Here is a 57,491-nt window from a genome sequence, read left to right as displayed (position 1 = left end):
CCTCGCGGGAGAGGGTGGGGGAGAGGGGGGCGGCTGCACTAGCGCCGCGCCGGTTTCACTCCCCCTCTCCCCGGCCCTCTCCCGCGAGGGGAGAGGGAGTGAGGGCGATCTGAGTGATGTGAAAAATCAAGCCAAATTGGGCTTCAGCGCTTATCCATAAAGCGCTGACAGCTATTAAAAATATAGCTTTCAGCCGTTACGAAACTTCTATCCACTCCCCTTGGAGCCACCATGCCAAGACCCGTCACCCTCTTCACCGGCCAATGGGCCGACCTGCCCCTGGCAGAGCTTGCGCCGTTGGCCAAAAGCATGGGCTACGACGGCCTGGAGCTGGCCTGCTGGGGCGACCATTTCAACGTGCAAGAGGCGCTGTCGTCGTCCCAGTACGTCAAAGACAAGCATGCATTGCTGGCCCAGCACGGCCTTTCGTGTTTCGCCATCGGCAACCACCTGGTGGGGCAGGCGGTGTGCGATCTGATCGACGAGCGCCACCAGTCCATCCTGCCGCCCCATGTGTGGGGCAATGGCGAGCCCGAAGGCGTGCGCCAGCGCGCAGCGGCCGAGCTGGCCGACACGGCGCGTGCCGCCGCCCAATTTGGCGTGAAGACGGTGACGGGCTTCACCGGCTCGTCGGTGTGGCATTCGATCTATGCCTTCCCGCCCACCACGCAGGAATACTGGGACAAGGGCTTTGCCGATTTCGCGAAGCGCTTCGGCCCCATCCTGGATGTGTTCGAGCAGCACGACATCAACTTTGCGCTCGAAGTGCACCCCACCGAAATCGCGTTCGACATCGCATCGGCCGAGCGCGCGATTGCGGCGGTGGGCGGCCACAAGCGCTTCGGCTTCAACTACGACCCCAGCCACCTGGCCTACCAGGGCGTGGACTACATCCGGTTCATCCGCCAGTTTGGCGATCGCATCTACAACGCCCACATGAAGGACGTGTGGTGGGGCAAGGGCGACGGCACGGTGGGTGTGTTTGGCGGCCACACCAGCTTTGGCGATGCGCGGCGCAATTGGGACTTTCGCAGCGTGGGGCGCGGGATGGTCGATTTCGAATCCATCATCGTGGCGCTCAACGACATCGGCTACCAGGGCCCGCTGTCGGTGGAGTGGGAAGACAGCCGCATGGACCGCGTGCACGGCGCCACGGAGAGCGCAGCGTTCTGCAAGCGGCTGGATTTCAAGCCGGCGGCGGGTGCGTTCGACGCGGTGTTTGCGCGGGACAAGCAGAGTGTGTGAGGGCTGGCGTGGCAGTGCATGGGGTCATCCCTCAAGTCGCCCTAAGCCGGTCGGGCTGAACTCTTCGACGTGGTTCAGGACAGGCCTGTCAAAGCCAGGGCGATGCCGCACATTGCTTTCGACCCCCAACCCGTTCGGGCTGAGCCTGTCGAAGCCAGGGCACGGCAGGTGCAGCCCTTCGACAGGCTCAGGGTGAACGGGCTGGGGAGTTCGGTGAAGGGTGCTCGGAACGCATCGCCATCGTCCAGCGGCCACACCTTCCTGCGATTACCACCCACTACATCTGTACCCACCATCACAACAACAAACAAAGGCCTTCCGTATGTCCAGTGAACCCAGAAAGCTCCGCTACGCCATGGTCGGCGGCGGCCACGGTGCCTTCATCGGCGCGGTGCACCGCAAGGCGATGGCGCTGGACGGCCAGTTCGAGCTGGTGGCGGGCGCGCTGTCGTCATCGCCCGATCGTGCCCGCGCATCGGGTGCCGAGCTGGGGCTGCGCGATGACCGCAACCACGGCAGCTGGCAGGACCTGCTGGCCGACGAGCTGCGCCGCCCCGCGCACGAGCGCATCGATCTGGTGAGCATCGTCACGCCCAACCACGTGCACCACCCGGTGGCGCTGGCCTTTGTGCAAGCGGGCTTCCATGTGGTGTGCGACAAGCCGCTGGTGCACACCAGCACGCAGGCCGATGAACTGGTGGCCGCCGTGAAGAAGGCGGGCACCGTGTTCGGCGTGACCTACAACTACACGGGCTACCCCATGGTGCGCGAGGCGCGCCACCTGGTGCAGACCGGCGCGCTGGGCCAGCTGCGCAAGATCACGGTCGAATACAACCAGGGCTGGCTGGCCACCGCGGTGGAAGAGGGCGGCGCCAACAAGCAGGCCGACTGGCGGCTGGACCCGGCGCGCAGCGGCAGTGCCGGCACGCTGGGCGACATCGGATCGCACGCCGAAAACCTGGCCGCCACCGTCACCGGCCAGCACCCCGCCTGGGTGTGTGCGGATCTCACGGCCTTTGGCGCGGGGCGCAGGCTGGACGACGATTGCCAGCTGCTGCTGCGCTACGACAGCGGCGCGCGCGGCTTCATCGTGGCATCGCAGGTGGCGGCGGGGCTGGAGAACGACCTGCGCCTGCAGGTCTCGGGCACGCTGGGCAGCATCACCTGGCGGCAGGAAGACCCCAACCAGCTCATCCACTCCCCGGTGGACGGCCCGCGCCGCATCCTCACGCGCGGCTCGCCCTGGCTCAGCCCCGCAGCGCTGCGCGCCGGGCGCATTCCAGCGGGCCACCCCGAGGCGTTCATCGAAGCCTTTGCCAACGTCTACCTGGGCGTGGCCGCCGACATCCGCGCGCGGCTGGCGGGCACCGTGGCCGACCCCCTGCACGCCGACTACCCACGCGTGGAAGACGGAGCGCGCGGCGTGCATTTCATCGAGCGCGTGGTGGCCTCTTCGGCCAGCCACCACAAGTGGACCGCTGTGGCCTGACATGGCCTGACACCGCTGGCGCACCGGTCAAGGATGTCCTGCATAGCCCTCGCGAGTCGGTGGTAGCGCGGACCGCCTGAGACCTCGCTACCACCGACCGCAGGGAGCTATGCAGCCCATCCTCAAAGGGGCGCTGCAGATGTGCCCTGCCTTGTCAATGCAACCTTGGGGCTGTTGACACCGGCTGCGCGCGGGTGGCCTCGCGCTTCTTCATGCACGCCCGGACGCGGCGCGACCGCATCAAACCTCTCTGAAAGACCCGGCAAAGGACTGGGACAGCGCTGATCCCCGTCGCGGTTTGGAGCACGGGTTAACCCTTGATTTTTCAATAGCAATCAACTATCAAAGCAGTAATCTAATTGTTTGTTTTTGTTGCTGTTGTGTCACTAATACATACGCACTATGGAAACGCAAGGGCAACTGCGCGATGCTTGCGCACCGTCTCAAGAAGAGGGGTCGGCAGACGAGGGTTTCGATCAAGCCATTGATTTAAAACAAGAATTAGGCTGATTCTCAATGACTTCCAACGGCATTCATTACCCATGAATGCACGTTCCGGGAGCGGCTGAAAAGCGTGGGCGCCGTTTGTTTGCAGACCCCATATTTAATTTGTTTACTTTGGTTACGTTTAGTAATCTTCGCGCTCACTCTTTTTCAACGCTTGAGGGAATCATGCGATCACTTCTTTCCGTCCTGCCCATCCGGCGCGCCCCCAGACTCGCTGGCACCCGAGCGGCGCAGGGTGGTTTCACCCTGGTCGAGTTGGCCGTCGTGCTGGCCGTCATCGGGCTCATCATCGGCGCCGTTGCCATCGGCAAGGATGTGCAGCGCAACGCCGAATACACCAAGATCAAGAACAAGTTCATCGACCAGTGGGAGCAGGCGTACAACCAGTACTACCAGCGCACCGGCGTGGTGGTGGGCGACAGCCAGACGGCGCCGCGCATCATGGTGAATGGGGCGGCGTATGTGGCCACCGGCACCAACCCCACGTCGGGTGGTGACATGGCGGCGCTGGTGGCTGCAGGCTCTGAACCCCCGCCAGTGTGTGCCCGCAACCCCGAGGCGGGTGCGATGCGTTCAGACACGCCGTACACGGTCAACGTGAATGACCTGCGTGCCTACATGACCCGCGCCGGCATCCGCATGCCCCCCGGCCGTGCGGAAGGACAGGAAGATCTCTTCGTCTACACAGACACCAATGGTGCTCCTCAGGAAATCCAGGTGTGCTTTCAGTGGAACCGCCCCACCACGGCGGCAGGCGCAGGCAACGTGATGGTGATTTCGGGGCTGACCCCCGACCTGGCCCGAATGCTGGACCAGATGATCGACGGCAAGCCGGATGCCCGCGAAGGACGCTTCCGCCTGCAGGGTGTCACCAACGCCACCGACAACCGGCCTGGGCTTGAATGGGCGGCCAACAACACCTTTGGCCGGGGTGCCGCGCCTTCGGCCACCACGGGCGCGACGGACGCCGGCAACACCCGCGACGAAGAGCAGGTCATCACCCTGACCGCCATCTACAAGATGAACCAGTAATCCGGGCGAGGGAAACAACATCATGAACCACGTATTCAAGAATTCCTCCCGCCGCCCGCGTTCCGCGCGCCAGCAGGGTTTCACGCTCGTCGAGCTGGCCGTTGTGCTGGCCGTCATCGGCCTCATCATCGGCGCGGTGGCCATCGGCAAGGACGTGCAGCGCAATGCCGAATACACCAAGGTCAAGAACAAGTTCATCGACCAGTGGGAGCAGGCCTACAACCAGTATTACCAGCGCACGGGCGTGGTGCTGGGTGACAGCCAGACGGCGCCGCAGAACATGGTGAACGGCGAGCGCTTTCTGGCCGCCGGCACGCGGTCAGGCCGCGACATGACGGGCGTCACTCCCCCCAACGCGATCTGCCGGGCTGCAGCCGGGCAAGGCATGACGCGCGGCTTCACCAATGGCACCGACCCCGACCTGCGCGCTCTCATGACCCGTGTGGGCATTCGCATGCCCCCGGGCCGTGCAGAGGGGCTGGAAGACCGCTATGTGTACCTGGACACCAACGGCAATCCGCAGGAAATCCAGGTGTGCTTCCAGTGGAACGTGCCCCTGGCCAATGGCTCTGCGGCGAACGCGGTGGGCGACGGCGCCGGCAACGTGATGGTCATCACCGGGCTGACGCCCGACCTGGCACGGGCGCTGGACCAGATGATCGACGGCAAGCCCGATGCCCGCGAGGGCCGGTTCCGCATGCAGGGCATCCTCAACAACCAGGCTGCCGCAGGCGGGCCAGCGGCGCCCGTCAACGGCCCCGGACTGGAATGGACGGCCACCAACCGCGACCTGATCGGCACCACCAACGACCGCAGCTTTGACGAAGACCAGGTCGCCATCGTCACCGCCATCTACCGCATGAACCAGTGAGCGGGCCACAGCCGCTCACTGCCCCTTCTCTCCCCATCAACCCCTTTACCCCTCGTCGGAGATTTCGATGAACAACATGCAATCGTTTCGCAGGCTGGGCCGCAAGGTGCAGCAAGGTTTCACCCTGGTGGAACTGGCCATCGTGCTGGCCGTCATCGGCCTGATCATCGGCGCCGTGGCCATCGCCAAGGATGTGCAGCGCAACGCCGAATACCAGAAGGCGATCAACAAGTTCGCCTACCAGTGGAAGATGTCTTATGACCAGTATTACCAGCGCACGGGCGTGGTGCTGGGCGACTGCCAGCAGGCGCCAACCTACATGGTCAACGGCAGTGAAACCGAGATTCCCGCCGGCAACCCGTCCTGCACGCGCGCTGGCTCGATGGCGGTGGCCGGCATTCCCGAAAACTTCACCAATCGCGGCTTGAAGATCTGCAGCGGCCAGGGCTACACCGCCGGGCAGGTGGGCGTGGGCGATGCCGGCCTGGCCACGCAGAACCTTCGGACGCTGATGACGCGTGCCGGTGTGCGCATGCCCCCGGGCCGTGGTGAAGGGCATGAAGACCGGTTCCTGTACATCGACTCCAACGGCAACGCCGTGGAGATGCAGGTGTGCTTCCAGTGGAACACCTCGGGTTCTGCGAGTGGTGCGGGCAATGTGATGGTGATCCGGGGCCTGACGCCCGACCTGGCGCGCTTCATGGACCAGGTCATCGACGGCAAGCCCGACTCGCGCGAAGGCCGTTTCCGCATTCAAAGCCGCCCCGCGCACACCGCAGCGGCTGAGGCAAACGCACCCGGTACGCAGTGGGAAGCCAACAACACCGAAGGCAACAACATTGCCAACACGGCAGCCAACAGCGCAATGACCAACAGCGACACACGCCAGGCCGTGACCAACAACAGTGGCAGTGCAGGCGGCACCGCCACGGGCCGCACGTTTGACGAAGACCGCGTCATTCTGCTGACGGCCCACTGGATCATGGAGCAGTAATTGAACGCGACCCGCGCACTCAAGCTCGTGTCCCTGGCGCTGGCCACGGCCCTGTTGGGGGGTGGCGCCTACATGGCACACAAGGGGCTCAAGCGCCTGGCGTTCGAGCAGCAGCAGCATGCGCAGCTGCAGCAGGCCGTGGACAACGCCCGGCGCCTCATCCCCGAGGTGCAGCAGCGCGAGCAGCTGGTGCGGTCCATCAAGGATGTGTCGATGCAGGTGGAACGCCTGGGCTTTGACCCCGCACAGTGGGGCGAGCGCCGGCTGCGCCGCGCCCAGGGTCCGGCCACGCGGGCCGAGGCGGCGCAGTTTCTGGGCGAGCTGGGGCGGGGCGGGGCAGGGGCCATCTTTGTGGCCGACATGTTCGACCTGGCCACGGTGTCGCCCGAGGCGAGCCTGTTTCACCCCCCTCAGCCGGGCGACCTCGGCCTGACGCTGGGTGTGAGCGGCACGCTGCATTTTCAGACGGTGTCTGCCCTGGCGCCCAAGGTAAAGCCATGAGCCACGAACACATCTACCGCGTGGCCAGCTCCGGCTGGCTGCATTGCAACGGCCACCAGGTGCAGGACGTGCCGGCCTGGCCGCAGCTGGACCACAGCGCCCTGGTGGTGCTGGACCTGGACGACATCTTCACCGATGTGTGGCGGTTTGAAGGCAAGACGGACTACGCCGCCGCCCTGGTGGAAAAGCGGGTGCGCACGCAGGGCCTGGTGGAAGGCGCCGCCCACGTGGTGGTGCACAAGCTGGTGAAGGTGCCTGGCGGGTTCCAGGTGTATTTTTCGGCGCTTTCGCTGGAGCTGTGGCAGCGGTGCACGCAGTGGGCGGCGGAGCAGGCCGACCATTGCCTGGTGATGACCGCCGCGGGCCTGCTGTGCCACGGCGTGAAGGCGGGCAGTGCCCGCATCGTGCTGTCGCAGCGCCGGCTGATGTGCTTTGCGCAGTCGGACGAAGGCATGGTGTTCGGCTCCACCCAGGCGCTGGGCTCGGGCGCATCGGCCATTGCCAGTGCGGCCCAGGTGATCACGGGCAACTACAGCGCGGTGTTGTCGCGGCTGGGCGCTGATGCGGTGGAGTGGGGCACGCTGTGGAGCACGCAGCCGGCCGATGTGGATACCTGCGTCGGCGTGGTGCGCAACGCCCTGGGCGGCGCACCCCAGGTGCTGGGCACGACCGAACTGCTGTTTGCGGGCGAGCGCGTGCACACGGTGCTGCCCACACTGGCCCGCGATGCGGCGGGGCGCCATGCGCTCAATCCGCTGCTGGAGCGCGTGGCGTGGCGGTCCGAGCGCTGGGTGGCGCCCATCGCGGTGCTCACCGCCGTGGTCGGCCTGGTGCTGGCCATTGCGGGCGTGCTGCTGGGCCAGATGGCCGATCAGCAGCGCGAGAGCGGGCGGGCCCAGCGCAGCGAGCTGGCTGCCCTGAATGAGCGCATCCAGGCGGTATCGACCGTGGATGCGCCCCAGAAGCTGCTGCCGGTGGCGGAGTTCTCGAAGGCGCTGGACGAGGGTGCGCGCCATGACCCGGTGGCGTTCATGGCGCTGCTCAAGTCCGCATCGGGCCGGGACATCCGCATCCAGCGCGTTCGGCTGGAGCCTCCGTCGGGCCTCGCGCGCGTGCGGGCCTTTCGGGTGGATGGCGTGGCGCCGCTGGGCGCATCGGCTTCGGTCACGCGATGGGTGTCCGAGCTGGCCGCCGCGGGCTGGACGCTCAAGGCGGTGGAGCCGACCTACAGCGTGCCGGGCGCTTTCTCTTATGAACTGGTGGCGACCTCAGGCGCTTCCGCACCAGGAACTGTGAAACCATGAAATACGCCGCTTTGCTTTTGAACGGCCTGGCCCTGCTGCTGCTGGGCTGGGGGCTGTACGGGGTGGTGCAGCTGAGCCAGGCGCGCACCCCCTCGGTGCGCCCCGTCATCACGGAGCTGGCGCCACTGCCACCCGCGCTGCGCAGCGATCAGGCGCGCGTGGTGAACGCCTTCGGGGCCATGGAGCGCATCCAGGCCCAGGCGTCGAGCCCGGGCACCAACCCGCTGAGCCTGATCGCCCAGCCCTTGCCGGGCAGTGCAGTGGCCGGCAGCATCCAGATGCCGAGCCGTTCCCTGTCGCTGCACCTTGACGACCTGGCGGCCGAACGGCAGACCGTGGTGATCGACGGCCAGCTGGCGCGCCAGGGGGCCCGGCTGGAAGGTGGCGGGCGCGTGGTGCGCGTGCGGCCTTCCGAGGCCGTGGTGACCGAACGCCTGGGGCGCCAGACGCTGACCCTGCCGGAAGGCGACCTGCGCGTGGGCACGCTGCGCTGGGCAGACGGTTCGCTGGCCAGCGTCAATTCGCAGGAGTTTCGCGCAGGCGTCGCGACCGGCGCGCCACCTGGCCCCATCAGGAGTCTTCCATGACCGGCGCGGGTGTGGCCTGCAGGGCCCTGGCGCCATCCCACCATTCATGACCCCTTCAAGCATCACGATCACGCGAGCAGCGCCGAGGACAGCGATATGACTACAACCCCGTTTTTCAAGCCCGTGGCGCTGGTGTGCGCAGCACTGGTGCTCAGCGGCTGCGCCAACCAGCCGCCCCGCAGCGCCACCAGCCTGCCACCCCCCGATACCAAGGCGGCCGACAACCTGCGCGAACACGCTGCGCAGGAGTCGCAGCGCCTGCTGATCCATCAGCAGATGCTGCTGGCCGAGATGAACAAGGCGGCCACCCCGCCGGTGATTGCGCCCGTGGCACCGGTGTTCGATCCGCTCGAAGGCAAGCTCATCAACGTGGCGATGTCCAAGGCGAGCATCAGCCAGATCCTGAGCGCGTTTGCCGACGCCGGCAACCTGAACCTGATCGTGGACCCGAACGTGCTCAAGGGCGGGCAGCTGGCCGACATGCACCTGCGCCAGGTCACGCTGCGCGAGGGCTTCAACGAGGTGCTGCGCACCTATGACGTGGCGGGCGAGTTTCGCGGCAACACGCTGCGCGTGAACCTGACCGAAGAGAAGTTCTTCTCGCTCAATTTCCTCAACACCAAGTCCAGCATCCAGATGGGGTCGGGCGGCAATGTGTTTGGCAGCACCACCTCGGGCGGCAGCGGCGGCAGCAGTGGCGGCGGCGGTGGCGGCACGGGTGCGCAGCAGGGCAGCCTCACCATGGCAGGCTCGGGCGGCAGCAATTCCGACCCGTATCTGGAGATCGAGCAGGCCATCAAGGCCGTGCTGGGCGACAACGCCCAGGACCGCGCGGCCCAGCAGCAACAGCAAAACCTGGCCATGGCGGCCAGCGCATCGCAGACCGCACCGTGGCCCGGCATGCCCGCGCCACAGCGTGCGCCCGCCGTGCCCCAGGCACCGCTGGCCACCATGGGCGACGACAGCGGCTTCACCCTGAACAAGATGACCGGCACGCTGTACGTCAAGGCCCGGCCGTCCAAGATGCGCGCAGTCGAAAAGATGCTGGCGCAGGTGCACAAGGTGCTGGGCAAGCAGGTCTATGTCGAGGCGCAGCTGATCGACGTGCAGCTGTCCGACAACTTCGAGTTCGGCGTGGACTGGACCAACCTGCGGGGCCGCCTGGCCGCCGGGTTTGGCTCGTCGCCCATGCAGCTGGGCGGTAGTTCCGGCACGCTGCCCAATGGCGGGACGGGCTATCCGGCGCGCGCCATCTCCATCCCCGCGCAGCTCATCGGCAGCGTGGCAGGCCCGGCGCTCGGCATGTCCTACCAGGGCAGCAACTACGGCATCGTGATCAATGCGCTGCGCGCCTACGGCAACCTGAAGGTGCTGTCCAACCCCAACGTGCAGGTGCGCAATGGCACGCCCGCACTGCTGTCGGTGGGCACCAGTTCGCGCTATGTGTCGCAGTCGGCGTCCACGCAAACGGTGCCCGGTGGCGGTGCGTCCACCACCTCGTCCAGCGTGCAGACCGACACGGTGTTCTCGGGCGTGATGGTGGGGGTGCTGCCCATGGTGCGCGACGATGGCCGCATCGAGCTGATGCTCAACCCCATGCAGAGCGATGTGGACCCGGCCAGCCTGCAGCTGGTGGCAGTGGGCGGCGAGAACCTCGTATCGCTGCCCAAGGTGAGCTACAAAGGTCTGACCACCACGCTCAACGTGGGTGATGGCGATGTGGTGGTGGTGGGCGGCCTGATCGACCAGCGCAGCTCCAACAACGACCGTGGCGCTCCGGTGGTGTCCGATGTTCCGCTGCTGGGCAAGCTGTTCGGCAACGAAAACAAGGTGCATGGCAGCCGCGAGCTGGTCATCGTTTTGCGGGTGCGTGTGCTATGAGCCTCATCCACGACGCGCTGAAGTCCATGGACGCGCCGCAGGACGCCCCGCGTGTGCTGCCGCGGGCACCCGCCACGCCGGTCCGCAAGCGCCCTGCATGGGTCGACGCTGCGCTGGCATTCGTGATCGTGGTGGGCGTGGGGGTGGGCGGCTGGTATGTGTGGCAAACGCAGACCCAGCCCCGCTTTGACCCGAACCTGAGCCGGTCTGCCGCGCCGCAGCCTGTGGCAGCCCAGCCCGTTGTGCCCGCCCCGCTGGCTGCCGCGTCGGCTCCCGTGGTGGATCTGTCGGCGCCGCAAGCTGCGGTGGTCGCGACGGCTGCGACCACCGGGACCACCGCACCCGCCACTTCGGTGCCGGTGGCCGGTGGCGATGCGGCCGCGCAAGGCTCCCCACCCGTGGCAACCCCCGTGGCCATGCCGGCCGCTGCGGTGCCAGCCGCCCCGGCGCAGCCGGTAGCGGCAACGCCGGTGGTGGCCGCCGCGCCCGCGCCCGCAACCTCGCAGACTGCGGCAGGGGCCTCCCCGGCTGCCGCACCCGTGGCCTCCCCTGCGCCACGCCCTGCACCCGTGCGGCAGGCCCGCGTGGGCCGCCCAGCCGCTCCGGTGGAGCCACCCGCCGCCGCACCTGCCGTGGACGAAACCCCGATCGAAGTGCGTTTTGCGCGCCTGGTGTCTGCCATGCGCGAAGGGCGCAGCGCCGATGCCGAGCGCGAACTGGCCGCCCTGCGCGAGCGCCTGCCCGCCGGCTCGCTGGGCCTGCTGCGCGCGCAAGCCTGGTTTGACCTGCGCGGAGGCCGCGATGCCGCCGCCGCCAGCGGCTACCGCACGATCCTCGAGCGCATGCCCGGCGACGAGGAAGCGTCCATCAACCTGGCCAGCATCCAGGTGCGCCAGAACAAGCCCGAAGAAGCCCGTGCCACGCTGGACGGTGCGCTTCGCCTGAATCCCGACTCGTCCGCGCTGCGCGCGGCCCTGGGCCAGTTCACCCCCGCCGCCCGCCAATGACCGCCAGCCCCATCTACGCGACGCTCGGCCTCTCGCGCAACCCCTTTCCTCCCACGCCAGATGCGGGGTCGTACTTCTTCACGCCCCGGCTGGAGGAAGACTTCGCGGAAATCGTGCACTGCATCGAAGCGCGCAAGGGGTTTGTGCTGCTGACCGGCGAAGTGGGCCTGGGCAAGAGCACGCTGGTGCGGCGGCTGCTGGACACGCTGCAGGGCAAGAACTGCCATTCCGCACTCATCCTGAACACCTTCTTGCAGGACAGTGCGCTGCTTTCGGCCATCCAGGCCGATTTCGGGCTGCCGCCCACCGACTCGGTGGAGCAGGGCCTGGCGCGCCTGACCGAGTTTCTGATCGCACGCCATCAGGCGGGCGACATCAGCCTGCTGGTCATCGACGATGCGCAGAACCTCAGCGTGGACTCGCTGGAGCTGGTGCGCCTGCTGTGCAACCTGGAGACCGGGCAGGAGAAGCTGCTGCAGATATTGTTGGTGGGGCAGCCGGAGCTGGAGGAAACGCTGGCCACGGCCGGGCTGCGCCAGCTCAAGAGCCGCATCGTGAAGCATGCGCGCCTGCGCGGCCTGCAAAAGGATGAAGTGGCGCGCTACTTCGACTTCCGCGTGAACGCGGCGGGCGCCGAGGGGCGCCTGTGCATGGAAGCCGGCGCGGCCGATGTGCTGCACCGGGCCTCCAAAGGCAACCTGCGCCGCATTCACCTGGTGCTGGACCGCTGCCTGTATGGCCTGGCGAGCACCCGGGCCTCGGTGGTGACGACGGCGCTGGTGCAGCGCGCCGTGGCCGACCTGCCCGCGCTGGGCGAGGAAGACTCGGCCCCGGCAGGCGCCGCGGGCGCCGGCCGCAAGCGCAAGGCCTGGCTGCTGGCCGGGCTGCTGGCAGGCACCACCGCCACCGTGGCCGCCATGGCCGCTGTCCACTGGGACCGCATCGTGCCACCCGGCGACGGAGCCGCGATCTCTGCAACCTCCGCGACCTCCGAGACCTCGACAGTGAAGGAGCGCCCGGGCCAAGAGCCTGCCGCATCGGCCCCCTCCGCCGGTGTGGCGGGTGAGGGCGCCGGGGTATCGACGCCTCGCGCCCGGCCGCCTGCCCAGGCACCCACCCCCGTGTCCTCGGCGCTGCCCGCTGCTGCGTCGCCATCGTCCACCGAAACGTTGGCGACCCCGCCTGTGGCCGCCGCGCAGGCTGCAGCCAGACCGGCAGATGCGGACCCATCGGGCCGCCGCGCGTGCGAAATCCAGCTGCAGTCCGTGGCCTCGCCGGACGAGATGGTGCTGGTGCAGCGCCTGCCCGAAGGCACGAGCCCGGCCTGGAAACCCTCCACGCGCATGTGTCGGTTCTCCGTCGGCAAGGAGGCGTGGGTGGCATGGCTGGGACGTGGCGATGCGCGCCACATCACGGCCGCCCAGCAAGCCACGCGCAAGGTGCAGGGCAAGCTCCGCAGCCTGGGCCTGCTCGACCTGCGCGAGCCCGACGACGGCTTCTTTGGCTCCAGGACCGCAGAAGCGCTTGCCCGCTTTCAGCAGCAGCAAGGGCTGCCCGCCACGGGCAAACCCGACGAACTGACCTTCTTACTTTTGGAGCACCAGGATGCATCCCCCCGCTGAAATCGTGCAGGAGAACTCGGGCGAGTTGCTGCCAACCACTGGCACCTCTGCGGCTGAGCGCCTGGCGGTGCTCAGGGAAAAGAGTCCCTCCCTCGGGGCGGCCCTGGTCAATGCCGGGCTGGTCTCGGCCGTGGCCATCGACTACGTGCTGCAAAAGCAGAAGATCGAGAAGGTGCCCATGGGCAATCTTCTGGTCGAGCTGGGTTTTGCCAGCGCCAACGAGGTGGCCCGCCAGCTGGCGGACCAGCGCGGCCTGCGCTTCGTCAACACCGACGAAATGCCCGAGCCCGACACCGCCGTGGCCGGGCTGTTCAACCGCGCGCTGTGCCTGACCTATGGATTCCTGCCCGTTCGGCAGAACGAGGACGGCCTCATCGACGTGGTGCTGGGCGACGCACAGCCCGACGTGGTCTCGGAGCTGGTGCAGCGCAAGCTGGGCAAGCGCTGCCACTTCTTCCAGGGCGAATTCGACAGCGTGGCGCAGGCCATCCAGCAGCACTACTACTTTGCCGAACACCCGCCCGCACGCCTGATCGAAAGCGAGGTGCGCAAGCTCGAAGCCGACGTGGACCGCGCTTACAGCCCCGCGCGCCTGCTGGAGCACATGCTGCACCTGGCCGTGCGCGAGCGCGCCACCGACATCCACCTGGCACCCACGGCGCGCAGCCGCTCGGTGCTGCTGCGTGTGGATGGCGTGCTGCGCCCCGTGTTTGCGCTGGCACCGGCACTCGACCGCCTGGTGGTCTACGTCAAGCTGCAGGCCGACATGGACGCCAGCGAGCAGCGCCTGCCGCAGGACGGCAGCTTCACCGCCGTGGTGATGGAGCACAACTACACCATCCGGGTGTCCACGCTGATCTCCGAATTCGGCGAGCGCATGGTGCTGCGCCTGCTGCCCGAGCGCAGCAATCTCGACAAGCTGGCCGACCTGGGCTTTCTGGAAGACGACGTGGCCGTGATGGCCAAGGCGTTCTCGCGTCCGCACGGGCTTATCCTCATCACCGGCCCCACGGGCTCGGGCAAGAGCACCACGCTGCACGCTGCGCTGCGCATGCAGCCGCTGATCGAGCGCAACGTGCTCACCGTGGAAGACCCGGTGGAATACCGCGTGCCTGTGGCCTGCCAGACCGAAGTGAACCGGCGCGCCGGCTACGAGTTCGCCAACGCCATGCGGCACTTCCTGCGGCACGACCCGGACATCATCCTGGTGGGCGAAATCCGCGACGCGGAAACCGCGCGCGCAGCGCTTGATGCGTCTTCCACCGGCCACCTCGTGCTGTCCACCCTGCACGTGGGCACCATCTTTGGCGTCATGCCGCGGCTCAAGCTGCTGGGCGTGGACACCGAGACCATCGCCGAGAACCTGGTGGCAGTGATCAACCAGCGCCTGGTGCGCCGCATCTGCCCGCACTGCGCCACGCCGCGCCTGGCCACCGAGGACGAACGCCGCTGGCTGGGGCGCGGCCATGCCGACGACACCACGCAGGTGTTCCATGGCGCGGGCTGCCACCAGTGCCGCGACACCGGCTATCTGGGCCGCCTGCCCGTGTACGAAATGCTGGTCGTCAACCGCGACCTGGCCGATGCCATCGCGGCCGATGCCTCGCGCGCGGAAATGCGCCAGCGAGCGCTGGCTGCGGGCATGCGCCCGATCCTCACGCTCGCGCGCCACCGCGTGCTGGCGGGCGAGACCACGATGGAAGAAATCCTGCGCACGGTGGGCGAGGACTGAGACGCGCATGGCCCACCTCAACACGTACTACTACCGCGTGCTGCTTCCGCACGGGGCGGTGCGCTCCGGCCTGCTGCGGCTGGCCGTCAAGCGCGACCTGTCGGCGCGCATGCGGCTCGAATCGGACACCGACGGCACGGTCATCAGCCTGTGGCGCTTTCCGGCATGGCTGGCCATGGTCACCGACGTGGTGCTGCACCTGTTTCGCCGCCAGGTGCGCAGCGAAGACCTGGCCGGGTTTTTGCGCGACCTGGGGCTGATGATGCGCGCGGGCGTGCCGGCGCTGGATGCGCTCGCCACGCTGGTCGACGAGAGCAACAGCGTGGGCAACTCGGCCATGGCCGCGGTGGCCCGCAACATGCTGGACGACCTGAATGCCGGCGTGGGCATGACCGAGGCCTTCAACCGCCACCCCAACATCTTTCCCGAAACGGTGCGCAACCTCGTGTCCATCGGCGACCAGACAGGCACGCTCGACCGCATGCTGGGCGAGGCCGCAGAGCACGTGGAGCGCATGATCAACATCCGGCGCGACATCAAGACCGCGCTGATTTACCCCGCGTTCGTGTTCGCCACCATCATCGGCGTGGCCATCTTCTGGATCTACTACGTGGTGCCCAACATGGCCCGGCTGTTCAAGCAGCTGCAGGCCAAGCTGCCACCCATCACCGAAGGCCTGGTGGCGTTTGCAGACCTGCTGTCGGTGCACCTGCCGTGGGTGCTGCTGGTCACCTTTGTGGTGGTGGCGGCCGGGGTCATCCTGTTCCGGCGTTCCGAGCGGTTTCAGCTGGCCACCTACACCGTGCTGCACCGCCTGCCCGTGGCACGCACGCTGCTGGTGTCGTCGGGCATGGCGCACATCACCGAGCACCTGTCCATCCTGGTGCGGGCCGGGGTCGATCTCGTGTCCAGCCTGCGCATCCTCGGGCGGGCCACCAAGAACCGCTACTACCGCACGCGCCTCATCCACGTGGCCGAATCGGTCTCGCGGGGCGAATCCGTGTCGTCGTCCATGCGGCGCGTGGGCGGATTTCCGGCCATGGCGGTGCGCATGATCTCGGTGGGCGAAGAGTCGGGCAGCCTCGACGAGCAGCTCTCCCATCTGGCGGCCGACTACCGCAAGCGCCTGGAGGTGCTGGTGAAGTCGCTGGCGGAAATCCTAAAGCCCTTGATCATCCTGATCGCCGGTGGCTTGTTCCTGTTCCTGATCGTGGCGCTGCTGCTGCCGATCTACGACCTGGTGCGGCAATCGGTCAACCAGACGATGGGGGGAGGCTGATGTCCTGGTCGTCTGATTCGTCGCTCGTTCCGTTTCGCACCGACATTCCAACATCCGCGTCGGCCAGAGGTTTGTTGGTGAATTTATTTGCTGGCGAGGCCTGCCTGTTCTGTTGGGCAGGAGACTGAATGCGTAAGCCTGTTTTGATCGGTGGGAGTCTTGGACTGCTGCTGTTGGTCGTGATCGCGACTTTTTTGTGGATGGCTGGCAAGCCACTGGGGCCAGTCGCCAATATCGCGCCTCCCCGAGCGGCGAGTCCTCGAATTGTGCCGCCAGCTCCCACAGCATCCATGGCCCCGCTGGCGGTACCTAGTAGTCCACAGACAGACGTCGCGAAGCATGACCGCCGTCGCCGCTTGGCTGAAGTGCGTGCAGAGTTCAGAGCGCTTAGTGCTCAAGGGCCTCAGGCATCCCCGCAAAAGATGCGGGCTCTGGTGGATGAGCTGGAAGCGCTGTCTGGCCCTAGCTTTGACCCTCGCTATTTTCAATCGCTGCGCACCATGCTGGACCTGAACGCCAAATTGCAGGAGCTCAATGCGGAATTGCAAGTCCTGATCAAGAGCAAGTCGCCCAAGGATGCTGCCCGACAGCAAGTCGTCCTGGCTGAAATGCGTACGCTGGGCGAGCGTGTGGCTGTGGAGGCCAAAGCCATACAGGCCTTCGTGCCCAAGCCTACACGTGCGGGGAAACTTCCATGAACCGAGGTGCAAGTCGCTCTGGTGCATTGGGCAGACGCGTTGCTCAAACGGGACTGTCCATGGTCGAGGTGGCGATCGCGCTGGCTGTCGCGGGTCTGATGTCTTGGGCGGCTTTCAGTGGATACGCGACGGTATCTGAGCAACAGGAAATCGAACGCGGCCGGGCCGACGCCGCGCAATTGCAGTCGATCCTGCGGGCGTTTGTATTGCGTAATGGACGACTTCCTTGTCCTGCGACCCTTCCGAATGGATATGAGGCGCTCAGCGGCGGCACGTGTGCTTCAGGTATCCAACTAGGCTGGTTTCCTTATGTCAGCGTAGGTTTGGAACTGCCCACGGATCGGTTAGGTGCTCGCTATTCAGTTTTTCGAGAGCCGAATCTCGTCTCGCCTGCACAAGACGCAGATCTGGCGCTGGAACTGGAGCGAACGGGAGACTCGCTGGGCGAGCCCACGCACCGAGATATCACCGACCTCATCGTTGCGTTGAACAACGCGTCTACAAAGGCAGTATCTTCAACGCGCACACATCTCACGGGCGACGGAGGTGCGGCAGGAGTCATCGACTGCGCTGCCAATCGCGTAATGGTTGCTGCGTACTGGGTGGTGGTGCCACTTCAGGACAAGGACGGAGACGGCGACCGGCTGGATGCACCACACGCTTTGACCAGCCTGTGTGCGACAAGCCCTTCAGCGCCGCTTCGATTTACATCCGATGACGTGGTGATCGCCGAATCGCCTGCGCAACTCGCTGGTTGGCTGCGCAAGAGCCTGCCCTGACGGCAACTTTTTCTACATGTTCATGCTGTCGATGTCTACGACCAATCCCCCCTTTTCGTCCCGACGCGTAGCGCGCAGTTCGGGCGGATTTGGCCTGCTGCAAGTGATGCTGCTTATCGCAGTCATGTCTGGCCTTGCCACGATGGGCTACCTTGAATGGCGCGAGCGTGCAGCGGTGGATTCGTCTCGTCAGGAGCGCCAGGCCTTGGCGCAGGCGGATCAGGCACTCATAGCCTATGCCACTGTAGCGCGCAGCTTTCCGTGCCCGGACGTTGACCGCGATGGGCTGCAGGATTGCGGCGCACCGGCCACTCAGAAGGGTTGGCTGCCGACAGTAACCTTGCGCATGGCGGGCGTTGACCCCGGAGTGGACGTGGGCCAGTTGCGTTACATCGTTCAGCGCCAAGGAGGTGCCAACGACCTCACGATGTTGACTGACACCTGGACCCCTCTTGAATATGACGATGGGGCTGGTGGTTTTTTCGCCATGCGTGGTGGCTCCTACCCTGCAGATATCCTTACGCTACCCGACTTGTGTCAACGGCTTGAAGCGGGCCGTACGACAACGATGTCACCCACCTTGGCCCAGGTCAATGCGCCGACCCCGCGCGCGACTGCCTATGCCCTGGCCCATCCGGGCAACAACGATGCGGATGGCGACGGAGATCTTTTCGACGGTGCCAATTCCAGCGCCGCAGCCAACGCAAACCGCATGGAAGACCCCCATCGGCGCTCACTTCTGGCAAGCTACAACGATATCGTGCTTGAGCGGTCCTACGACAGCCTGCTGACGGCCTTTCATTGCAGCCCTTTGATCGACTCCATCAACACGGTGGCACTCGCGCACGATGTGGCGCTGGATGTGGCAGAGATGCGCTCTGACAACATTGATTCGGCGCGGCGTGCGGTGGCGTTCAGCACGCTCGCCGCCATCATGACGGCGCTGGAGATCGCCCTGGCCGTGGCCGAAGGGGCATCGGATGCGGGGAATGCAGCTGCTGAGTGGGCCATCTGTGCAGCGTCGCTGGGCTTGGCCGTCAATGCCTGTGCGGCCGCCCCCCAGCACACGGTGGCGATTGGATTGGCTGGGGGCGTGATCATCGCCAACGGCCTGGCGGTGGTTGCCAATGCTGTGGCAGCCGGCATTGCCGGTACAGCGTTGACACTGGCTGACAGCGATGCCACGGCCGCCGAAATCTGCCCGCCGATGGATCCGACCGTGAATAACCTCATGCTGTCTATAGCGCAACAAGAGGTGACGGATGCCAACGCCGAATTGACTGCAGCTACTACGGCCGTCAACAACAAGACGGCAGAACTCAACACCGCGATCGCGCAGCGAACTGCCGCCGTCGATAGCCTGACCAGCCTAATTCGAAACGGCCAGGCGAGTTCGCAGATTGACGGGCTGCTCACAACCTTATTGACGGCCGCGGGGACTTGGGGCAACGCGTCATATGCCAGTGCCGCAGCCGATTCCAAAGTGACGCAGGCCACGCAGCTGCGTGACCGCTGGGCCACCGAAGTTGCCAAGTACAACGCGATGTTGGCAGACATCCCAGGCACCATCACCCGGCTCAACAATGAAATTGCTGCGCTGGACCTGCTGATAGCGACCAACCCGCCCAACAAAACACAACTCCAGAATGAGCGCGATGGCAAGGATGCAGAGCTCAAACTCGCAGGTGACGTGGCCGGCCTGACCGCGGTTCGCGACAAAGCTGTGGTCGAATTGGCTACCGCACAGACGGCGCTGGACAATGCCCTTGCAGCACAGACCGCTGCCACCACCGCCTACTCCACGGCGCAGACGAGCTATCAGTCCGCGATTGCCAACTTCGTCAACGGCACGGCTCGCTACAACATCTATAACAGCAGTGGAGTATTGGTTGCTCATGGATGCACATCGGCCTGCCAGGTGGGAGATGTCAACATCAACAGCGCCGGGCAGTTGAGTTCTGCCTTGGTCGATCTTTTTGGATTGGGCGCTATGACCAGCCCCAGCACCGATGCCAAGTACCTCAAACCCGTCAAGTTGCAGAAGGAGCTCGATGCGCTGAATCAGCGCCTTGCGGCGGCCCAAGATCGAAAGACCACGGCTGATGCCCGGTTGTTGGAAGCTCAAAACCGTGTCAACAACCCACCGCCCTGCAACGCCACAGGCTCGGCCGTGGTGCCCATGACGCCGGAGCAGGCAGAGGCCATCCTGGCGGACGTGGACCGCAAGGGAGGCACGCGATGATGTTCAAGAGCGCTGAGGTTCGGTCCCCGTCGCACCGGCTGCAGGCCGGGCTGTCGATGGTGGAGTTGGGCGTTGCCATGGCCGTCGTCGGGGTGATTGGGATATTCACGTGGCGCTGGGTGGCCGACACGCGCGCGCCTATGGAGCGCTCTGCCATCATTAGCCAGTTGGCTGAAGCGCAAGCGGCGGTAGAAGGGTTTGTGCTGGCCAATCACAGGCTGCCATGCGCTGCGTCAAGTACCAACGGGAACGAAGACTGTGGCAACACAAGCGCGGCTGCCGTTCTGTTGCCATGGCGCACCCTGGGCTTGCCCAGCCGAATGGGGCAATTGCACTATGGCGTCAATCGTGGCGCTTCGCTGGATCTGGCCAGTGCCCCGGCGGCCTCGGCGTCCCCCGACTTGAATCTCAATTACAGCCCCACCATTCCGGTCTTGGCGCTGGCGACCGATGCGGGCGTCAATGCTGCTGCGGCCGCCTTGACGGACGCCATCACGGCAGCAAGCGGCCGGCGTGCCGCCATCAATGGCCTGGACTGGTGTCGTGTGGTGCGGCGGCTCGCGGCCGATCCGACGGTGGCGGGCGTTCTCACTGTGGGCAATCTCAGTGCCAGTACTCCGGTCGCGTTTGTGATAGCGCATCCGGGTGCTAACGGCGTGTTTGAAGGCAGCAACGTGCCGGGCGGTGCAGCGGGGTTCAGGTTCGATTTGCCTGGACGTGCGCAGGACAATAATTTCGATGACCTGTCCGTTGCGGTAGGCCCGGGTGATCTTGCGGCCCGCGTCGGCTGCGTGGCGCGCCTGGGTGCCATGCATGCAGCGGCGCAGGGGGCTTACACCGCCTATGACAACGTGCGGGTGGTGCAGGAGTATTGGTCGCTTCGAGTGTTTGACATCACGCAGGCCGAGTCGGCCCTGGAAGCCGCGGAAACGGGCGTCATCATGGCGGCCATGAACGCAGCCTTGGCCGCAGGCAGTGCAGCCCTCGCCGTCGCTTCAGCCGCCAATACCGAAGGGATCACGATTTTTGGCTTGGCGCTGTCCGCAGCCAATGTGGTCACTGCAGCCGTGGAGGTAGGTTTTGCGGCTGACGATCTTATTGAAGCCCAGCAGGCCCTGCAGGATTCCAAAGACAAGGAACTTGCCTCGCGAGCCTATGTGATCAGAGTGTTTGAAACGTTTACCCAGGCGCTGACCGCGGCAACCCGGCTGGACGAGAAAGGGCTAAACCCATGAAACACCGCATGCTGGGTTTCACATTGGTCGAGTTGTCGCTGGTGTTGTTGGCCCTGGGACTGATACTGCCCGGCGCAGTGATTTTCTGGCAGTTGTCAGAGCGGCATCGGGTTGCGGGCGTGCAAATGGATGCACAGCAGCAGTCGCGGCAGGCGCTGGTGGGCTATCTGCATTCTCATTACAGGTTGCCATGTCCGGCCGCGGACACCAACGGCGTTGAGTCTTGTACGGATGGCACTGACATCCGACAGATGGGCTACCTGCCTTGGCGTACGCTGAGTCTTCCGCGCCCCGAAGCGGGTCGTCTGCGCTATGGCGTGTACCGTGCTCCTTCAGGCGCCACGATGGCAGCAGCGCCTCAGGACCGGGATCTGGCAGTGGTGCGCGACCGCATGAATCCCCTGCGTGTGCGCACCCCAGACCCCAAACCTCAGAACCATACAGAGGCACCGAACCCGAATTCCCCCCCCATTCCCGCGGTGCTGCCCAGCCTGAACAGCGTGCTGGGAATGACCCAGTCTGGCAACGATGCAGCGCCGCTCAATCCGGCGTGCGACGCGGCAGCCGACCCGGCATGTCCCTTGGGCGTAGTGAATGCGGTCAACCTCATCGACATTTGCTTGGCGCTGAACACCGCCAGCGATGACCTGGTCGCTCCCGCAGGCCGCCTTGCCACGCAGGTTGGCGCAAACCGACGTATCGCTGCGTTCGTAGTCGCTGCGCCGGGGCTGCTGGATGCACAGGGCAACGGCCAGGCCTTCGACGGTGCCAACGCCACAGCTTCCAATGCCGACCCCACTTTTGCCTCGCCTGCGCAGGCCGTGAGCGACCAGTACGACGACATCGTGCTTGCCGCTAGTCATTACGAACTGTTTACCGAGCTGCAATGCGGTGCGGCGCTGTCTGCGATTTCGCATGCGCATTTCAATGTGGCGACGGGCGCGTTCGTGATGGAGCGCGCCATGTATGACTACCGTGACCAACTCTATATCGCTGTGGTGCTGGCTCGCGCTGACGTGGCGGCGGCCGCGGCTGGTGCGCTTTCTGCTGCAGCAGGGTCGTTGGACGCCGCCAAAGAGATGGTGTCTGCCGTGGCGGATACCACCATGTCTGTGGGCGCCAGAGCATTTCAGATTGCACTGGCAGCCGTGGGCATTGGTTTGGCAGTGGCCAGTGACATTGCGGCGGCGGCAGCGGTTGTGGACGCAGCGCTTTCCCTGGCGGAAGCCGAAGATGTTTTTGATGATTTCGCGACGCGCACCACCGCAATGACCAATTTATCCCGCGACATCAACACCAACGCGCTGAGGGCTGATGCCATTGGCCACTAGAGATTTGATGACCGACGTTTACTGAGTGACGCACCATGACCCTATTTCATCTCCATACCCATGGCGCTGCCGCACGTAGTCAAAGAGGTTTCTCGTTGCTGGAACTGAGTGTCGTTCTGGTCGTGATCGGCTTGGTGCTGGGCGCCGTTGCCGTAGGCCGTGATCTGCAGCGCTCTGCCGCCAATCAGCGCCTGTCTACCGACTTTATCCAGGGTTGGCAGCTTGCCTATGAGGGCTTCTTCAATGGCGTTGGCTACCCGCCTGGCGACAGCCCGACGGCGCCAACGGGGCAGGTCAATGGCGGCGCTGCAGCAGCGGGCACCGAACTGTGCGGAGCAGACTTGATCAACGCCTTTTTAGCGGCTGGCATACGCCTACCCACGGGCCGCACCGAGGGCCAGCAGGACCGTTATGTGTACCTGGATAGCAATGGAAACCCCCAGGAAGTGCGTGTGTGTTTTCAAAGCCGTGACTGGGCAGAGCCTGGCGCAACCGTGGGGACGTTTGTGACGCGAAAGCGAAATATTATGGTGATCCGGGGTGTTACCTTTTCTTTGGCAGGTGCGTTGGACCAGCAGATTGATGGACGCAGCGATGCTCGGTTTGGGCGACTGCGCGATAGCTCGTTTGCAAATTCCGTCACTGAGCTCAATGGCTTAGCCTGGCCCATTGATGACCGTATGGCGTTTGGCACCACCACGGCAACGTCGCTGGATGAATCACAGGTGGCCATCACCACGGCTTTGTTTCAGATGATGCGCTGAGCGGATCTATTGCCCACGGCATTCCTCATACCGATTGGCAATGGGGAGCGCAGCAAAATGCCTTGAAGCGCCGGATTTTGGTGTCATTAGGCCACCAGCGCTTATCCATCAAGCGCTGGTGGCTATGAATTTATGAGTGGTTGACCGCGTGGCAGCGGCCTATGCCGCCCCGCCCAGCTGAAACCGCTGGTCAAAGTTCATCTTGCCCAGCACCCGCAGCGCCGCTGCCAGGGTGTGGCCGTCCACCCGGCTCACGTCCAGGCAGTAGCGCCGCTCGGTAGACACCACGTCCACGCTTTTGCTGCCCCACTGCACGGCGACCAGCAGGGAAGGGCGCTTGCCCGCCTCGGCGCCCACCGACACGCCGCGCTGCTCGGGGCGCAGCATGAACTCCAGGTGCGGCGTGCGCATCAGCGTGAGCCGATGGGCACCCAGCGGGCCCAGCGCAAACGAGACAACCCAGTCGTCTTCGTCTTCCACGGTCAGAAACGGGACGGGCTGGGGTGTTGCCATGGTGGGGGACAGGGTGGTTGCCGGGACGGCGGGCGGGGAGGGGCCCGGTTTCGGGCGGCGCTCAGTATGCCGTTGCAAGAGCCATGCCGAGGGCGGGAGAACCCGAGGTTGGGTGCATCCAACGCCGTCCGTGCTTGTCATTTGCGTGCAAGCGGAATTTGGCTGGCTGTGATAAGCCGTACCTGCCTGGTCTTCTGTGAAAAAGTGAATGAAATTGGCGTTTTCCGCTTGATGGGTAAGGGATTGTTGCTATCAAATTTAAGTTTCGACCCATGCCCTGCCCGTGCCCGCGCCCGGAAGGCGCGCGACCACCGCAGCGCGCGGTGTAGGCTCTCTGGTCTGTCCACTGCCCCCAAGCCCCTTCCCCAAGCCCCTTCCCCAAGGCCCTTCCCGCATGCCTCTGATCGATCTTTTTCGCCGCTGGCCGTCTCTGGGCCCACGAGGGTGGGCCGCAGCGGGCATCGCAATGCAACGCGTGACGACATTCAACATGGATCGCGTGGTGCTGCCGATGCGCGTTCTGTGGGCCCCATTGCTGGCCCCTCTGCTGGCCCCTCTGCTGGCTGCCACAGCCGCCACGGCCGCCACGGCCGGGTCGGCGGCGCTGGCCACGCCCCCCGCCCAGTCATCTACGGCTGCAACAGCTGCCAAGGCTGCTTCGGCTGCTGTGACCGCGTCGGTGCCAGCCACCACCATGGCCCCGCGGGTGCTGGCCTGCACCGTGTGTCACGGCAAGGAAGGCCGGGCCACGCCGGACGGCTACTTCCCGCGCATTGCGGGCAAACCGGCGGGCTACCTGGCCAACCAGTTGCTCAATTTCCGCGACGGGCGGCGCAGTTACCCGCAGATGACCTATCTCATCGAGCACCTGACCGACGACTATCTGCGCGAGATGGCCGAACACTTTGCGGCGCTGGACCTGCCATACCCACCCCCGCCCGCACCCCAAGCGCCCGCCGCTGTGCTGGAGCAGGGCCGCCAGCTGGTGCAGCACGGCGATGCGGCCCGGGCCATTCCTGCCTGCGTGGCCTGCCATGGCGCGGCCATGACGGGCGTGGCGCCGTCCATCCCCGGCCTGCTGGGCTTGCCGCGCGACTACCTCAACAGCCAGCTGGGTGCGTGGAAGACCGGGCAGCGCCGCGCCCAGGCCCCCGACTGCATGGCCGACATTGCGCGCCAGCTCACGCCGGACGATGTCAGCGCCGTGTCTGCCTGGCTGGCGGCCCAGCCGGTGGCAGCGGGCGGCAAGCCGGCTCGCAGCCTGCCTGCCGCGCTGCCCGCCCGGTGCGGCGGTGTGGCCGAGGTGCCGGTGGCAGCGCGTGCGGGGGGGCAACGATGAAACGCATCCTCTGGACGCTCTCCGGCGCCATTGCGGCTGCGGGCATGGCCGCCGCCATCGTGATCACCCTGAACGTGCAGGGCGAAGCGCCGCTGCCCGCGGGCGACACCCTGCAGTCCACCTCCGACCTGGTGCGGCGCGGCGAGTACCTGGCCCGCGTGGGCAACTGCATGGCCTGCCACACCCCGCAGGGCGGCGCGCCGTATGGCGGCGGGCGCGGCATCGAGACGCCGTTTGGCGTGGTGCACAGCTCCAACCTCACGCCCGACACCACGCACGGCATCGGCACGTGGACATCGGCCGAGTTCTGGCGCGCCCTGCACCATGGGCGCAGCAAGGACGGGCGGCTGCTCTATCCGGCCTTTCCGTACCCCAACTACACCCAGGTCACGCGCGAGGATTCGGACGCGATCTTTGCCTATCTGCAAAGCCTGCCCGCCGTGGCCGAGCCCAACCGGGCGCACGCGCTGCGTTTTCCGTACAACACGCAGGCGGCGGTGGCGGTGTGGCGGGCTCTGTTCTTCGTGCCGGGGGCGCCGCAACCCGACGCCGCACAAACGGCCGAATACAACCGGGGCGCCTACCTGGTCAACGGGCTGGGCCACTGCACAGCCTGCCATACGCCGCGCAACGCGCTGGGGGCCACCACCGATGCCAAGGCCTTCACCGGCGGGCTGATTCCGGTGCAGAACTGGTATGCACCGGCGCTGAATGCGGCGCATGAGGCGGGCGTGAAGGCATGGCGCGCCGAAGACGTCATGGCCTTGCTGCAGACCGGCGTGGCGCCGCAGGGCTCGGTGCTGGGCCCGATGGCCGAGGTGGTGTTCCGCAGCACGCAGTATTTGTCCGACGCCGATGCCCGCGCCATGGCCGTGTACCTGCAGGCCCTGCCGCAGCAGCCGCCCGCAGAGCGCGCCCCGCCGCCCGCACCCCCCGCCGCCGCCATGGCGCGCGGCGCCAAGGTGTATGAACAGCAGTGCGCGCAGTGCCATGGCGGCGAGGGGCAGGGCGAGTCCGGCGCCTTTCCGCCGCTGGCGGGCAACCGCGCGGTGATGCTGGCCGACCCCACCAACCTGGTGCGCGTGGTGCTGCAGGGCGGCTACCTGCCGGCCACGGCCGGCAACCCGCGCCCGCACGGCATGCCGCCCTTCCAGCAGGTGCTGTCGGACGACGACATTGCGGCCGTGACCACCTTCGTGCGCAACCAGTGGGGCAACCGGGCGCCTGCGGTGGGTACCATCGAGGTTTACCGCGCCCGCGAACGACGCGGGCTGTAGCGGTCTCTATGCACGGGGGCTGCCGCGTCCGTCCCAGGAGTCCATTCGATGTCCAGCCCCGCCACACTGCCCACGTCCACCCCGCAAAGCCCTGCGGCCGCCACACCCGGCGGCTGGTGGGCCGTGTGCCTGTGTGCCGCGTGGTGCGGCACCTGCGGCCTTTACCGCCCCTTGTTCGACGAACTGGCCCGCGCGCACCCGGACGTGCGTTTCGAATGGGTGGACATCGAGGACGAATCCGACCTGGCGGGCGACCTGGACGTGGAAACCTTTCCCACGCTGCTGATTGCCGACGGCCAGCGCGCGCTCTTCCTGGGCCCGTTGCTGCCGCAGGCGCCGGTGCTGGCGCGGCTGCTGGCCAGCCTGCAGGCCGCCGCGCCCGGCAGCGCGGGGGCGGGGGGCGAGGCGCAGGGCGTGTTCGAACGCGTGCGCGCGGCGCGCAGCCAGTAGGCTGCTTACTCTTTTTTTGATAGCTGTCAGCGCTTTACAGATAAGCGCTGGGGCCATTTTTGATCACATATCTTGTCTTCCGCCAAACTGCCCCTCATTGCCATCAACTCGCTGCAGGCCCAGTCTGACAAAGGCGCCTGGTCGCGCGGCATGGACCTGATGCGCCAGGGCGCGGTGGTCAGCATCGACATCGAGCCGGGTGACGAGGCGGGCGAATGGCGCATTCGTGGCGCCGTGCAGGGCACGCAGCCCCGGCCCTATGCGGTGACGGTGGCGCTGGCCCTGGCGCCCAATGGCCAGGTGGTCGACTGGCAGGGCGATTGCACCTGCCCGGTGGAGATCGACTGCAAGCACGCCGTGGCCCTGACGGCGAAGGTCGCGCAATTGCACCCCCGCGCTGCGCCCGCGCAGCCGTCGCGGTCGCCCCAGGCCGAAAAGGCACTCCAGGCCATGCAGGACCGCGTGGCCGCCCAGGCCCGCGCCGAAGAGGAGGCCCGCCTGGTGCGCTGGCTGCACGACTGGGACCGGGCCGCCGACAACGTCGCCCCGCCCGCACCCGGCGCGCGGGCAGACCGGCCCGAGTGTTATCTCTATTTGCTTTCCACCGTGGGCCGCCTGCGCTCGGGGGCGCCGCAGCTGCAGATCGAGGCCGTGGTGTCCTACCCCAAGCTCACCGGCGGCTGGGCCAAGCCCAAGGCCATCCGCACCCAGCCCGGCCCGGGCCAGGCGGTGTACGACCGCGCCACCGAGGCCGACCGCCAGCTGCTGCAGTTGCTGCGCGCCATGCCGCGCAGCGTGGGCTATTACTCGGCCTACAGCGGTGCGCCCACGGGCGTGCTGGAGGGCGCAGCCGGCCTGCTGGTGCTGCAGCAGGCGGCGGCCACGGGCCATTTGTTTGTCGATGCCGGCGGCTCCACCGTGGGGGTGCCGCTGCGTTATGGCGACCCGCTGCCCATGGCCTGGGACTGGGCTGCATCCGCCGCCCCCCGCGGCGGCCAGGGGGGCGACGACGGCGCCTGGACGTTGCAGCCGCGCCTGCCCCAGCCCAGCGCCACGCTGTGCGCCAACCGCCCGCCGCTGTACCTGGATGTGGAGCAGGGCCTGTGCGGGCCCGTGACAGCCGAGGGGCTGAGCCCCGCGCAGCTGGAGCTGCTGCTGCAGGCGCCGCCGCTTGCCACGGCCGCGCTGCAAAAGCACCATGCCGAGGTGGCCAGCCGCCTGGGCGGCCTGCTGCCGCTGCCGCCCGTGCTCAGCCCCCTCACGCGCGTGCAGGGGGTGAAGCCCGTGGCGCGCCTGCACCTGGCGCCCGTGCCCCCGGCCGAGGTACCCGACCTGGGGCTCATCACCGCCCAGCTGCGCTTTGACTACGAAGGCCATGTGGGCTGGTGGCCCGGGCAGGACCTGGGCGTGCTGGTGCCGGGCGCCGACGGCGGCCAGGTGCTGCTGCAGCGAGATGCCCGCGCCGAGCTGGACGCCATCGAAAGCCTGATGGAGCTGGGCCTGCTGGCCACGGACGACGGCCTGTTCGGCATCCCCGGCGAACAATCGCAAAACGACTGGCTGCACTGGGCCGACAACGGCTTTGGGGTGCTGCGCGACGCGGGGTTTGAACTGACGCTGGATGCGGCGCTGAACGGCTGGATCACCCATGCCGATGCGCTGGACGTGGCGCTGCGGCCCGGTGGTGAGGAGGGCGAAGTTGGCGAAGGGGGCGATGGGGCCACATCCCCCTGGTTCGCGCTGTCGCTGGGCATGGAGATCGATGGCGTGCGCCACAACATCCTGCCCTTTGTGCCCGGCCTGATCGCCGCTGCTGCCGCGCAGCCGCTGGACCCGGCCACGGGCTTGCCCCGTCTGCCTTCGCATGTCTACCTGCCAGCGCAGCCCGGCCCTGGCTTTGTGCGTCTGCCCACCGACACCCTGCGGCCCTGGATGGCTGCGCTGCTGGAGCTGGTGGGCGACCGGGCGCACGACTTCAGCGGCAGCAGCCTGAAGCTCTCGCGCATGGATGCGCTGCGCACCAGCGCCGCCCTGGGCGAAGGCGCAGTGTGGGAGGGCGCGCAGGGGTTGCGCAACCTGGTGGCCCAGCTGCAGGGTGCGACTGCATTGCCCACGGTGCCCGTGCCCCCGGGCGTGCAGGCCACCCTGCGCCCGTATCAGCAGCAGGGGTTGAGCTGGCTGCAGTTTCTGCGCGCCCATGGCCTGGCCGGTGTGCTGGCCGACGACATGGGCCTGGGCAAGACGCTGCAGACACTGGCGCACATCCAGGCCGAGAAAGACGCGGGCCGCCTGAGCGACCCGGCGCTGGTGATCGCGCCCGTCAGCCTGATGGGCAACTGGCAGCGCGAGGCCGCCCGCTTTTGCCCCGGCCTGCGCTGCCTGGTGCTGCACGGTGCGGGCCGCCACGCCGTGGCCGACGCGGTGGCCGAGCACGACCTCGTCATCGCCCCGTATTCGCTGCTGCAGCGCGACCGCGAACGCTGGCTGGCGCAGCCCTGGCACCTGGTGGTGCTGGACGAGGCCCAGAACATCAAGAACGCCAGCACCCACGCCGCGCAGGTGGTGGGGGCGCTCAAGGCGCGGCACCGGCTGTGCCTGTCGGGCACGCCCATGGAGAACCACCTGGGCGAAATCTGGAGCCTGTTCCACTTCCTGATGCCGGGCTTTCTGGGCAGCCAGCAGCGTTTCAAGGAACTGTTTCGCAATCCCATCGAAAAGCAGGGCGACACCGCGCGGCTGGCGCAGCTGCGAGCGCGCGTCACGCCCTTCATGCTACGGCGGACCAAGAACCTGGTGGCGGGCGAGCTGCCGCCCAAGGTCGAGTCGGTGATGCCCGTGGAGCTGGCTGGCCCGCAGGCCGACCTGTATGAAACCATCCGCCTCGGCACCGAAAAAGCCGTGCGCGAGGCGCTGCAGACCAAGGGCCTGGCCAAGTCGCAGATCACCATCCTCGATGCGCTGCTCAAGCTTCGCCAGGTGTGCTGTCACCCCGCGCTGGTGCCGCTCGATGCCGCCAAAAAGGTCAAGACCTCGGCCAAGCTGGAGCAGCTCATGGCCCTGCTGCCCGAGATGCTGGCCGAAGGGCGGCGCATCCTGCTGTTCTCGCAGTTCACCAGCATGCTCACACTGATCGAGGCCGAGCTGAAGAAGCACGGCCTGCCCTGGGTCAAGCTCACGGGGCAGAGCCAAAAGCGCGACGCGATCATCGAGCAGTTCACCAGCGGGCAGGTGCCCCTGTTCCTCATCAGCCTGAAGGCCGGCGGCGTGGGGCTGAACCTGCCCCAGGCGGATACCGTGATCCATTTCGACCCCTGGTGGAACCCGGCGGTGGAAAACCAGGCCACCGACCGCGCCCACCGCATCGGCCAGACGCAGAGCGTGTGGGTGGTCAAGCTGGTGGCGCAGGGCACCATCGAGGAGCGCATCCTGGCGCTGCAGGAGCGCAAGGCGCAGCTCGCGGGCAGCCTCTACAGCGAGTCGGCGGCGCGCCGGGAGCCGCTCTTTACCGAGGGCGATCTCGCCGAACTGCTGCGCCCGCTATCGACGTTGTAGCTGTCGGCGCAGGTCGCGCAAGGCCCGGCCCAGGCTTTGCGCCACGCAGCCCCGGTGCGGGCGCGCTGGCGCGGCAACGCAACGGTCAGGGCGCGAATGGCCGCCCCGGCTTTGCATATCCCTGCGTTCCACGCTACAATCAGAGCCTCACGACCAAGCGGGCGGGTACCTACCGCCCGTTTTTTTTGGTCGAACGCTTTTGGAGCTCGAAGCTGTCGGAGAACGATCTCCGGGGGTTATCGGGTTTTTTGTTTTTCCGGGATTGAACTGAACACGTGGCGCTACAGCAAGTCGTTGAACAAATTGTGACCGGCCTCGGCTATGACCTGGTGGAGATCGAGCGCTCCGCTGGCGGCCTGCTGCGCGTCACCATCGACTTGCCCTGGGTGCCGCCGGCTGCCGAAGCGCCCGCGCCCCTGGTCGACCAGTTCATCACCGTCGAAGACTGCGAGAAAGTCACGCGCCAGCTGCAGTTTGCGCTGGAAGTCGACGGCGTCGAATACAAGCGCCTCGAAGTCTCGTCCCCCGGCATCGACCGCCCCTTGCGCCACGAACAGGATTTTGTGCGTTTTGAGGGCTCGGTCATCGACATCACCCTGAAGGCGCCCATTGGCGCTGCAGCCGGTGGTCAAGTCAACGCCACCCGCAAGAAATTTCGCGGCACCCTGGAGCGTGCCGATTCCGGAGGCTGGCAGATCGTCTGGAGCGACGAGCCCCCGGTCAAGCCAGGTCAAAAAGTGAGCAAGAAGCGTGTGCCCGCCCCTTTGCAGGCGCTGGGCTTTACCTTGGACGAACTGCGGGATGTGCGCCTGGCGCCCATCGTGGACTTCAAGGGGCGCGCAGGCAAGGCAGGCCCGGCACCGGCCTGAGACTTGCTGAATGAACAAACATGATGGGACGGGCGGCTGCTGGGCGCCCCCGTCCTCGGGTGATTGAAATAGGAGAGTCGTCGCATGAATCGCGAACTGTTGATGTTGGTTGAGGCCATTTCGCGCGAGAAGAACGTGGAGCGGGATGTGGTCTTGGGCGCTGTGGAATCGGCCCTGGCCCAGGCCACCAAGAAGCTCTACCAGGGCGAGGTGGACATTCGCGTGGCGGTGGACCGCGACAGCGGCAACTATGAGACTTTCCGCCGCTGGCTGGTGGTGCCCGACGACGCCGGCCTGCAAAACCCCGACGCCGAAGAACTGCTGATGGATGCGAAGGACCGCATCGCCGACATCGAGGTGGGCGAGTACATCGAGGAAGGCGTCGAGTCCGTGCCCATCGGCCGCATCGGTGCCATGGCTGCCAAGCAGGTCATCCTGCAGAAGATCCGCGACGCAGAGCGCGAGATGCTGCTCAACGACTTCATGTCGCGCGGCGAGAAGATCTTCACCGGCACCGTCAAGCGCATGGACAAGGGCGACATCATCGTCGAGTCCGGCCGCGTGGAAGGCCGCCTGCGCCGTGGCGAGATGATCCCCAAGGAAAATTTGCGCAGCGGCGACCGCGTGCGCGCCATGATCATGGAGGTCGACCTGACCCTGCGCGGCGCGCCCATCATCCTGTCGCGCTCGGCCCCCGAATTCATGATCGAGCTCTTCCGCAACGAAGTGCCCGAAATCGAGCAAGGCCTCCTGGAGATCAAGTCCTGCGCCCGCGACCCCGGCTCGCGCGCCAAGATCGCCGTGCTCTCGCACGACAAGCGCGTGGACCCCATCGGCACCTGCGTGGGCGTGCGCGGCACGCGTGTGAACGCCGTCACCAATGAGCTGGCTGGTGAGCGCGTCGACATCGTGCTGTGGTCCGAAGACCCGGCCCAGTTCGTGATCGGAGCCCTGGCCCCGGCCAACGTGTCCTCCATCGTGGTGGACGAAGAAAAGCACGCCATGGACGTGGTGGTGGACGAGGAAAACCTGGCCATCGCCATCGGCCGTGGCGGCCAGAACGTGCGCCTGGCTTCCGACCTCACGGGTTGGAAGATCAACATCATGGACGCCGCCGAAAGCGCCCAGAAGCAGGCCAACGAAACCGACACGGCCCGCAAGCTGTTCATGGAAAAACTGGATGTGGACGAAGAAATCGCCGACATCCTGATCTCCGAAGGCTTCAACAGCCTCGAAGAAGTGGCCTACGTGCCGCTGCAGGAAATGCTGGAGATCGAAAGCTTCGACGAAGACACCGTCAACGAGCTGCGCGCCCGTGCCAAGGACGCCCTGCTCACGATGGAGATCGCCCGCGAGGAAAGCGTGGACGAGGTGTCCCAGGATCTGCGGGATCTTGAAGGCCTCACACCCGACCTGATTGCCAAGCTGGCTGACGGCGGTGTGCACACGCGTGACGACTTGGCCGATCTGGCCATTGATGAACTGACCGACCTGACCGGACAGTCTGAAGAAGATGCCAAAGCCTTGATCCTGAAGGCGCGCGAACACTGGTTCGCAGGGCAGCAAGAGTAAAGGTCAGGGAGGCACGAACCATATATGTCCAGTAACACTGTCGCCGAGTTCGCCACCGAACTCAAAAAATCGCCTGAAATCCTGCTCGACCAGCTCAAGGCAGCGGGTGTGGGCAAGGCCGCGTCCTCGGATGCGCTGACCGAATCCGACAAGCAAAAGCTGCTGGCCTACCTGCAGGCCAGTCACGGGACGGCTTCGCCCGACCGCAAGAAGATCACGCTGACCAAGAAGTCCACCAGCGAGATCAAGCAGGCCGACGCCACCGGCAAGGCCCGCACCATCCAGGTGGAAGTGCGCAAGAAGCGCACCTTCATCCAGCGTGACGAAGGCGCGGAAGCCGCCGCCGAAGCGCGTGAGTCCGTGGCCGAAGAGTCTGCGGTGTCTCATGAGGACCAGGAGCTGGCCCGCCGCGAGGAAGAAGCCCGCCGCCAGGCCGAGCTGATCCGCCGCCAGGAGGCGGAACTGGCCGAGAAGCGTGCCGAGCGCGAAGCCCGCGAAAAGCGCGAGCGCGAAGCCGAAGAGCGCGCCGCCGCCTATGCCGCGCAAGAGGCCGAAAAGAAAGCCCAGGCATCTGCCGTGAAGGAAGAGGCCACGCGCGAGCAGGCCGCTGAAGCTGCCGCACGTGCTGCAGCCCAGGCCGAGGCCCGCGAGAAGGCCCAGGCCGAGGCCAAGGCCCGTTCCGACGAGGAAGCCGCCCGCGCCCGCGACCTGGAAGAGCGCCGCCGCAAGGCCCTCGCCGAAGCCGAAGCCATTCGCGCCATGATGGCCACGCCCAAGAAGGCGGTCATGGTGGCCAAGAAGCCCGAAGAAGCCAAGCCGGCGGCCAAGACCGCAGCGGTGGGCGACGCCAAGAAGGGCACGCTGCACAAGCCCGCCGTAGGCACGGGTGGCGCGCGTGCCGGGGCCTCTGCCGGTGCGGCAGCGCCCGGCGCTGGCAAGGAAGTCAAGTCTGCCAAGCTGTCGTCCAGCTGGGCGGGTGATCCGGCCAAGAAGAAGGAAATCAAGACCCGCGGCGACAGCAGTGGCGGCGTGGGCCGTAACAACTGGCGTGGTGGCCCGCGCGGCCGCCGTGGCGACAGCCGCGACCAGCGTGACGATCACCAGCAATCGGCGCCGGTGGAAGCCCGCGTCATCGAAGTGCACGTGCCAGAAACCATCACTGTGGCCGAGCTGGCGCACAAGATGTCGATCAAGGCGTCGGAGGTGATCAAGTCGCTGATGAAGATGGGCCAGATGGTCACCATCAACCAGCCTCTGGACCAGGACACCGCGATGATCGTGGTGGAAGAAATGGGCCACAAGGCCGTGGTGGCGGCGCTGGACGACCCTGAAGCCTTCACCGACGAGGATTCGGGCCAGAAGGACGCCGAGCTGCTGCCGCGCGCGCCTGTGGTCACCGTCATGGGCCACGTGGACCACGGCAAGACCTCGCTGCTGGACTACATCCGCCGTGCCAAGGTGGCGGCGGGCGAAGCCGGCGGCATCACGCAGCACATCGGTGCCTACCACGTGGAAACACCGCGCGGCATGGTGTCGTTCCTCGACACCCCCGGTCACGAGGCCTTCACGGCCATGCGTGCCCGCGGTGCGCAGGCCACCGACATCGTCATCCTGGTGGTAGCCGCCGACGACGGCGTCATGCCCCAGACCAAGGAAGCCATCAAGCACGCCAAGGCAGCCAAGGTGCCTATCGTGGTGGCCATCACCAAGGCCGACAAGCCCGATGCCAACCCCGACCGCGTGAAGCAGGAGCTGGTGGTCGAAGAAGTGGTGCCCGAAGAGTACGGCGGCGACTCGCCCTTCGTGGCCGTTTCGTCCAAGACCGGCATGGGCATCGACGACCTGCTGGAGCAGGTGCTGCTGCAGGCCGAAGTGCTGGAACTCAAGGCCCCGGTCGAATCCCTGGCCAAGGGCCTGGTGATCGAAGCACAACTGGACAAGGGCCGCGGCCCCGTGGCCACGGTGCTGGTGCAGTCCGGTACGCTCAAGGTGGGCGACGTGGTGCTGGCCGGCCAGACCTCGGGCCGCGTGCGCGCCATGCTCGACGAAAACGGCAAGCCGGCCAAGACGGCAGGCCCGTCGATCCCGGTGGAAATCCAGGGTCTGTCCGACGTGCCCCAGGCCGGGGACGAGTTCATGGTGCTGTCCGACGAGCGCCGTGCGCGCGAAATCGCGACTTACCGCGCCGGCAAGTTCCGCAACACCAAGCTGGCCAAGCAGCAGGCCGCCAAGCTGGAGAACGTGTTCTCCGAGATGACCGCAGGCGAGGTGCAGACCCTGCCCATCATCATCAAGGCGGACGTGCAGGGTTCGCAGGAAGCGCTGGCCGCCTCGCTGCTCAAGCTCTCCACCGACGAGATTCGCGTGCAGCTGGTCTACGCTGGCGTGGGCGGCATCAGCGAGTCCGACGTCAACCTGGCGATCGCCTCCAAGGCCATCGTGATCGGCTTCAACGTGCGTGCCGACGCCGGTGCGCGCAAGCTGGCCGAGTCGAGCGACGTGGATCTGCACTACTACAACATCATTTACGACGCCGTGGATGAGTTGAAGGCCGCGATGTCCGGCATGCTGGCCCCCGAGCAGCGCGAAGAAGCCATCGGTACGGCCGAAATCCGCACCGTGTTCGTGGCGTCCAAGATCGGTACGGTGGCGGGTTCGTACGTCACCTCCGGCCAGGTCACGCGCAACTGCAAGTTCCGCCTGCTGCGCGACAACGTGGTCATCTACACCGGCGAAGTCGAGTCCGTGCGCCGCCTCAAGGACGATGTCAAGGAAGTCAAGGAAGGCTTCGAGTGCGGTATCAAGCTGCGCAACTACAACGACATCAAGGAAGGCGATCAGCTCGAATTCTTCGAAATCAAGGAGATCGCTCGCACGCTGTGAGGCGTGTGAGAACCTGCGATGGCTGCCAAGAAATCCGCTACGCCCAACCGCTCCTTCAAGGTTGCCGACCAGATCCAGCGCGATCTGACGGAGCTGATCGCGCGCGAGCTGAAAGACCCGCGCGTGGGCATGGTGACGCTGCAGGGCGTGGAGGTGACTCCCGACTATGCGCACGCCAAGGTGTTCTTCAGCGTGCTGACGGGCGACCCGGCGGAGACGCAGGCCGCCCTCAACCAGGCGGCGGGCTTTTTGCGCAACGGGCTGTTCAAGCGCCTGCACATCCACACCGTGCCCACGCTGCACTTCATGTTCGACCGCACCACCGAGCGTGCGGCCGACATGAACGCGCTGATCGCCCAGGCGGTCGCCTCCCGCTCCAAAGAAGACTGACGTGAACACAGCGCCACGCACCAGGGTGCAGCGGCGCCCTGTGCACGGGGTGCTGCTGCTGGACAAACCGCTCGGACTGTCGAGCAATGACGCCTTGCAAAAGGCGAAGTGGCTGCTGCGCGCCGAAAAGGCCGGCCACACGGGCACGCTCGACCCCTTGGCCACGGGCGTGTTGCCGCTGTGCTTTGGCGCCGCCACCAAGTTCAGCCAGCTGCAGCTGGAGGCCGCCAAGACGTACGAAGCCATTGCCGTGCTGGGCACGACCACCACCACCGGTGACGCCGAGGGCGAGGTGGTGCAGCGGCGCGAGGTGGACCCGGCCGAGTTGACGCCCGAGCGCATCGCCGCGGTGCAGCAGCAGTTCACCGGGCCCATCCGCCAGGTGCCGCCCATGCACAGCGCGCTCAAGAAAGACGGCCGGGCGCTGTACGAGTACGCCCGGGCCGGCGTGACCGTGGAGCGCGAAGCCCGGGATGTGGTGATTCATGCATTAAAACTGTCTTTAGCGCTTACTGATAAAGGGCTGAATGCTATAAAAATGATAGTTACCTGCAGCAAGGGCACCTACATCCGCACGCTGGGCGAAGACATTGGCGCTGCGCTCGGCTACGGCGCGCACCTGAGCTTCCTGCGCCGCATCGATACGGGCGGGCTGGGGGTGGAGCGCTGCGTGACGCTGGCGCAGCTGGAGGCCATGCCCGAGGCGGAGCGCATGGCCTGCCTGGAGGCACCCGAATCGCTGCTGGCCGGGCACACGCGTGTCACGCTGGATGGTGAGAATGCAGCCCGATTCCTCTCGGGCGTGCGTCGCCGTGGCAACTGGCCCGATGCCAGTGCCGTGGCGGTGTTTGGCGAGAATCCCCCGGCGCTGCTGGGGGTGGGCCACATCGTGGGCGGGGAGCTGGTGCCGGACAGGCTCCTGAGTCCGCTGGAAATTCAACAAATCCTGGAAAGCAAGCCGCATACCGCGTCCATGGCGCCACGCGGCACATTGGAAGAACTATGACGACCACCAAACAAATCCGCAACATTGCGATCATTGCCCACGTTGACCATGGCAAGACCACCATGGTCGACCAGCTGCTGCGGCAGTCCGGCACCTTCGCCGACCACGAGAAGGTGGTCGACACCGTGATGGACAACAACGCCATCGAAAAGGAACGCGGCATCACCATCCTGGCCAAGAACTGCGCCGTGAGCTGGAAGGGCACGCACATCAACATCGTGGACACCCCCGGCCACGCGGACTTCGGCGGCGAAGTGGAGCGCGCCCTGTCCATGGTCGACAGCGTGGTGCTGCTGATCGACGCGCAGGAAGGCCCCATGCCCCAGACGCGTTTCGTGACCAAGAAGGCCCTGGCCCTGGGCCTGCGCCCCATCCTGGTGGTGAACAAGGTGGACAAGCCTGGCGCCAACCCCGACAAGGTGGTGAACGCAGCGTTCGACCTGTTTGACAAGCTGGGCGCCACCGACGAGCAACTCGACTTCCCCGTGGTGTACGCATCCGGCATCAACGGCTGGTCGTCGCTGGAAGAGGGCGCACCGGGTGAGCAGTGGGGTCCCGACATGTCGGCCCTGTTCGACACCATCCTCTCGCACGTGCCACCGAACACGGGCGACGCCTCCGCACCGCTGCAGCTGCAGATCTCGGCGCTCGATTTCTCCACCTTCGTGGGCCGCATCGGCGTGGGCCGCATCAGCCAGGGCACCTTGAAGCCCATGCAGGACGTGATCGTCATGGAAGGCCCCGGCGGCAAGACCACCAAGGGCCGCGTGAACCAGGTGCTGACCTTCCAGGGCCTGGACCGCATGCAGACGCCCTTGGCCGGCCCTGGCGACATCGTGCTGATCAACGGCATCGAAGACATCGGCATCGGAGTGACCGTGACCGACCCTGCCAACCCCGCGCCGCTGCCCATGCTGAAGGTGGACGAGCCCACGCTGACCATGAACTTCTGCGTGAACACCTCGCCGCTGGCCGGCCGCGAAGGCAAGTTCGTGACCAGCCGCCAGATCTGGGACCGCCTGCAAAAGGAACTGCAGCACAACGTGGCCCTGCGCGTGAACGAAACCGACGAGGAAGGCGTGTTCGAAGTGATGGGCCGGGGCGAACTGCACCTAACCATCCTGCTCGAAAACATGCGCCGCGAAGGCTATGAAATGGCCGTTTCCAAGCCCCGCGTGGTGTTCAAGGATGTGGACGGCGTGAAGCACGAGCCCATCGAGCTGGTGACGGCCGACATCGAAGAAGGCCACCAGGGCGGCGTGATGCAGGCCCTGGGCGAGCGCAAGGGCGAGCTGGTGAACATGGAGTCCGACGGCCGTGGCCGCGTGCGCCTGGAGTACCGCATTCCGGCCCGTGGCCTGATCGGTTTCACCAACGAGTTCCTGAACCTCACGCGCGGCTCGGGCCTCATCAGCAACATCTTCGACAGCTACGAGCCGCACAAGGGCGACATCGGCGGCCGCAAGAACGGTGTGCTGATCTCCATGGATGACGGTGAAATCTTCACCTACGCCCTGGGCAAGCTCGACGACCGCGGCCGCATGTTCGTGAAGGCCAACGACCCCGTGTACGAAGGCATGATCGTGGGCATCCACAGCCGCGACAACGACCTGGTGGTGAACGCCACGCGCACCAAGCAGCTCACCAACTTCCGCGTGTCCGGCAAGGAAGACGCGATCAAGATCACGCCCCCGATCGACCTCACGCTGGAATACGGCGTGGAATTCATCGAGGACGACGAACTGGTCGAAATCACGCCCAAGTCGGTGCGCCTGCGCAAGCGCCACCTCACGGAAAACGAGCGCAAGCGCGCAGCGCGTTCTTGATAAGCTCAGCGTTTCCGAAAGGGCCACTGCCAAGCAGTGGCCTTTTTTCCGTCTGAAGAGACCATAGCCTGAAGCCCGATGTTGAAACTCACGCACTCCCGCGCCGTGCTGCTCATGGTGGCCGTGACCCTCATGTGGTCGATTGCCGGCGTGATCACGCGCCACCTGGAGCATGCGCGCAGCTTCGAGGTCACGTTCTGGCGCAGCTTCTTCACCCTGCTGGCGCTGCTGGTCATCCTGCCCACGCTGCAGGGCAGGGCGGTGTTCAGCTCCATGCGGCACAGTGGCCGGGCGCTGTGGGTTTCGGGCGTGTGCTGGAGCGTGATGTTCACCGCCTTCATGGTGGCGCTGGTGCTGATGCCCGTGGCCAATGTGCTGGTCACCATGTCGGTCGGCCCGCTGCTCACGGCGCTGTTCTCGTGGATGTTCATCGGCCACCGCATTGCGCCGCGCACCTGGGCGGCGATTGCGGTGGCGGGCCTGGGCATTGGCTGGATGTATGGGTCGCAGATGGCCGGCCTGCCGCTGGCAGGCACGCTGGTGGCGCTGTGCGTGCCGGTGGCGGCGGCCATCAACTGGACGGTGGTGCAGCATTCGCAGCGCCACGGCCACGCGGTGGACCTGGTGCCGGCCGTGCTGGTGGGCGCCGTGATTTCGGTGCTGGCCACGCTGCCGCTGGCGCTGCCGTTTGCGGCGTCCGGGCGTGACCTGCTGCTGCTGGCGGTGCTGGGCGTGGTGCAATTGGCGGTTCCCTGCGTGCTGGCCGTGCGCTGCGGCAGGGTGCTGAAGGCGCCCGAGATGGCGCTGTTGGGTTTGCTGGAAGTGGTTTTCGGCATCCTGCTGGCATGGCTGGGCGCGGGCGAAAAGCCTGCGCCTGCCGTGCTGACCGGAGGCGTGCTGGTGATCGGTGCGCTGGTTTTCAATGAACTGTTGGGTTGGAAGGAACAGAAATGACGGAGACGGTAGTGGCGCCAGAGGTGCCGAGCGAGGTGCTGAGTGAAGTGCGCGGCCAGGTGGGTTTCATCACGCTGAACCGGCCCCGCGCGCTGAACGCGCTGTCGCTGGGCATGGTGCGGGACCTGATGGGCATTCTTCTGCAATGGCAGACGGACGCGCGCGTGCTGGCGGTGGCCATCCGGGGCAGCAACAAGGAAGGCCCGTTCGGCGCCTTCTGCGCGGGTGGCGACATCCGCTTTCTGCATGCAGCGGGCAGCCAGGGCAATCCGCAGCTGGAGGATTTCTTCACAGAGGAGTACGCGCTCAACCACCTGATCCACAACTACGCCAAGCCCTACATCGCCTTCATGGACGGCATCGTGATGGGCGGCGGCATGGGCATCAGCCAGGGCGCGGCGCTGCGCGTGGTCACCGAGCGCACCAAGATGGCCATGCCCGAGACGGCGATTGGCCTGTTCCCGGACGTGGGTGGCGGCTACTTCCTCTCCCGCTGCCCCGGCCGCGTGGGCGAGTGGCTCGCGCTGACCGGCGACACCATTGGTGCGGGCGACGCCATCGCGGCCCAGCTGGCGGATGGCTGCATGCCGTCCGGCGAACAGGCAGCGGTCTGGGACGCGCTGGGCGCGCAACAGTTTGCGGACGGCGCAGCCATCAAGAACTTTGTTGTTTCTAAATTTGTAGCTGCTAGCGCTTTACAGATAAGCGCTGGAGGCCAATTTGACCAATATTTTTCACTGCCCACCGTGGGGGAGATCGTCGCGGCGCTGGAGGCTGCAGATTCCGACTGGGCGCGCAGCACCGCCGCCACGCTGCGCAAGCGCTCGCCGCTGATGCTGAACGTGGTGCTGGAGCAGATCCGCCGAGCGCGGGACATGGGCCTGGCGGACGACCTGCGCATGGAGCGCGACATGGTGCGCCACTGCTTCTACCTGCGCCCTGGCCAGAGCGAGACCGTGGAAGGCATCCGCGCGCTGGCGGTGGACAAGGACCATGCACCGCAGTGGAAGCCGGCCCGCATCGAAGACGTGACGCCCGAGATGGTGGCGCCGTTCTTTGTGAGCCCGTGGCCCGCGCATGCGCACCCGCTGGCGGCGCTCTCTTGAGTGACAAAGGGCTGCCGGTGCTGGCAGCCCTGTGTCATTGGCGCGCGCCGCTTCAGCGGCTGCGGTTCTTCATTGCCCGCTCCACCTCGCGCTTGCCTTCGCGGTCCTTGATGGTGTCGCGCTTGTCGTGCTCGGCCTTGCCCTTGGCCAGCGCAATCTCGCACTTCACGTAGCCGTTTTTCCAGTGCAGGTTCAGCGGCACCAGCGTGAAGCCTTTTTGCTCAACCTTGCCAATCAGGCGCTTGATGTCGTCCTTCTTGAGCAGCAGCTTCTTGGTGCGGGCCGACTCGGGGTTCACATGCGTCGACGCGGTCTTGAGCGGATGGATCAGGCAGCCCAGCAGGAACAGCTCGCCATCGCGGATGAGCACATAGCCGTCGGTCAGTTGCACTTTGCCCTCGCGCAGCGCCTTCACTTCCCAGCCGTGCAGCACCATGCCGGCCTCGTGGCGCTCTTCAAAGAAATAGTTGTAGGCCGCTTTCTTGTTGTCGGCAATGCGGGACGAGGGATCGGGTTTTTTGGCCATTGGGTATAGATGCGGCACCTTCAGGGAGTTAAAAGGCCTCCCTACAATGCTCGGGTGTCGCTGGCAGCGATTCTAATTTCCTCTGGCTCGGTGCCCCCGTGCGCCGCAGCCCCGCCTGCATGAAAACCGTTCACAAGTCCGTCCTCATCTGGTACCGCCCCGAAGAAATGTTTGCCCTGGTCACCGCCGTCGACCAGTATCCCCAGTTCCTGCCCTGGTGCGACCACGCATCCGTGCTGGAGCAGTCCGAGGACGGCATGACCGCCGAGGTCGGCATCGCGTTCGGCGGCATCCGCCAGACCTTTGTCACGCGCAACGAGCACGAGGCCGGCCGACGTGTGCAGATGCATCTGGTGAAGGGCCCGTTCTCGCGGCTGGACGGCGACTGGCGCTTCCATCCCGTGGGAGACGGCACGGAGCGCGCCTGCAAGGTCGAGCTGATGCTCAATTACGGCTTCAGCAGCACGGCCTTGGCCGCATTGGTGGGCCCGGTGTTTGACCGCATTGCGGGCAGCATGGTGGATGCCTTTGTGAAGCGGGCCGAGCAGGTGTATGGCTGAACCCCAGCAAGAGACCGGGGCTGCGGGGTCCGGCAGTGGCCAAGAGGCGCCCTTGCAGGTCACCGTGGTCGCCTGCGTGGCACCCCGCGAAGTGCGTGAATGGGCCTTGCAATTGCCGCCGGGCGCCTGCGTGGCCAATGCCCTTCGTGCGTGTGGCCTGGTGGCCCATGACCTGGCCGAACACGTCGGTGTGTGGGGCCGGCCCGTCGCTCTGGACTGCGTGCTCAAGCCACACGACCGTGTGGAGGTGTATCGCCCTCTGCTGGTCGACCCCAAGGTGGCGCGGCGAGAGCGTTTTGCGCGCCAGGGCGCGCGTTCTACCGGCTTGTTTGCCCGCCGCCGGCCCGGGGCCAAGTCCGGCTATTGACTGGCTGCGGCCCGGGGTGATGAGGCCGCAACGGCCCTGTCAATCCCCGGGTCTGCGTCCGGTTCAGCGCCCGGTTCAGCGCGCGCAGTCGGCCGCGATGATGCTGTCGATGCGTTTGACCTCGGCGGCGCGCCCGGCTTCATCCAGAAAAATGCGTTCGCCCTGGGCATTGGTCTGCGTCATGGGGCGGCCCGTGGCAAATGAGGCTTTGGCCGCGCGTGCCCGGGTGCAGTTTTCTGCCTTGGCCTTGGCGATCTTGTCTTCTTCGGCCTTCTTCTTGGCGGCCTCTGCGGCCTCGGCCTGGGCCTTCTTGGCTTCCAGTTCCTTGTCCTTGCCCGTGACTGCGGCACTGGCGGCCGCGCGGGGCGCGGCGGCCGCAGCGGGGGCAGACGCTGCCTTGGCCGCATCGGCCGGTGCGGCGGCAGTCGTCGCAGGGCGGGCTGCCAGTGGGCCGCCGGGCTGCTTCAGAATGTTTTTTTCGGGGATTTCCTGTGGAGGCGGGCGGTCGCTGAACACCTTGCGCCCGTCCTTGTCGATCCACTGCCACTGCGCCGCAGCGCCCATGGCCCAGGTGCAGGCCACAGCCAGCAGGAGAAGCTTGTGCGATTTCATGCCGGGAAGTTTATCCCTGCGGTCATCGGCCCGCCAGTGCGGCCCGACGGGTGGGCGTGTTTACGCCACATCCGGAGGGGCGCGCGCCTGAAACCGGCGCGCCCATGGCGCTGGTCGCCTTGGGCGCACAAGGCTGGTAGTTGCCGGGCGCGGGTACAATCCGTTTTTTGGAGCTTTCTCATGCGCCTTCTTGGAAAAGCGCTCACCTTCGACGATGTGTTGCTGGTGCCAGCGTACTCCCAGGTCCTGCCCAAGGACACGTCCCTCGCGACGAAACTCTCCCGCAACATCCAGCTGAATCTGCCGCTCGTGTCCGCCGCCATGGACACCGTGACGGAAGCGCGCCTGGCCATCGCCATCGCCCAGGAAGGCGGCATCGGCATCGTCCACAAGAACCTCACGGCGCAGGAGCAGGCCGCCCACGTGGCCAAGGTCAAGCGCTACGAGTCCGGCGTGCTGCGCGACCCGGTGGTTATCACCCCCGAGCACACGGTGCTGCAGGTGCTGCAGCTGTCCGAGCAACTGGGCATCTCGGGCTTCCCCGTGTGCGATGGCGGCAAGGTGGTCGGCATCGTCACGGGCCGCGACCTGCGGTTTGAAACGCGTTTCGACGTCAAGGTCCACCAGATCATGACCCCGCGTGAGAAGCTCATCACGGTCAACGAAAAGAACCACACCACCCCGGCCGAAGCCAAGGCGCTGCTGAACAAGCACAAGCTTGAGCGCATCCTGGTGGTGAATGATGCCTTTGAACTCAAGGGCCTGATCACGGTGAAGGACATCACCAAGCAGACCAGCTTCCCCAACGCCGCACGCGACGCCGCAGGCCGCCTGCGCGTGGGCGCTGCGGTGGGCGTGGGCGAAGGCACCGAAGAGCGTGTCGAAGCCCTGGTCAAGGCCGGTGTGGACGCCATCGTGGTCGACACCGCCCACGGCCACAGCAAGGGCGTGATCGACCGCGTGCGCTGGGTCAAGCAGAACTACCCGCAGATCGACGTCATCGGCGGCAACATCGCCACCGGTGCCGCAGCGCTGGCGCTGGTCGAGGCGGGGGCTGACGCGGTCAAGGTCGGCATCGGCCCTGGCTCCATCTGCACCACCCGCATCGTGGCCGGTGTGGGCGTGCCCCAGATCATGGCCATCGACAACGTGGCCACGGCGCTCAAGGGCACGGGCGTGCCGCTGATTGCCGACGGCGGCATCCGCTACAGCGGCGACATTTCCAAGGCACTAGCCGCAGGCGCCGGCACCGTGATGATGGGCGGCATGTTTGCAGGCACCGAAGAAGCGCCCGGCGAAGTCATCCTGTACCAGGGCCGCAGCTACAAGAGCTACCGCGGCATGGGCAGCATTGGCGCCATGCAGCAGGGCAGCGCCGACCGCTACTTCCAGGAATCGAGCACCGGCAACCCCAATGCCGACAAGCTGGTGCCCGAGGGCATCGAAGGCCGCGTGCCCTACAAGGGCTCCATGGTCAGCATCGTCTACCAGATGGCGGGCGGCGTGCGCGCCTCCATGGGCTATTGCGGCTGCGCCACCATCGAAGAGATGAACAACAAGGCCGAATTCGTCGAGATCACCACCGCCGGTATCCGCGAAAGCCATGTGCACGACGTGCAGATCACCAAGGAAGCGCCCAACTACCGCGCCGACTGATGGTTGGCCTCTCCGCCTGATGCTATTGTTTTGATAGCCCCTAGCGCTTATGGGATAAGCGCCAGGGAGCCTCTGCATGAATCGAGCGGCAAGCGTGCGCTGCGGATTGGGATGGGCTGCAAGGCGCAAAGCGCAGCAATAGCCGTAGCTATTGCGAGCATTTGCAACGCCGCAGACCGCCCGAGACCGCAGATGCACGCGGCGCGGTGATTCTTGCAGAGGCTCCCTAGGGGCTGATTTCATTAAAACCCACCATGCAACACCAGAAAATCCTCATCCTCGATTTCGGCTCGCAAGTCACGCAGCTCATTGCCCGCCGCGTGCGCGAGGCGCATGTGTACTGCGAGGTACACCCCTGTGATGTGAGCAGCGACTGGGTGCGCGAATACGCCAAGGACGGCACGCTCAAGGGCATCATCCTGTCGGGCAGCCACGCCAGCGTGTACGAGGTGGACGACAAGGCGCCCGAGGCGGTGTTTGAACTGGGCCTGCCCGTGCTGGGCATCTGCTACGGCATGCAGACCATGGCGCAGCAACTGGGTGGCAAGGTCGAGGGCTCCAACACCCGCGAGTTCGGCTATGCCGAGGTGCGCGCCCGGGGCCACACCGCGCTGCTCCAAGACATTGCCGACTTCACCACGCCCGAGGGCCACGGCATGCTCAAGGTGTGGATGAGCCACGGCGACAAGGTCACCGAGCTGCCTCCGGGTTTCAAGCTCATGGCCTCCACCCCCAGCTGCCCCATTGCCGGCATGGCCGACGAGGACCGCAAGTTCTACGCAGTGCAGTTCCACCCCGAAGTCACGCACACCGTGCAGGGCAGGGCGCTGCTGGATCGCTTCGTGCTGGGCATCTGCGGCACGCGCCCCGACTGGGTGATGAAGGACCACATCGCCGAAGCCGTGGAGCAGATCCGTGCCCAGGTGGGCGATGAAGAAGTCATCCTGGGCCTGTCAGGCGGCGTGGATTCGTCCGTGGCCGCTGCCCTCATCCACCGCGCCATCGGCGACCAGCTCACCTGCGTGTTCGTCGACCACGGCCTGCTGCGCCTGCACGAGGGCGACATGGTGATGGACATGTTTGCGGGCAAGCTGCACGCCAAGGTCATCCGCGTGGACGCGAGCGAGCTGTTCCTGGGCAAGCTGGCCGGGGTGAGCGAGCCCGAGCAAAAGCGCAAGATCATCGGCGGCCTGTTTGTGGACGTGTTCAAGGCCGAGGCTGCGAAGTTGAAGGCGGGCACAGCCGGCCACAAGGGTGCCACCTTCCTGGCCCAGGGCACGATCTACCCCGACGTCATCGAGAGCGGCGGCGCCAAGAGCAAGAAGGCCGTCACCATCAAGAGCCACCACAACGTGGGCGGCCTGCCCGAACAGCTGGGCCTCAAGCTGCTGGAGCCGCTGCGCGACCTTTTCAAGGACGAAGTGCGCGAACTCGGCGTGGCCCTGGGCCTGCCGCCCGAAATGGTCTACCGCCACCCCTTCCCCGGCCCCGGCCTGGGCGTGCGCATCCTGGGCGAGGTCAAAAAGGAATACGCCGACCTGCTGCGCCGCGCGGACGCGATCTTCATCGAAGAGCTGCGCAACTTCACCGACGAGGCCACCGGCAAGACCTGGTACGACCTCACCAGCCAGGCGTTCACCGTCTTCCTGCCCGTCAAGAGCGTGGGCGTGATGGGCGATGGCCGCACCTACGACTACGTGGTGGCCCTGCGCGCCGTGCAGACCAGCGACTTCATGACCGCCGACTGGGCCGAGCTGCCCTATGCGCTGCTCAAGAAGGTGTCCTCGCGGATCATCAATGAAGTTCGGGGGATCAACCGCGTCACCTACGACGTGAGCAGCAAGCCGCCCGCGACCATCGAGTGGGAATGACAAACCGCTGTGCGCCTTCAGGGCTGCGGCACGGGTGAATGGCCATGGCACGTGATTTCTGGGTGAACTCGGGCTTCAGCCTGCTGGAGCGCGACGCGCATGGCTGGCTGGTGCCCACGGATGCCTACCTCGCAGGCCTGCTGGCATGGCCGGAGCTGGCGCTCGCCCCCGAATCGTGCGCGGCCGAGAAGGCCTTGCATGGGGCGCTGCAGCAGGCGCCGCGCCGTGCCGTCTCCGACGCCGAGCTGGACGCCTTGGCGGATGCGGACATCCGCGAGAACTACCGGGTGTTCCTGCGTTTTCGCGACGGCGTGCTGGCCGCCGGCAGCCTCGAAGGCTATTACCTGCACATCATGCGCGGCGGCGCCGTGAACGTGCCCGGTGTCTTTGTGGATGCCGTGGTGCAGGCCATTCTGCGCAGCGTGCTGGAGCACTGTGACGATGCCTTCGAGGCCCGCGCCGCAGAGATGCTGTTCCGCCCGCAGCGCATCACGCAGCATGACGGCCAGATGCTGGCCGGCGACCGCGCCACGCTGGACATGCTGCAGGAAACCGCCGGCCTGGGCGAAGTGGGGCGCTTGCTGCGCGAAAGCGGTGCGCTGCAGCCCACGGCCGAGCTGCGGGTCTTGTCCCCGGCCAACGCCCCCGATTACTGGCAGGCGAGCGGGCGCCACCACTTCCTGCTCGATATGGCCCACGAGGTCAGCCAGGATCTGAGCCACGGCCTCACGCTCAAGCTCACGCGTGCGCGGTCCGGGCTCAAGGCACTGTCACGCGTGCTGGAACAATGGGTGGCCCACATGCTGGGCGTGCAGGTCGAGATCGAGCCCGTGCGGCAGATCACCGACAGCGCCTGGCGCTGGCACGTGGGGCTGGACGTGGCGTCCACGGCGATCCTGAACGATCTGTATGAGGACCGGGCTGTGGACGCAGACCGCATGGCGCGGCTCATCAGCCTGTTCACATTGCGCTTTGCCAACCCTGCAGAGATGCGCGCAGATGTGGCGGGCAAGCCGGTGTATCTGGGCCTTGCCACGGGCAGCGACGGCGTGGTGCGCATCAAGCCACAAAACCTGCTGCTGAACCTGCCGCTCGCAGCGGCCGCGTGACCCCGGCTTTTGCACCCGCGCCAAAGCGCGGTTTGCTACAAGTTCAATAGCGGTTACCGCTTGACTGTAGAGCGATGTAGGCGTTTTCTTTCTGAAAATGGCTTTCAGTAAGCGCTGGCCGCTACAAAAACAGAAGCAAACGGCTCTGTATCGGGCAACACATACGCCACGCCGGGCACCGTGCCCAGGTGGGGTGCTATCCATTGGTCGTAGAACGCTTGCGGCGCGTTGACGCAGCCGAAGCTGATGCGCTTGTCGCGCGTACCAGGGCTCGCGAGGCGCTCCAGGCGGCGTTCCGAGGGGTGCACGCTGCGCACGCGGTGCAGCGACACGGCGGACTCGTAGTCGATCCACACCACGTCCTCGCCCCGCAGATTGCGGCCGGGCTCGGTCACGAACCGGCCGGCCGGTGTGGTGCGCTCGTGCGGGCGGATGCGGGACAGCGGGCGCGTGCCGATGTCCGGCGCAGACCGGTCGCCCAGAGCTGCGCCCAGCAGCACCGGCGCGCTACCCAGCCATTGCGCGCGTGCCGTGAACACGTGGATGCGCGCGGCCGGTTTGTCGATGACGACAAACGGCATGCCCTGGGGGTCCGCCGTGTCGCTGGCCCACCGAACGATGCGCTGGGCCGACGGCGACAGGCCTGCCACCGGCCAGGGCTCGCCGCCGCCAGCCGCCGCATGGGAGGGTGAGGCCCGCACGGTGAGCAGGCCGCCGGCCGCACCGGCTGCGGCCGCAGCCAGCAAGCGGCGGCGTGTGGGCTGCGGCAAAAGGTCGGGCCGGTGGCGAGCGGGTTGCACGGTGCGCGTAGAGGTGCTGAATACCGGGCCATGGTAGCGGTTTGCCGTGGCGGCCATTGCCCACAATAATCCGCTCATCCGCGACCCGCGACTTTGGCGGAGCCCCTCGCTCCGAACCCTGCCATGTTTGATCGCCTCCGCAAAGCCCTGCTGCCCACCTCAGCACCTTCGGGTGGCAACCCTGGCGGCATGCCGTCTGCCGGCAAGCCGGCAAGCAACCAGGAGGTGGCGCGCTGGGCCGCTTCCCAGCGCCTGGCCATCGTGACGCAGGCGGCGGAAGGACATTTCGACCTGGGTGGCGAAGTCGGCGGACACCCGTGGCGGCTGGAGTGCGGCGCTTCGACCCGCGACTATGTGCGTGGCCTGGAGCTGCGCGGCCGCGCAGACATTGGTGCAGATCCTGAAGCCGCCGTGATGGTGCTCAACCGGCCGCTGCAGGAGGCGCTGGAGGGCAACGCCTACAGCGCCATCACGGACAACCTGCAGACCACGGTGAACGCCCGCATGCCCGAGGAAATGCGCTGGCTGGCGATGTTCGAGGAGGTGGCGTGGCCCGAGCTGCCCCGATCGTTCCGCAAGCACTTCGCGGTGGTGGCCGAGCACAGCGATACCGCGCAGCAGTGGATCCACGCGCCGGTGGTGTCGCAGCTGCTCAACGCCGTGGAGGCCGCCGCAGACAGCAGCAGCACTGCGGGGGGCGGCCCGGACAGCGCGCTGCGTGCGGAATCACCGCTGCTGCTGATGCTGGTGCGGGGCAAGGTCTACCTGCGCATGGAGCACACCCGGCGCAGCCTGCAGGAAATCGCCCATGCCACCCACCTGCTGCTGACCGCAGCGCAGAGTGCGATGCAGAACGTGGCGGCGCCTGCTGCCACGCCGCCCAGTGCAACCGCACCCCTGCCGCAGCAGCCCGCGTCGCCTACTCCGCCACTGGAGTAACGCGCGGACGCGGCCCGCTATCCGGGTGAGCCGGTATGGCGAGCCGGGCGCTGCGCAGATTGCAGCCGGCGCGCCGGCCGCCAATGCGCTGCCTCAGCCGCCGCGCGTGATGGGCACGCCCGCGTCGCGGCCGTAGCTGCCGTACTTGCCCAGTTCCCACTTGGCGATGGCGTTGCGGTGGACTTCGTCCGGGCCGTCGGCAAAGCGCAGCGTGCGCGCATGGGCGTATGCCGATGCCAGCGGGAAGTCGTCGCACATGCCGCCGCCGCCGTGCACCTGCATGGCCCAGTCGATCACCTGGCAGGCCATGCTGGGCGCCACCACCTTGATCATGGCGATCTCGGTCTTGGCCACCTTGTTGCCGGCCACGTCCATCAGCCACGCGGCCTTCAGGGTCAGCAGGCGGGCCATGTCGATCTTGCAGCGGGCTTCGGCAATGCGCTCTTGCGTCACGGTCTGCTGCGCCACGGTCTTGCCGAAGGCCACGCGCGACGAGGCACGCTTGCACATCAGCTCCAGCGCGCGCTCGGCCAGGCCGATCAGGCGCATGCAGTGGTGGATGCGCCCGGGGCCGAGGCGCCCCTGGGCAATCTCGAAGCCACGGCCTTCGCCCAGCAGGATGTTGGACGCGGGCACGCGCACGTTGTCGAAGGTCATCTCCACGTGGCCGTGGGGCGCATCGTCATAGCCCATCACGTTCAGCGGGCGGATGACGTTGATACCGGGGGTGTCGGCGGGCACCAGCACCATGCTTTGCTGCGAGTGCTTGGGTGCTTCCGGGTCGGACTTGCCCATGGTGATGTACACGGCGCAGCGCGGGTCGGCCGCGCCGGAGATCCACCACTTGCGGCCGTTGATCACATATTCGTCGCCCTGGCGCTCGATGCGCGTGGCGATGTTGGTGGCGTCGCTCGATGCCACGTCGGGCTCGGTCATCGCAAAGGCCGAGCGGATCTTGCCCTCCAGCAGGGGCTTGAGCCAGCGGGCCTTGTTGTCCTCGCTGCCATAGCGCGCGATGGTTTCCATGTTGCCCGTGTCGGGCGCCGAGCAGTTGAACACCTCGCTGGACCATGGCACGCGGCCCATGATTTCGGCCAGCGGCGCGTATTCCTGGTTGGTGAGGCCCGCGCCGTCATAGCCCGAGGCGGCTGCGCTGTCCACGGGCAGGAACAGGTTCCACAGCCCTGCGGCCTGTGCCTTGGGCTTGAGGTTCTCGATGGTGTTCAGCGCGCTCCAGCGCTTGCCCGCAGCGGTGTTGGCGGCCAGTTCATCCTTGTAAGAGACCTCGTTGGGGTAGATGTGGTCATCCATGAACTGCAGCAGCTTGGCCTGCAGTTCCTTGGTTTTGGGCGAGTAGTCAAAGTCCATGGGTCTCTTCTCCGTTGGTAATCGTGGGGATGCCTACCCGCGCTGCGCAAACGACCAGGCGAGCTCGGCCATGGGCCGGGCCGTATCGCCCGAGGCCTTGGCCTGGGCGCTGGAGGCCGTGCCCGCCTCCACCCGCTTGGCGATGCCCTGCAGGATGGCCGCGATGCGGAACATGTTGTAGGCAAGGTAAAAGTTCCAGTCGGCGCGCAGCGCCTCTGGGGTGGCAATGCCTGTGCGTTCGCAGTACAGGCGGATGTAGCTGTCCTCGCTGGGGATGCCCAGCGCCGCCAGGTCCTGCCCTGCAATGCCGCGGCCCATCGAGGCCGGGATGTGCCAGCTCATGCAGTGGTAGCTGAAGTCGGCCAGCGGGTGGCCCAGGGTGGACAGCTCCCAATCGAGCACGGCGATCACGCGGGGCTCGGTGGGGTGGAACATGAGGTTGTCGAGGCGATAGTCGCCATGCACGATGGAGACCTGGCTTTCGTCGCGCGCACTGGCCGGCATGTGCGCGGGCAGCCATTCCATGAGCTTGTCCATCTCGGGGATGGGCTGCGTGATGGAGGCGACATACTGCTTGCTCCAGCGGCCGATCTGGCGCTCGAAGTAGTTGCCGCTCTTGCCGTAGTTTGCGAGACCCCGGTCTGCAAACTTGACGGTGTGCAGGGCGGAGATCACGCGGTTCATCTCGTTGTAGATCGCTGCGCGCTCGGGTGGCGTCATGCCGGGCAGTGACTGGTCCCACAGCACGCGGCCCTGCATGCACTCCATCACGTAGAAGGCGCGGCCGATCACCGATTCATCTTCGCACAGCACGAACATGCGCGGCACCGGCACGTCGGTGCCATGCAGGCCGCTCATCACCGCAAACTCGCGCTCGATGGCATGGGCCGAAGGCAGCAGCTTGGCCACGGGGCCGGGCTTGGCGCGCATCACGTAGCTGGCGCCGGGTGTGATCAGCTTGTAGGTAGGGTTGGACTGCCCACCCTTGAACATCTCCACCGTGATGGGCCCGGCAAAGCCCGGCATGTGCTGAGTCAGCCAGGCGGTCAGCTTCTCGGTGTCGAAGGCATGCTGGTCGGAGACGGGACGGGTGCCGACAAAGTGGTCGAAATTGCTCATGGATGGGGCGATGGAGAGTGTTCTGGTGCTTCAGTTGTCGGTTTCAGCAATCCGCATGAGGGCGTCGCGGTCGCGCACCACCAGACCACCCGGCTCGATGCGGATCGCATCCTCGCGCTCCATGGCCTTGAGCTCCTGGTTCACGCGCTGGCGCGATGCGCCCAGCAGCTGTGCCAGCTCTTCCTGCGCCAGCTGCAGGCCAATGCGCATCTCGCGGCCATCGGACAGGCTGGGAATGCCATAGCTGCGCACCAGGTGCACCAACTGCTTGGCCAGGCGCGCGCGCAAGGGCAGGGTGTTGAGGTCTTCCACCAGGCCGTAGAGCTGGCGGATGCGCCGCGCGTGCAGTCGCAGCATGGCTTCGTAGAACTCGGTGTGCGCGGCAAGAATCTTCTTGAAGTCGGCCTTGGCCACGCACAGGATCGTGGTGTCGCCATGCGCATACGCGTCGTGCGTGCGCCGGTCCCCGTCGAAGATCGCCACGTCGCCGAACCAGATGCCCGGCTCCACATAGGTCAGGGTGATCTGCTTGCCCGAGATGGAGGTGGAGCTCACACGCACCGCGCCCCGGGCGCACGCAATCCACTCCTCGGGCGGATCGCCGCGTGCGGCAATCAGGCCGCCGTCCTTGTAGCGTTTGACGTATGCGCATCGGAGGATGTCGTGGCGTAGCGAAGGCGAAAGGGATGAAAACCAGCGACCGGAGTTGATCGCTTCACGTTCTTCGATAGTAAGAATCGGGTCGTCCATGGTCTGTCTTTTGGGTGACTGGTAACCGGTCCATTGTCGCGTCAGGGACCAGCGTGCTGCGTCAGGGTTGTCACCTGCGCGGCAGCCCTTGCGCCGTGCGTGGGGCGCAAAAAAAAGAGCCCCTGGGCGCGCAGGGCGCGGCCAGGGGCTGGGTGAGGATGCCGTGGGCCCTATTCGTAGCGGGCTGCGCGCTTTTCTAGAAATGCTGTGATGCCCTCGCCCCCGTTGGCGTGGTGCAGGTTCTTCACGAAATGGTCGCGCTCGTGGCCCAGGTGCTGCGCCAGGCTGGCCTGGGGCGCTTCGTTGAGCAGCTCCTTGATGCTGGCCAGTGCGTTGGGTGCCTTGGTGTTGAGCTGCTCGGCCAGTGCCAGGGCGGCGTCGAGTGCACCCCCTGCCTCGGCCACGCGGTTGACCAGGCCCACCGCGTGCAGGCGCTCCGCGCCGATGCGGTCGCCGCCCATGAGGATCTCGGCGGCCATCTGGCGGGGCAGGGCCTGCGAGAGGCTCCAGCTCGCGCCGCCGTCCGGCGACAGCGCCACGTTGCTGTAAGCCATCACGAACACCGCGTTGCGCGCCGCCACGATGAAATCGCAGGCCAGGGCCAGCGAGAAGCCTGCTCCTGCCGCCGCACCTTCCACCGCCGCAATGACGGGCTTGGGATAGGTGCGGATGGTCTCGATCCAGTTGTGCAGTCCTTCGATGCTCTGGGCCTGCACTTCTGGAGGCTGCTGGCGGTTGGCCAGCAGCCGCTGCAGGTTGCCGCCCGAGCAGAACATGCCGTCCGAGCCGGTGATGACCACGCTCCTGATGTCGGCGCTGCTCTCGGCCACGCTCAACGCCTCCACGCCCGCGGCATACATCGACGGGTCGATGGCATTGCGCCGTTCGGGGTTGCTCAGGGTCAGGACCAGGGTCTGGCCCTGGCTGGTGCTTCTCAGTTCTGCGGGCATGTGCGGCCTTGGGTGCGGGCGGTCAGTTTTCTTCTACATGCGTCAGGCTCAGCCCGATGGCGCCGCGCCGGCGCAGCCAGGGGCTGGGGCGATAGCGGGTGTCGCCATACACGGTCTGCATGTTGAAAAGCACTTCGAGGATGTTGGTCGGGCCCCAGCGGTCGCCCATGGCCAGCGGGCCCAGCGGGTAGCCCAGGCCCAGGGTCACGGCGGTCTCCAGGTCCTTGGGCGAGCAGATGCCTTGCTGGCAGATGTCGGCCGCGATGTTGACGATGGTGGCCACCACCCGCTGGGTGACGAAGCCGCCGCTGTCGCGGATCACGCTGACGGCCTTTCCGTCGCGCGCAAACAGCGCGTGCGCCGCGTTGCGGATGTCCACCCGTGTGGCCGGGTTGGTGGCCAGCACGCGGCGCTTGGTGGCGGCGTCCTCGATCAGCATGTCGATGCCGATGGTGCGCGCCGGGTCCAGCCGCTCCACCACTGCGACGGTGGTCACATCAAACCCGAGTGGCGCTACCAGCGTGATGGCGTGGGGCGAAGGGGACTGGCCGGTCTCGATGGTCGCGCCCAGGTCCTTGAGCAACTGGTAGAGCTCTGCGCGGCGCGATGCACGGGGCGACACCCACACCGGCGGCATCTCGTCGACCACGGGCACGGGCGGTTCGGCGGGCACCTGCGCGGCGCCATCGGCATAGCGGTAGAAGCCTTCGCCCACCTTGCGGCCCACCACGCCGCCTGCCAGGCGCTGCGCGGTGATCACGCTGGGGCGGTAGCGCGGCTCGTCGTAGTACTGGCGGTAGATGGACTCCATCACCGGATGCGACACATCGAGCGCCGTGAGGTCCATCAGCTCGAACGGCCCGAGCTTGAAGCCCACCTGGTCGCGCAGGATGCGGTCGATGGTGGCAAAGTCGGCCACGCCCTCGCTCACGATGCGCAGGGCCTCCGTGCCGTAGCCGCGACCCGCGTGGTTCACGATGAAGCCCGGCGTGTCCTGCGCCTGCACGGGCGTGTGGCCCATCTGCCGGGCATACGCGGCCAGGTCTGCGCACAGGGCGGGGTCGGTCTTGAGGCCCGCAATCACCTCCACCACCTTCATCAGCGGCACCGGGTTGAAGAAGTGGAACCCGGCCAGCCGCTCGGGATGCTTGAGCGCTGCCCCAATGGACGTGACCGAAAGCGATGAAGTGTTGGTGGCCAGCACCGCATTTGTGCGGACCACCGACTCCAGCTGCGTGAACAATCCTTGCTTGGCATCCAGCCGCTCGACGATGGCTTCAACGACCAGGTCGCAATCGGCCAGCTCGTCCAGCGACTGCACGGTGTGCAGCTGCGCTCCCCATGCGCTGGCCTGTGCTTCATCGATGCGGCCCTTGGCCACCAGCTTGCCCCATTGCTCGCCGAGCGCGGCCTTGGCGGCATCTGCGGCGCCGGGGTTGGCATCCATCAGAAAAACCCGGCTGCCGGCCTGGGTGGCGATTTGTGCAATGCCCCGGCCCATGGCGCCGGTGCCGACGACGGCGATGTTGGGATACTGAATTTTCATAGCGCCATTATGGCTCTGGCCTTGGGCAGGAGTTATGTGCAAGAATCCTTGCAACCCAAATCCATACTTATTGTGAATATCAGAAACACCATTATTGGGGCCGGTCTGTGGGTGGTTGCCACTGGCGCTTCGGCCCTGACGCTGGGCGCCAGCCGGGGCGCGGTGGTGTTGGGTGGTCCGGTGGACCTGACCTTCGAGGTGCAGCCGGACCCAGGCTCCGACGTGGCCTCATCGTGCGTGGACGCTGCGCTGCGTGCCGGCGACACCCCCATCGGCACCGCCAAGGTGCGCATCACACCCGTGGCCCAGGCCGGGCGCCCGCCCGCAGTGCGTGTGCAGGCCGCCGTGGCTGTCGATGAACCCATCCTGACCGTCACGCTGACGGCGGGCTGCGCGGGCAAAGTCTCGCGCACCTACACCTTTCTTGCAGATTTTCCGGTGGCCGTGCCACGCACAGCAGCCCCGGTGGACTTGGCGCGGCTCGCACAGGCCGCACAGGCCGCGCAGGGAGGCGCAGCCGGGGCCTCTGCGGCGTCTGCTGCCACCGTGGGGCCCGCAGCGTCTGCACCATCACCCTCCGCGCTGGCCGACGGGGGCACGGCGGCCAGCGCGCGCTCGCGCCAGCGGCAGCCGACAGCCGATGCAGCGGCGCCGCCTCGCAGCCGTGCGCGGCCCGCGACGCGTGCACCCGAGGCAGCAGCGGCGCGCCCGGCCGCACGCCCGTCGGCTGCGGCCGCACCGCAGGCCGGCGCGCGCCCGCGGCTGGTTTTGGAGCCGCTCGATGTCTGGCTCGACAGCCCGGTGGCACTGCGGCCGTCCATGGAGCTTCTGATCACGCCGTCGCAAGAGCCCACCGCGCAGCGCGCCGAGGCCGCTGCCCAGTGGAGGGCGCTGAACGCGCAGCCGCAGGACCTGCAGGACCCTGAACGTCTCAAGGCCCTGGAGGCCGAAGCGGCTGCACTGCGCAGCCAGGCCAGCCGCGACCGCGATGCTGCGGCGCAGCTGCAGCAGCAACTCGCGCAGGCCGAGGAAGAGCGCTTCCCTGCCTGGGTGGTGTACGCGCTGGCGGCAGTGCTGCTGCTGGTGCTGCTGGTGGTGGCACGCCTGTGGACACGCCTGCGCACCGCGTCGGACCGGGCCGTGGCGGCCTGGCGTGATTCCGTCGCGCTGGGCAGCCGCGAGGTGCAGGCAGCCCACGATGCGGCGATGGGCCTTTCGCCCCATCCCGGCGATGCTTGGGATTCCGCCGACGGCGTGGTGGAACTCTCGGAAGAAAAGACTGGTGCAGGTCGCGCGCCGGCCTACGAGCCCTTTGTTTCCACCTCGCCCACCGCCAGCGGCAGCGCGCCGCTGGGTGCTGCGCAAGGGGCCGAGGCGGCGCCGCATCTGGCGCCACATCTGGCGGTGCCGTCCGGGTCTGCCCCATTGGCCGACGAGCCCTGGATGGACGCTCAGGGGCCTGTCGTGGCGGCACCCGCCCCGGCGGCGGCGCGCGGCGCCAGCGGCACGCAGATCGTCAACCCCGAAGCGCTGTTTGACGTGCAGCAGCAGGCAGAGTTTTTCGTGTCGGTCGGCGAGCACCAGCAGGCCATCGACGTGCTGCGCACGCACATTGCCGAGCACCGCGAGTCATCGCCCCTGGCCTACCTGGAGCTTCTGCGTCTGTACCACACGCTCAGCCGGGTGGACGAGTTCTCGCAGCTGCGCGAGCAGTTCATGGCGTCCTTCAATGCCCAGGTGCCCGAGTTCACGGGCTTCCACCGCACGGGCCGCATGCTGTACCACTACACCGATGCGCTGGCGGAGATCGAAGCCGAATGGACCTCGCCTGCGGTGCTCATGCTGCTGGAGAAATTCCTGTTCCGCAGCATTGGCGGCGACGCGGTGGAGCCCTTTGACCTGGCGGCCTACGACGACCTGCTGCTGCTGCTGTCGATTGCACAGACCACGCCCGCCAGCGCTCGGGGCGAGCCCCCGCCTCGCAAGCGCACGACGCCGCTTGCGCCCCCGCGCGCAGACATTCTGGTGGCCGAAGCCCCCCCGGGCCACCGGCGCAAGGACGACAGGCCGCCAGAGTCCATGGCTGCGGGCCTGGATTTTGACTTTGACCTGGTGCCTGCCGACGTGGCGCGGCAGCAGGCCGAAGCGGCGCAGGCCACCACCGCGCCCGCTCCGCTGGACCCGGACTCGCGCAGCGTGCCGCTGGATCTGGACCTGTCCGAGCCCCCGGAGATCAGCTTCACCGAATTGCCCCCGGTGCCGGTCACGGCCGCGCCCCCAGCGGGCCAGGCTGTCGGCTTCGGCATGGACAACGACCTGATGGAGCTGCGGCTGGAGCTGGAGAACCAGCAGCAACAACAGCAGCGCAAGAAGCCTTCTTAGAACCTGTTCAAGATCTTTTCGGGGATCGCATTGGAGTGCGATCGGTATGAGTGGATGCGCCGGGCGCCTGCATGGGCTCGTGCCCGGGCAAGGGGGCGG

At 66.5% G+C, this 57,491-nt stretch carries 47 protein-coding genes; 38 read left to right on the top strand and 9 right to left on the bottom strand.

The window, feature by feature from the left end; all coding sequences use genetic code 11:
• Window positions 1-231 precede the first annotated feature (231 nt).
• The 19 genes from ACOQFS_RS21275 (at window position 232) to ACOQFS_RS21185 (ending at window position 23,100) form a co-directional block, all read left to right on the top strand.
• Complete coding sequence (locus tag ACOQFS_RS21275; RefSeq protein ID WP_421564803.1) at window positions 232-1,245, top strand: sugar phosphate isomerase/epimerase family protein; 1,014 nt, start codon at window positions 232-234, stop codon at window positions 1,243-1,245.
• A 322-nt stretch (window positions 1,246-1,567) separates the two neighbouring features.
• Window positions 1,568-2,734: a Gfo/Idh/MocA family protein gene (locus ACOQFS_RS21270; protein ID WP_421564802.1), complete on the top strand. Its 1,167-nt coding sequence runs from the start codon at window positions 1,568-1,570 to the stop codon at window positions 2,732-2,734.
• A gap of 672 nt (window positions 2,735-3,406) precedes the next feature.
• On the top strand, window positions 3,407-4,273 hold the full coding sequence (locus ACOQFS_RS21265) for a type II secretion system protein (RefSeq protein ID WP_421564801.1): 867 nt from the start codon (window positions 3,407-3,409) through the stop codon (window positions 4,271-4,273).
• A gap of 22 nt (window positions 4,274-4,295) precedes the next feature.
• Window positions 4,296-5,144, top strand: coding sequence for a type II secretion system protein (locus ACOQFS_RS21260; RefSeq protein WP_421564800.1), 849 nt, complete (start codon window positions 4,296-4,298; stop codon window positions 5,142-5,144).
• Window positions 5,145-5,211: 67 nt separating this feature from the next.
• Window positions 5,212-6,138: a type II secretion system protein gene (locus tag ACOQFS_RS21255; RefSeq protein WP_421564799.1), complete on the top strand. Its 927-nt coding sequence runs from the start codon at window positions 5,212-5,214 to the stop codon at window positions 6,136-6,138.
• Window positions 6,139-6,639 carry a hypothetical protein gene (locus ACOQFS_RS21250; RefSeq protein ID WP_421564798.1) on the top strand — a complete coding sequence of 167 codons (501 nt, stop codon included), beginning with the start codon at window positions 6,139-6,141 and terminating at the stop codon, window positions 6,637-6,639.
• On the top strand, window positions 6,636-7,943 hold the full coding sequence (locus tag ACOQFS_RS21245) for a hypothetical protein (RefSeq protein WP_421564797.1): 1,308 nt from the start codon (window positions 6,636-6,638) through the stop codon (window positions 7,941-7,943). Before ACOQFS_RS21250 ends, ACOQFS_RS21245 begins: the two co-directional genes overlap by 4 nt.
• Window positions 7,940-8,530: a hypothetical protein gene (locus ACOQFS_RS21240; protein WP_421564796.1), complete on the top strand. Its 591-nt coding sequence runs from the start codon at window positions 7,940-7,942 to the stop codon at window positions 8,528-8,530. The genes ACOQFS_RS21245 and ACOQFS_RS21240 overlap by 4 nt, the downstream gene beginning before the upstream one ends.
• Window positions 8,531-8,626: 96 nt before the next feature.
• Window positions 8,627-10,411: a pilus (MSHA type) biogenesis protein MshL gene (mshL, locus tag ACOQFS_RS21235; RefSeq protein WP_421564795.1), complete on the top strand. Its 1,785-nt coding sequence runs from the start codon at window positions 8,627-8,629 to the stop codon at window positions 10,409-10,411.
• On the top strand, window positions 10,408-11,418 hold the full coding sequence (locus ACOQFS_RS21230) for a tetratricopeptide repeat protein (RefSeq protein WP_421564794.1): 1,011 nt from the start codon (window positions 10,408-10,410) through the stop codon (window positions 11,416-11,418). Before mshL ends, ACOQFS_RS21230 begins: the two co-directional genes overlap by 4 nt.
• Entirely contained in the window at window positions 11,415-13,040 is a 1,626-nt protein-coding gene (locus ACOQFS_RS21225) for an AAA family ATPase (RefSeq protein ID WP_421564793.1), read from the top strand. The genes ACOQFS_RS21230 and ACOQFS_RS21225 overlap by 4 nt, the downstream gene beginning before the upstream one ends.
• The gene (locus ACOQFS_RS21220; RefSeq protein ID WP_421564792.1) at window positions 13,024-14,772 is read left to right on the top strand and encodes a GspE/PulE family protein; all 1,749 of its coding nucleotides are present in this window, start codon (window positions 13,024-13,026) and stop codon (window positions 14,770-14,772) included. The genes ACOQFS_RS21225 and ACOQFS_RS21220 overlap by 17 nt, the downstream gene beginning before the upstream one ends.
• Before the next feature lie 7 nt (window positions 14,773-14,779).
• Entirely contained in the window at window positions 14,780-16,051 is a 1,272-nt protein-coding gene (locus tag ACOQFS_RS21215; RefSeq protein ID WP_421564791.1) for a type II secretion system F family protein, read from the top strand.
• Between the two features lie 128 nt (window positions 16,052-16,179).
• Window positions 16,180-16,749: a hypothetical protein gene (locus ACOQFS_RS21210; protein ID WP_421564790.1), complete on the top strand. Its 570-nt coding sequence runs from the start codon at window positions 16,180-16,182 to the stop codon at window positions 16,747-16,749.
• Window positions 16,750-16,808: 59 nt separating this feature from the next.
• On the top strand, window positions 16,809-17,528 hold the full coding sequence (locus ACOQFS_RS21205) for a prepilin-type cleavage/methylation domain-containing protein (RefSeq protein WP_421564789.1): 720 nt from the start codon (window positions 16,809-16,811) through the stop codon (window positions 17,526-17,528).
• Window positions 17,529-17,550: 22 nt separating this feature from the next.
• Window positions 17,551-19,770 carry a hypothetical protein gene (locus tag ACOQFS_RS21200; protein WP_421564788.1) on the top strand — a complete coding sequence of 740 codons (2,220 nt, stop codon included), beginning with the start codon at window positions 17,551-17,553 and terminating at the stop codon, window positions 19,768-19,770.
• On the top strand, window positions 19,767-21,005 hold the full coding sequence (locus ACOQFS_RS21195) for a prepilin-type cleavage/methylation domain-containing protein (protein WP_421564787.1): 1,239 nt from the start codon (window positions 19,767-19,769) through the stop codon (window positions 21,003-21,005). The genes ACOQFS_RS21200 and ACOQFS_RS21195 overlap by 4 nt, the downstream gene beginning before the upstream one ends.
• A complete protein-coding gene (locus ACOQFS_RS21190) occupies window positions 21,002-22,336 on the top strand; it encodes a prepilin-type cleavage/methylation domain-containing protein (RefSeq protein ID WP_421564786.1) in 1,335 nt (444 codons plus the stop codon). Before ACOQFS_RS21195 ends, ACOQFS_RS21190 begins: the two co-directional genes overlap by 4 nt.
• A gap of 35 nt (window positions 22,337-22,371) precedes the next feature.
• Complete coding sequence (locus ACOQFS_RS21185; RefSeq protein WP_421564785.1) at window positions 22,372-23,100, top strand: prepilin-type N-terminal cleavage/methylation domain-containing protein; 729 nt, start codon at window positions 22,372-22,374, stop codon at window positions 23,098-23,100.
• Between the two features lie 159 nt (window positions 23,101-23,259).
• Here ACOQFS_RS21185 and ACOQFS_RS21180 read toward each other — a convergent pair whose 3' ends face one another.
• Window positions 23,260-23,613, bottom strand: a complete 354-nt coding sequence (locus tag ACOQFS_RS21180; protein WP_421564784.1) for a hypothetical protein — start codon at window positions 23,611-23,613, stop codon at window positions 23,260-23,262.
• A 511-nt stretch (window positions 23,614-24,124) separates the two neighbouring features.
• Here ACOQFS_RS21180 and ACOQFS_RS21175 point away from each other — a divergent pair.
• From ACOQFS_RS21175 to ACOQFS_RS21120, 12 genes are all read left to right on the top strand, one after another.
• Window positions 24,125-24,952, top strand: coding sequence for a c-type cytochrome (locus tag ACOQFS_RS21175; protein WP_421564805.1), 828 nt, complete (start codon window positions 24,125-24,127; stop codon window positions 24,950-24,952).
• Window positions 24,949-26,229 carry a c-type cytochrome gene (locus ACOQFS_RS21170; RefSeq protein WP_421564783.1) on the top strand — a complete coding sequence of 427 codons (1,281 nt, stop codon included), beginning with the start codon at window positions 24,949-24,951 and terminating at the stop codon, window positions 26,227-26,229. The genes ACOQFS_RS21175 and ACOQFS_RS21170 overlap by 4 nt, the downstream gene beginning before the upstream one ends.
• A 48-nt stretch (window positions 26,230-26,277) precedes the next feature.
• A complete protein-coding gene (locus ACOQFS_RS21165) occupies window positions 26,278-26,679 on the top strand; it encodes a thioredoxin family protein (protein WP_421564782.1) in 402 nt (133 codons plus the stop codon).
• Window positions 26,680-26,829: 150 nt separating this feature from the next.
• A complete protein-coding gene (locus ACOQFS_RS21160) occupies window positions 26,830-30,231 on the top strand; it encodes an SNF2-related protein (protein ID WP_421564804.1) in 3,402 nt (1,133 codons plus the stop codon).
• Window positions 30,232-30,506: 275 nt separating this feature from the next.
• The gene (gene rimP, locus ACOQFS_RS21155; RefSeq protein ID WP_421564781.1) at window positions 30,507-31,100 is read left to right on the top strand and encodes a ribosome maturation factor RimP; all 594 of its coding nucleotides are present in this window, start codon (window positions 30,507-30,509) and stop codon (window positions 31,098-31,100) included.
• An 84-nt stretch (window positions 31,101-31,184) separates the two neighbouring features.
• Window positions 31,185-32,672 (top strand): transcription termination factor NusA, encoded by a 1,488-nt coding sequence (nusA, locus tag ACOQFS_RS21150; protein WP_421564780.1) that lies wholly within the window; start codon window positions 31,185-31,187, stop codon window positions 32,670-32,672.
• Window positions 32,673-32,696: 24 nt separating this feature from the next.
• Window positions 32,697-35,555 carry a translation initiation factor IF-2 gene (gene infB / locus ACOQFS_RS21145; RefSeq protein WP_421564779.1) on the top strand — a complete coding sequence of 953 codons (2,859 nt, stop codon included), beginning with the start codon at window positions 32,697-32,699 and terminating at the stop codon, window positions 35,553-35,555.
• Between the two features lie 18 nt (window positions 35,556-35,573).
• Window positions 35,574-35,945: a 30S ribosome-binding factor RbfA gene (gene rbfA, locus ACOQFS_RS21140; RefSeq protein ID WP_421564778.1), complete on the top strand. Its 372-nt coding sequence runs from the start codon at window positions 35,574-35,576 to the stop codon at window positions 35,943-35,945.
• 1 nt (window position 35,946) lies between these two features.
• Window positions 35,947-36,951 carry a tRNA pseudouridine(55) synthase TruB gene (truB, locus tag ACOQFS_RS21135; RefSeq protein WP_421564777.1) on the top strand — a complete coding sequence of 335 codons (1,005 nt, stop codon included), beginning with the start codon at window positions 35,947-35,949 and terminating at the stop codon, window positions 36,949-36,951.
• On the top strand, window positions 36,948-38,777 hold the full coding sequence (gene typA / locus ACOQFS_RS21130; protein ID WP_421564776.1) for a translational GTPase TypA: 1,830 nt from the start codon (window positions 36,948-36,950) through the stop codon (window positions 38,775-38,777). The genes truB and typA overlap by 4 nt, the downstream gene beginning before the upstream one ends.
• Window positions 38,778-38,855: 78 nt before the next feature.
• The gene (locus tag ACOQFS_RS21125) at window positions 38,856-39,731 is read left to right on the top strand and encodes a DMT family transporter (RefSeq protein WP_421564775.1); all 876 of its coding nucleotides are present in this window, start codon (window positions 38,856-38,858) and stop codon (window positions 39,729-39,731) included.
• Window positions 39,728-40,837, top strand: coding sequence for an enoyl-CoA hydratase/isomerase family protein (locus tag ACOQFS_RS21120; protein ID WP_421564774.1), 1,110 nt, complete (start codon window positions 39,728-39,730; stop codon window positions 40,835-40,837). Before ACOQFS_RS21125 ends, ACOQFS_RS21120 begins: the two co-directional genes overlap by 4 nt.
• A 52-nt stretch (window positions 40,838-40,889) precedes the next feature.
• Here the strand turns inward: ACOQFS_RS21120 and smpB are convergent, their stop codons facing one another.
• The gene (smpB, locus tag ACOQFS_RS21115) at window positions 40,890-41,363 is read right to left on the bottom strand and encodes an SsrA-binding protein SmpB (RefSeq protein WP_421564773.1); all 474 of its coding nucleotides are present in this window, start codon (window positions 41,361-41,363) and stop codon (window positions 40,890-40,892) included.
• Between the two features lie 119 nt (window positions 41,364-41,482).
• Between smpB and ACOQFS_RS21110 the strand changes: the two genes are divergently transcribed.
• Together ACOQFS_RS21110 and ACOQFS_RS21105 are read left to right on the top strand one after the other, a co-directional pair.
• A complete protein-coding gene (locus ACOQFS_RS21110; RefSeq protein ID WP_421564772.1) occupies window positions 41,483-41,923 on the top strand; it encodes a type II toxin-antitoxin system RatA family toxin in 441 nt (146 codons plus the stop codon).
• Window positions 41,916-42,290, top strand: coding sequence for an RnfH family protein (locus tag ACOQFS_RS21105; RefSeq protein WP_421564771.1), 375 nt, complete (start codon window positions 41,916-41,918; stop codon window positions 42,288-42,290). The genes ACOQFS_RS21110 and ACOQFS_RS21105 overlap by 8 nt, the downstream gene beginning before the upstream one ends.
• A 75-nt stretch (window positions 42,291-42,365) precedes the next feature.
• Here ACOQFS_RS21105 and ACOQFS_RS21100 read toward each other — a convergent pair whose 3' ends face one another.
• On the bottom strand, window positions 42,366-42,902 hold the full coding sequence (locus ACOQFS_RS21100) for a DUF4124 domain-containing protein (RefSeq protein WP_421564770.1): 537 nt from the start codon (window positions 42,900-42,902) through the stop codon (window positions 42,366-42,368).
• Between the two features lie 180 nt (window positions 42,903-43,082).
• Between ACOQFS_RS21100 and guaB the strand changes: the two genes are divergently transcribed.
• The 3 genes from guaB (at window position 43,083) to ACOQFS_RS21085 (ending at window position 47,538) form a co-directional block, all read left to right on the top strand.
• Window positions 43,083-44,558 carry an IMP dehydrogenase gene (gene guaB, locus ACOQFS_RS21095; RefSeq protein ID WP_421564769.1) on the top strand — a complete coding sequence of 492 codons (1,476 nt, stop codon included), beginning with the start codon at window positions 43,083-43,085 and terminating at the stop codon, window positions 44,556-44,558.
• A 254-nt stretch (window positions 44,559-44,812) separates the two neighbouring features.
• Window positions 44,813-46,429 (top strand): glutamine-hydrolyzing GMP synthase, encoded by a 1,617-nt coding sequence (gene guaA, locus ACOQFS_RS21090; RefSeq protein ID WP_421564768.1) that lies wholly within the window; start codon window positions 44,813-44,815, stop codon window positions 46,427-46,429.
• Window positions 46,430-46,467: 38 nt separating this feature from the next.
• Entirely contained in the window at window positions 46,468-47,538 is a 1,071-nt protein-coding gene (locus tag ACOQFS_RS21085; RefSeq protein WP_421564767.1) for a DUF6352 family protein, read from the top strand.
• Window positions 47,539-47,642: 104 nt separating this feature from the next.
• On the opposite strand, the gene ACOQFS_RS21080 is transcribed toward ACOQFS_RS21085, so the two are convergent.
• A complete protein-coding gene (locus ACOQFS_RS21080; protein ID WP_421564766.1) occupies window positions 47,643-48,395 on the bottom strand; it encodes a hypothetical protein in 753 nt (250 codons plus the stop codon).
• A 66-nt stretch (window positions 48,396-48,461) separates the two neighbouring features.
• Between ACOQFS_RS21080 and ACOQFS_RS21075 the strand changes: the two genes are divergently transcribed.
• A complete protein-coding gene (locus ACOQFS_RS21075; RefSeq protein WP_421564765.1) occupies window positions 48,462-49,277 on the top strand; it encodes a hypothetical protein in 816 nt (271 codons plus the stop codon).
• A 93-nt stretch (window positions 49,278-49,370) separates the two neighbouring features.
• Here ACOQFS_RS21075 and ACOQFS_RS21070 read toward each other — a convergent pair whose 3' ends face one another.
• The 5 genes from ACOQFS_RS21070 to ACOQFS_RS21050 all read right to left on the bottom strand — a co-directional run bounded on the left by ACOQFS_RS21070 (window position 49,371) and on the right by ACOQFS_RS21050 (window position 55,010).
• Window positions 49,371-50,645, bottom strand: coding sequence for an acyl-CoA dehydrogenase family protein (locus ACOQFS_RS21070; RefSeq protein WP_421564764.1), 1,275 nt, complete (start codon window positions 50,643-50,645; stop codon window positions 49,371-49,373).
• Window positions 50,646-50,678: 33 nt separating this feature from the next.
• The gene (locus tag ACOQFS_RS21065; RefSeq protein ID WP_421564763.1) at window positions 50,679-51,764 is read right to left on the bottom strand and encodes a phosphotransferase; all 1,086 of its coding nucleotides are present in this window, start codon (window positions 51,762-51,764) and stop codon (window positions 50,679-50,681) included.
• Between the two features lie 30 nt (window positions 51,765-51,794).
• Window positions 51,795-52,514 carry a Crp/Fnr family transcriptional regulator gene (locus ACOQFS_RS21060; protein ID WP_421564762.1) on the bottom strand — a complete coding sequence of 240 codons (720 nt, stop codon included), beginning with the start codon at window positions 52,512-52,514 and terminating at the stop codon, window positions 51,795-51,797.
• 170 nt (window positions 52,515-52,684) lie between these two features.
• Window positions 52,685-53,464 carry an oxepin-CoA hydrolase, alternative type gene (locus ACOQFS_RS21055; RefSeq protein WP_421564761.1) on the bottom strand — a complete coding sequence of 260 codons (780 nt, stop codon included), beginning with the start codon at window positions 53,462-53,464 and terminating at the stop codon, window positions 52,685-52,687.
• Between the two features lie 22 nt (window positions 53,465-53,486).
• Entirely contained in the window at window positions 53,487-55,010 is a 1,524-nt protein-coding gene (locus ACOQFS_RS21050; protein ID WP_421564760.1) for a 3-hydroxyacyl-CoA dehydrogenase, read from the bottom strand.
• 72 nt (window positions 55,011-55,082) lie between these two features.
• Between ACOQFS_RS21050 and ACOQFS_RS21045 the strand changes: the two genes are divergently transcribed.
• Window positions 55,083-57,392, top strand: a complete 2,310-nt coding sequence (locus ACOQFS_RS21045; protein WP_421564759.1) for a hypothetical protein — start codon at window positions 55,083-55,085, stop codon at window positions 57,390-57,392.
• The last annotated feature ends 99 nt before the right edge of the window (window positions 57,393-57,491 follow it).

It is taken from the genome of Paracidovorax sp. MALMAid1276 (assembly GCF_049198005.1).
Classification (GTDB): domain Bacteria; phylum Pseudomonadota; class Gammaproteobacteria; order Burkholderiales; family Burkholderiaceae_C; genus Acidovorax.
Note: the sequence above shows the minus strand (reverse complement) of the source record. Positions and strands in the feature narration are given on the sequence as shown.

Coding starts and splice junctions, on each gene's coding strand:
- ACOQFS_RS21255 (WP_421564799.1), top strand. CDS start 5,212: ATGAACAACATGCAATCGTTTCGCAGGCTGGGCCGCAAGGTGCAGCAA.
- ACOQFS_RS21245 (WP_421564797.1), top strand. CDS start 6,636: ATGAGCCACGAACACATCTACCGCGTGGCCAGCTCCGGCTGGCTGCAT.
- guaB (WP_421564769.1), top strand. CDS start 43,083: ATGCGCCTTCTTGGAAAAGCGCTCACCTTCGACGATGTGTTGCTGGTG.
- guaA (WP_421564768.1), top strand. CDS start 44,813: ATGCAACACCAGAAAATCCTCATCCTCGATTTCGGCTCGCAAGTCACG.
- ACOQFS_RS21080 (WP_421564766.1), bottom strand. CDS start 48,395: ATGGCCGCCACGGCAAACCGCTACCATGGCCCGGTATTCAGCACCTCT.
- ACOQFS_RS21110 (WP_421564772.1), top strand. CDS start 41,483: ATGAAAACCGTTCACAAGTCCGTCCTCATCTGGTACCGCCCCGAAGAA.
- ACOQFS_RS21225 (WP_421564793.1), top strand. CDS start 11,415: ATGACCGCCAGCCCCATCTACGCGACGCTCGGCCTCTCGCGCAACCCC.
- ACOQFS_RS21165 (WP_421564782.1), top strand. CDS start 26,278: ATGTCCAGCCCCGCCACACTGCCCACGTCCACCCCGCAAAGCCCTGCG.
- ACOQFS_RS21075 (WP_421564765.1), top strand. CDS start 48,462: ATGTTTGATCGCCTCCGCAAAGCCCTGCTGCCCACCTCAGCACCTTCG.
- typA (WP_421564776.1), top strand. CDS start 36,948: ATGACGACCACCAAACAAATCCGCAACATTGCGATCATTGCCCACGTT.
- ACOQFS_RS21265 (WP_421564801.1), top strand. CDS start 3,407: ATGCGATCACTTCTTTCCGTCCTGCCCATCCGGCGCGCCCCCAGACTC.
- ACOQFS_RS21220 (WP_421564792.1), top strand. CDS start 13,024: ATGCATCCCCCCGCTGAAATCGTGCAGGAGAACTCGGGCGAGTTGCTG.
- ACOQFS_RS21275 (WP_421564803.1), top strand. CDS start 232: ATGCCAAGACCCGTCACCCTCTTCACCGGCCAATGGGCCGACCTGCCC.
- ACOQFS_RS21065 (WP_421564763.1), bottom strand. CDS start 51,764: ATGAGCAATTTCGACCACTTTGTCGGCACCCGTCCCGTCTCCGACCAG.
- ACOQFS_RS21070 (WP_421564764.1), bottom strand. CDS start 50,645: ATGGACTTTGACTACTCGCCCAAAACCAAGGAACTGCAGGCCAAGCTG.
- ACOQFS_RS21270 (WP_421564802.1), top strand. CDS start 1,568: ATGTCCAGTGAACCCAGAAAGCTCCGCTACGCCATGGTCGGCGGCGGC.
- ACOQFS_RS21240 (WP_421564796.1), top strand. CDS start 7,940: ATGAAATACGCCGCTTTGCTTTTGAACGGCCTGGCCCTGCTGCTGCTG.
- ACOQFS_RS21205 (WP_421564789.1), top strand. CDS start 16,809: ATGGTCGAGGTGGCGATCGCGCTGGCTGTCGCGGGTCTGATGTCTTGG.
- ACOQFS_RS21180 (WP_421564784.1), bottom strand. CDS start 23,613: ATGGCAACACCCCAGCCCGTCCCGTTTCTGACCGTGGAAGACGAAGAC.
- ACOQFS_RS21100 (WP_421564770.1), bottom strand. CDS start 42,902: ATGAAATCGCACAAGCTTCTCCTGCTGGCTGTGGCCTGCACCTGGGCC.
- ACOQFS_RS21195 (WP_421564787.1), top strand. CDS start 19,767: ATGATGTTCAAGAGCGCTGAGGTTCGGTCCCCGTCGCACCGGCTGCAG.
- smpB (WP_421564773.1), bottom strand. CDS start 41,363: ATGGCCAAAAAACCCGATCCCTCGTCCCGCATTGCCGACAACAAGAAA.
- ACOQFS_RS21175 (WP_421564805.1), top strand. CDS start 24,125: ATGCGCGTTCTGTGGGCCCCATTGCTGGCCCCTCTGCTGGCCCCTCTG.
- ACOQFS_RS21160 (WP_421564804.1), top strand. CDS start 26,830: ATGGACCTGATGCGCCAGGGCGCGGTGGTCAGCATCGACATCGAGCCG.
- infB (WP_421564779.1), top strand. CDS start 32,697: ATGTCCAGTAACACTGTCGCCGAGTTCGCCACCGAACTCAAAAAATCG.
- ACOQFS_RS21055 (WP_421564761.1), bottom strand. CDS start 53,464: ATGCCCGCAGAACTGAGAAGCACCAGCCAGGGCCAGACCCTGGTCCTG.
- ACOQFS_RS21230 (WP_421564794.1), top strand. CDS start 10,408: ATGAGCCTCATCCACGACGCGCTGAAGTCCATGGACGCGCCGCAGGAC.
- ACOQFS_RS21170 (WP_421564783.1), top strand. CDS start 24,949: ATGAAACGCATCCTCTGGACGCTCTCCGGCGCCATTGCGGCTGCGGGC.
- ACOQFS_RS21185 (WP_421564785.1), top strand. CDS start 22,372: ATGACCCTATTTCATCTCCATACCCATGGCGCTGCCGCACGTAGTCAA.
- ACOQFS_RS21050 (WP_421564760.1), bottom strand. CDS start 55,010: ATGAAAATTCAGTATCCCAACATCGCCGTCGTCGGCACCGGCGCCATG.
- ACOQFS_RS21215 (WP_421564791.1), top strand. CDS start 14,780: ATGGCCCACCTCAACACGTACTACTACCGCGTGCTGCTTCCGCACGGG.
- ACOQFS_RS21190 (WP_421564786.1), top strand. CDS start 21,002: ATGAAACACCGCATGCTGGGTTTCACATTGGTCGAGTTGTCGCTGGTG.
- ACOQFS_RS21105 (WP_421564771.1), top strand. CDS start 41,916: ATGGCTGAACCCCAGCAAGAGACCGGGGCTGCGGGGTCCGGCAGTGGC.
- ACOQFS_RS21120 (WP_421564774.1), top strand. CDS start 39,728: ATGACGGAGACGGTAGTGGCGCCAGAGGTGCCGAGCGAGGTGCTGAGT.
- ACOQFS_RS21210 (WP_421564790.1), top strand. CDS start 16,180: ATGCGTAAGCCTGTTTTGATCGGTGGGAGTCTTGGACTGCTGCTGTTG.
- rbfA (WP_421564778.1), top strand. CDS start 35,574: ATGGCTGCCAAGAAATCCGCTACGCCCAACCGCTCCTTCAAGGTTGCC.
- ACOQFS_RS21125 (WP_421564775.1), top strand. CDS start 38,856: ATGTTGAAACTCACGCACTCCCGCGCCGTGCTGCTCATGGTGGCCGTG.
- nusA (WP_421564780.1), top strand. CDS start 31,185: ATGAATCGCGAACTGTTGATGTTGGTTGAGGCCATTTCGCGCGAGAAG.
- ACOQFS_RS21085 (WP_421564767.1), top strand. CDS start 46,468: ATGGCCATGGCACGTGATTTCTGGGTGAACTCGGGCTTCAGCCTGCTG.
- ACOQFS_RS21200 (WP_421564788.1), top strand. CDS start 17,551: ATGCTGTCGATGTCTACGACCAATCCCCCCTTTTCGTCCCGACGCGTA.
- ACOQFS_RS21060 (WP_421564762.1), bottom strand. CDS start 52,514: ATGGACGACCCGATTCTTACTATCGAAGAACGTGAAGCGATCAACTCC.
- mshL (WP_421564795.1), top strand. CDS start 8,627: ATGACTACAACCCCGTTTTTCAAGCCCGTGGCGCTGGTGTGCGCAGCA.
- ACOQFS_RS21260 (WP_421564800.1), top strand. CDS start 4,296: ATGAACCACGTATTCAAGAATTCCTCCCGCCGCCCGCGTTCCGCGCGC.